We start from the raw sequence: 50,626 nt of genomic DNA, 5'->3' as shown, positions 1-50,626 counted from the left end.
TACAGGGGATCACCCCCGCGTATGCGGGATAAACAACCATATTTTGCTTTGAATGATATCTGTAAGAGGATCACCCCCGCGTATGCGGGATAAACTTTATTTATTGACATAAAAAAATCCTCCTTAAAGGATCACCCCCGCGTATGCGGGATAAACCAAGTTACAATAAAGGTATTATCATATAAGTAACGGATCACCCCCGCGTATGCGGGATAAACGAGCCTTTGTATATAACTATAAAGATTAGACAAGGATCACCCCCGCGTATGCGGGATAAACATGCAAAATAAAATAATCAATGAGGCAAAAAACAGGATCACCCCCGCGTATGCGGGATAAACCAAGTTACAATAAAGGTATTATCATATAAGTAACGGATCACCCCCGCGTATGCGGGATAAACAATCATATCCTCCCAGTCTTCCAGGATATGAGAGGATCACCCCCGCGTATGCGGGATAAACGCTATATTTAGCACTTTTTCTTAGATAGGTTAAGGATCACCCCCGCGTATGCGGGATAAACTTGCTTTCTCCTCTTTAAGATTAGTGGCTAACAGGATCACCCCCGCGTATGCGGGATAAACAGTACCAAAGTTAGTCAATCTGCAGCAAACGAAGGATCACCCCCGCGTATGCGGGATAAACTTACCTTTCCGCTACTCATAACTATTGATCCTAGGATCACCCCCGCGTATGCGGGATAAACTCCCCATTTTTAAGTACCTCTACCTTATCATTAGGATCACCCCCGCGTATGCGGGATAAACGTTTTTTTACTGGATTATCATCATTTATATTTAGGATCACCCCCGCGTATGCGGGATAAACTTACTGGTCTATTTGGTCAAATTGGGTCAATGAGGATCACCCCCGCGTATGCGGGATAAACCTTCCTGACTTATCATCTTAGCAAGTTCACCCAGGATCACCCCCGCGTATGCGGGATAAACAGTAATTTGATCCTTATTTTTAGCCAATCTATTTTATTTTTTCTTTAAAAATATTTACTTTAGTAGATAGTTCATAGGTAAGTTTTGCATCACTTAGAGCTCTATGTGGAACTTTTTTGTCTATTCCGTATGCTTTTAGAGCAGTTTCTAATTTATAATTTTCTAATGTTCTATTTTCTTTTTTTACATATCTCATTAAGTCTATGGTCTGATTTTTTATATGTCCTAAATTATGTTTATTTAGAGACTTATTTAAAAAATTTATATCAAAGTTATTTCCGTAATTTACTATGGTTAACCCCTTGATAAAATCTAGTAGTGCTCTTAGAGCTTCTTTTTCATCTTCTCCATTTTTTTCTAAAAACTCATCAGTTATTCCGGTAAGGTTTACTATTTCTTTAGGTAAACTATGATCTATTTTTATGGATGTAGCAAATTCTTCTAAATTTCCATTATAGAGTTTTACACATCCAATTTCTATTATACTATTTTTATTAAAATCTAATCCATCTGTTTCTATATCTATTACTACATATGATGGTGATTTTTTTGTTTGTTTTTGAAATTGTCGTGCTTTCCTCAATTTTGAGGCTCTACTGTATCCTAATTTCACTTGATCATTTACTTTGATCTTTTCTTTTTTATCTACCATTACTAAAGGTATGCCATCAAAATCTATAATAGAAATATCTTTGCTGTTTGTTTTAAAGTCATAACCTATTTCATTACGTGAAGCATAGCATATTGTAGCTTCGCCTTCTTTTACATTTTCTATTACTCTTTTCCAAAGCTCTTCTCGTACTTTGCTATTAAAGTTTCCTATATATACCCCTGTATCTATTTCTTGCATCCATTTTGTAAGATCACCGCGGAGTGATGAAGGAGTCTTTTTTAATGTTATTACTGTAAACGGCATTAGTACTCACTATAATTTATTCCATATTCTACATGCTCTTCTTTATCATCCCATAGATGAATTTGATCTATTTCTATTTCTTCTTCTTTGGGTGTTTCCAAAAGATATTGCACATCTTTTACTATTCGTTCCATTAATTTTTCTTTTTGTATAGCATCTCTGATAGCTTTTCTTGTGATAGTTTCAATATCTTCGTTTTCTAGATTTAATGAAGCTACTTCAAATGAAATAGGTATTGTTATTTCTGCCTTATATAAATCTGCGATATCATACACAAATGCTAAATCATGTCCAGAGTGAACAAAGCCTAGTCCTGGTGATATTCCAAGTGCTACTATTATGCTATGGACTAATCCATACAAAGCAACATTTGCTACCGATAAAGCTTTATTAACTTGATCTGATTTGTCAAAATCATCTGGATCATAGACTCTACCTGACCATTCTACATTATATTTTTTTGAATTATCTTTGTATATTTTACGGACTCTTGTTCCTTCTTTACCACGCAATTGTTGGATTGTTAGATTGCTTACATCTTCATTTAAAAATCTCATCTGATACATTTTTCTAGCAACGGCCGCTCTACTTCGAGTATTCGAAACTAATTTCGCTTGTTTCTCTAAATATCTTGAAGAATGGCTAAGGCTTCTACCATGGGCATATTGCCTTACACCGTTTTCTCCTACCCATACCATTGCACAACCTGTATCTCCAATAAGTTCCACTGCCCTATGGCTAATATCCGTTCCTGGACCTAGGATCAAAACACCAATCATTGCACAAGGGATTTTTACTATTCCTCGACTGTCTAAAAAAATAATTGCACTATCTTGTCTATTAATTTTTGCATGCTCTACATATATAAAGCTAACCCTATCTGATATTCTAGGAAGTTCATTTATTTCTGCCTTTTTTGCTCCAAATGATTTTTTCATATTACTTATCCAAAATTATTGTCATAAGACCAAATCCATATGCTTTTTTCTTTCCTATACCAGAAATAAGAGTCTCTATCATTTTTTCTTTATCCGCTATTTTTAGTTTTCCTTCATAAGTAACTTGATCTAAATTTATTTTCTTTGAATTATTTGAATGTTTAAAAGGCACTACTTTTCTTTCTGTTATCAAAAAATCATCCTCACTTAAAGAAAAACCATTTTTTAAAGATCTATCTAATAAATATTTAGCGAATTCTGATGCTTTTAGGGGAATTATCTTGCCTCTTTGAGACTTATCCATTTGATTTTTTACGGAAACAGTTGGATTTAAAACTACTTTAAATCGTGCTATATCCCCATTTTGAAGTTTATTTAAAAATGGACCATAATCCTTACTAGAAGCTGTGCCTTCTACACCATATTTTTCCAATTTATTTAAGTCTGGTTTTATTTCACTTACAAGTAATAAATAATTTTTGCCATTAAGTTGATCTATCCTCCAAAGCTTTCTGCTGCGGGTTTTGTTTTTTATTTCGTCAGGAAAACTTTCTTCAATCCAACTATGATAAGCATTTAAATTAGATAATTTTTTGAGGTTCATTCTATTATTAAAATCAATTTCTACTCTTGACATATACATAATAAATCCTCCTAAAGGCTTCCATAAGCATCATGTTCATCATAAACTGTATTATTATTTTCGCTTGATGGATCGATTAAATTTATTATTAACTGGCTTTCATTTCTATATTGGTATTTTCTTTCTTTTTGAGAAAAAGATATAACCATATCTCTTCTTTTGGATACTTTTAAATTTTTTTCAATAGAAGCATCCATGTAGCAAGATACAGCATTATCATTATGTTTTTTATACCAATTTTTAGCCTGCCATGGATAACTTTTTAAGATATCTATTATGTCGTCTTCAAAAACTCCAAGTAAAAAATCTGCTGGTGGTGGACATGATCTTCTGCCCATAAACGTCTGAAAATATGGATTTTGAATATTTTCATATATTTCTTCGATAAATTTATCATCATCATGACTTAAGGCTACTACAAATATTGCATCTTCAAGATAATAACGATTAGTAACATAAGTCCTATCAAAATTTCCGTTATTTTTAAATTTTTGTGCTGTATGGTAGTCTCTTAACAAATTCCCCTGTTGGTCTATTCTTACTGCGTATGTTAGTTCGTTTAATTTTTTAATTTTACTATCTTCATCTCTTTTATATCCAAAACTTGCAGCTATTAGACCTATTAATGCACTTTTTGACGGATATAGATCTGTTTGCCTTGTTTCAAAATGGGAATTAGTTCCCCATGATTGAAGAGGTCCTGCAAATTTTAATAGTATTGTTTTCAAAAAATCACCCTACCAATTTGATAACTCTGTATCTAGGAAATTACCTAAATCATCTATTAACTCATTTAATGAATTTTCATTTTCAATTTCATCAGAAGAAAAATTATAATTATTTAAGTCTAAGATAAATGTTTTTTGAGCTTTGTTTACAAATTTTTCTACCTTTTCATTTTCATTCAACAAAGCATTTACAGATTTTTCTACATAGCCTCCATTTGATCTTATCGGATTCTCAAAGGCTGAGACTAAGTTTACTGGTCTATCATCTCTTAACGTAACCATTACAAATTGAGGAAGGGTTTGATTGGCAAATGTATTTACTTTTCCTGTTGGAAGACTATTTGCAAATGATTTTACAAATAATCTGCCAGTATTTAATACAGCTTCTTTATTTTCCAATTGTTTATATAGTTCATGAATGGCTACATTTGCATATCGGTAAAGAGTTGATGAATTAAATTCTACTGTTCCAAGCATCCCTGCACCGGCATTTTCTTCTGGTGCAAGGTCATCTACTGCTGTAAAAAAGTCAAATTCTGTATCTACTGAGTGAGTTGAAATTGCATGAGCTACTTGGCTTGATGCGTCTTCGTTCAATGATGGATCATCTGCAACCATTCTACCAAACAAGGCTATATCTACGGCAGGATTATTTCTTAATATTTCTTTTAAATATTTTTTATCATTATTTCCCCCAATAGCAGCTTTTGCTAATTCTTTAGCCTGACTATCTCCCAAAAAGAAAAGAGCTTTTGCTTTTCCATCTTTGGTTTTTACACCAGCATCATTTATTATTTTTTCTGCTAAGCTAAAAGCATCTTCTTGTTTGCTAGGTTCAATTTCAGTTATTTTATCAGCTACAAACTGTACAATATCTTTTGTTCTGACTCCCACATTTTCTTGCTCACTTTGTTCATAAAAATAAGTTCTCATTGCTCTTTTCCAAGATTGGGAGCTAACTCTAGCTCTTTTTACCCCACCATATTGGCAAGTTTTTGGACTTCCTGTATCATCTCTATTTATATTTGAAGGTGGCAATGTTTGTATTGCGTGAACATCTAGGAATAGTCTATTATTACTCATTTTCTTCTCCTTTGTTATCTTTTTCTTTGTTTGTGAATTTATAGTATTCTTTAGCCCAGCTAAGCTTAATATTTTCTCTCATACTTGGTATTTGGAAATAGTATAAGTCTTGAGCTAGTTTTGCATAGTTTACCTTTTGATCTGACCTAGACTTTAATAAAGAGATTAGTTGTCTTAGGTGAAAAGTAAACTCTTCAAAAGTATCTGCACTTATCATAGCATTAAATCTTCTATCCGTTGATTTTGCATTTTCATCAGTTCTTAAAACTTTTAATGCATATCCTATATTTTTGTATTTGTTTTCATCATCAGCTTCTAATAATACACTTTGGCTATTTCCTTGCTGATGAACAGCAAATATTTGTAGGCTTGTAATTATAGCTTTTTCTTGGTATGACAAATCTCCATATTCACTAATAAATGAATCTGGTAAATACTTATAAAATGTGGAAAAAACTCCAATTGTTTGTGAATAAGGTTTTGATATAGAATTTCTAAGATTTGCTAATGTTGCTTTAGTAGCTGATGAATCTAGGTCATTTACAATTTGATTTAAGATATTATATGTAACTCCATAAATAGATGCTTTATTTATATCATTTTTATTAGACATTTAGACCTCCTTTCTTAATTGTTTATTTAAAAAGTAATTAAAAGAATTATAAGCGGTTATAATATTGTGAGTTTTTTCATCAATTGTTACACCTTTATAGTCTCTTGGATTAGCATTTGCTAAAATTCTATCGGCTTCAGTTCTTACAATTTTTTCTAATATATTTCTCCACTCTTCTATTTTTTTATCTTTACTATCATTTAGGGTAATAGATGATAGCCAATTCTTAAATAGATCATTTAGTAAAAAATATAGATTCTCTACATTTTGTTCTACAAAGTTATCTGCCTGTTGATTTCTAATTAGTTTTATTTCTTTTAAAAATCTTCTGTAAGTGATATCTAAGATCTCTTTTGTTTCATTTATAGTATCTTCAATGCGGATAACCCATCCATTTTCTGATAAATCTGTCGCTACAAAATCGTTAATATTTAAATAGTCATATATTTCATTAACTGGAACCCAGCTTGTAGCATTGCCATCATCTTCCATACTTATAGAATTAATAGTAAATTTGTAATCTCCGAGAGTACTCTTTATACTTTCTAAATGATCCATTAAACCTACTTTCCAAACATCACTTGTATTTGGATTTAAGGCAAGCAAACCAAATGATCTCCATAAACTAACATCCCTTTTATGTTTTTTGGGTGTAAAAAACCCCTTATTGGGTCCACTTTCATTTTTTCTCCATGTTGTCATAAGTTCTAGGCTTTGATTTTGATGTTCTAAATCTAATAGTTTTACAACTTCAAATGAGAATTCTCTATCCAAATCTGTGTCTGGATCAATATATATGGCTCTAGAATACCTAGTGTAAAGCTCTGACAAATTATTTACTAAAGATTTTGATAAATCCTCATTTACATTTTCCTGTGGAGAATATTCCCAAGCTGGTTTTTGTTTATTAGCATTAAAATCTGCTGGATGAACCAAGATTAAATTAAGCATCAAAGTCTCAAACAAATTATTTCCAGTAAAATAAATACCACCAATATCGTATAGCCATCCCTTAGATGGAGTAAATTTATCGTCAATATCTGTAAATTTTGTCTTATCACCTGTCCCAGTGTATCCGTGATATGTGATTAACCACCTTGCTATTTCTGCTTCTGTAGTTAAGTTTTTGCTAGAAGCATCTTTTCCTGCAAATAATGAAATTTTATTATTACTTTCTGTTATAGTTCTATTTATATTCTTTATACTTATGTTGGTTCCTTTTTTATTTTTAGTATTATTCCTAATAATATCTTCACTCACTTGCATAAATGGATATTTATCATCAAATAGGAAAAATCTGTCATGACATTTTTCAAAATATTCATTTACGATATATGGAAATTCTCCTGCTTTCCATAGATTTTTCCATGTTCTTTTTAAATCTTTTTTATAATCTTTTAGATCATCTTCTTCAACATCTTCTAACTGACGATAGTCTTCATCTAATTCTAAATATTCATAAGAAATACCATCAGCATCAAATCTAGAAAACACAGCCTGTAAAATTGCAAGCAATATTCTAAGAACAGCAAAATCTTGTGTTTTCATTTCCCCTGCTAGATCTTTATAATTACTTGCATTAGAAAATAATTCTTTTAATGATATTTCTTTAGTATCTCCATCATTATCTATAACTAGAATCCAATTTTCATCTATTAAATTAAAGCTTGTCACTATCTCCCTTCCTTTCATAAGATAGTCCGTATTTATTTGAGTATTTTAATATATAATCACCAATCTCAAAAAAACCGTTTTCATTAAAAATTATACCCAAAGAACCCTTTAGCCATGCACTCTCTTGAAATTTAGGTAAATATTCCAAATTATATTTTTCTAGAAAATTTATTGTTTTGTTTATATTATAATTTTCTGTAAGAATTTGCGGTAACTTTAGGGTGTTTGCAGCTATAAGTTTTGATATGTGAGGATCATCCATTTTTTCGTAAATGTCATTATCATATCCAAATAATCCTACGCCATTTTTATTTTCTTGAAGAGCTATAACTTCTATAGTTTCTTTTGTATCACGAACCTGCGCAAAGGCTGCTTCTTCAGTATTTACCTCATTACTATTATTTAACCAACCTATTATAGTTTCACCTTCATCTTCTAAAAAATCTGTATCTGGATTTCCTATTCTAAATACTTTGGCTTTTTCCTTTTGTCGCTCAATTAACCTCAAATGTTCATTTCTAAAGTTTTTATAAACACTATCTAAATTTTTATCTAATTTTATATCTTCATCTGAATATACCTTTTGTACAAGTTTTGATAAATCATCTGGAATTATTATTTCATCTGGCAAAAAGTATTGGCTACGTTCTAGAAGATATGAGCTGTATACAAATGATGAACCTTCATCAAATTCTAATTTTCCTGATGTTCCTATTACATATAAAGTAGGATTTTTGTAATATTCACTTCTTTTTATATCATGTCTTTGAAGTCTTCCTATTCTTTGTAAAATCAAGTCAATTGGAGCAAGTTCTGTTATCATAATATCAAAATCTATATCTAAAGATTGTTCTATTACTTGAGTACCTATATATATTTTCTTATCGGGTCTACTAGCATTTTTCCCTATTTGCTTTAATAGTTCTTCTTCTTTTTTTATTCTATGAGTATCTATAAATCTTGAATGTATCAATTCAAATGAGTCATTGCCAAAATTTTCCTCTACTACTTTTGCTAAATCTTGAGCTTTTTTTACAGTATTAACTATAATTCCTATATTTCCACCCTGCTTATATAAGGAGCTAATTAGCTTTATTAAATTATCTTCTTCTTTTCTTATAACTTCTATTTTCTTTTTGGAAGTTTTTCCGAATTTATCTTCATATTTAATTACTGAGCCATCATTATAGGTAATTAGTGGATAAGTAAATGCTGCTATTTGTCGATCATGTTTTTGTTTTCGTGTTTTTATGCCCTTGCCTATTAGATATTCTTTTATAAGTTCTTCTCTTTTTTCAGCTGGTAGAGTGGCAGACAATATTATGACTGGCACATTATAAGCTCCCATCCATCTTAAGGCTTGGTATAAGTATTGGTTCATATATGCATCATAAGCATGAACTTCATCTATTATTATAACTTTTTTACTAAATCCTAAATGTCTTAGAAAAAGATGCTTTTGCTTTAGTGATAGTAGCAAAAATTGATCAATGGTTCCTACTACAAAGTCATCTAAAATTGCAGATTTTTTTCCAGAAAACCATTCATTTACAATTACACTAGGATGATCTTCATAGTTTGCATCTGTATTTATATTTTTGGCAAGCTTTTGAAAATCTTCATTCAGATATGCTTTTCCATGTACTAATCTTAAAGATAGATTTTCATCAAAATCATCTACAATATCTGTTAGCCACTTTTCAACTCTTGGAAAAATCCCATTTGTCGTAGCCTGTGTTGGCAGGGCAAAAAATAATCCGCTAGCTCCTTTTTTTTGAGCAAGTAATTCTACGCCATACAAAGCAGCTTCAGTCTTTCCCATACCCATAGGTGCTTCAAATATAAAAATACCTGGATCATTTGTATCCAAAATTGTTTCTATAAATCTTTCTTGGTGTTTGTTTGGATAAAAACCAAATCTTTTATTAAAACTTTCTTTATAATCAAAGTTATAATCTGCTTGCCAAAGCTCAGTTTTAAACCATTTTGCAAATCCTTCTTCAGCACGTTTTTCTAGATTACAGTCTATGCTATCATATATAGAAAATAGGGGAAAATATTTTGTATTACTTGCTATCCAGTCTGCCATAATTAAAAGTCCAGTCAATATTACTTGACCAACTTGATTTATTTCTGGCAAATCATCTATATTTTCAAAACCACTTGAATTTAAAGCCCATGAAAAAAAATATTTTTGTATCTGTTCCCATTTTTGATATATTGGATTTGTACTTTTTTCTTCTTGATAATAATTTGATTCGTAGGCAATTTGATTTTTAATTGTAGTAAAGTCATCAACCGGTTTTCCATGGTGGGCACCTACAATAGAGCCTATATCTTCTTTTACACCGTATCTATACAGTATATATTCACTTGCTATAATATGATGAGATTTATTCATTGAAGGCAAATTAATATTTGATATTTCAAAAAATCCAGCCTGTTCTAATTTTTCTTTTAGTATCTTATCTAAATCATTTGAGTTTGCAAAGCCTTTTTTAATTTGAAACGCTGGGGTAGCCTTGCCTATATCATGGCAAGCTCCCAAAAACATAACAAGATTTTTTGCAATATTTTCATCCCCATTAGCTATAGAATTTATAACTATATTTTTTTGTGAATCACTCAGCCAATGTTCCCATAACATTGCTGATACATTTTTACTATCAGAAAGATGAATATATAGGGGCATCCATTCAAAATTTCCATTAGTTTCTTGTTTTTTTGCCCACAAATTTTTATAAGATTCCATTTATATTCTCCTTAGCTCCATATAGCAAGTTTTTTATTTTTTGCACTTTTCTCGATTTTTTTTAATTCATATTGATATTTTGTATCTGGTTTGTATGTTTTTGCTCTTGCATAACCATATCTTACTAAAATTCCATTTACCATTTGATTTTCTATTTCTTCATAAGTCGGATGATTTGGTTTTTCTGGTGGATTTAGCCAAACATATCTTAACAATCTTCCATATTTATCAGTATCTGAAGTATCTTTTTCTAAGTAAACTATTTGATCTTTTAATAAATTTTTGCTAAATTCTGATGCTTCTTTTCCCCAAGGCTGAGATATATTTCTTTTTGGATTATATTCTGGGGTGTCTACACCTATAAATCTTACTTTTTGATTTTCATTTTTTGTTTTAACTACTGCCGTATCTCCATCTACAACTCTTACTATCCTACCTGTTTCATAATCACTATTCGTATTGTTAAAGAAATCTATATTATTTATTAATGCGATACCTAGTATTATAAAAATAGCTAGTATGTTAGAAATTTTTTTATTATTCTTCATTTTACTCTCCTTTTTTTGCGCATATATAGATTATAACTAAATAGACAGTAAAATGTAAGTAATAAATTTTTTAGGAGGTTTTATGAAATATTCTATTAAAGATTTTGATGAAAAGGTGCAACATATATACCAAAATGATAATCAAGTGGTTACTCACTTAAATATAAAAGCTGATCAAATAATACCTACACATGATACTTCTATGTCTGTGGTAGTTGTAATTTATGAAGGGGAAGTTATATTTACTGAAGAAGACAAAGAATTTACTATAAGACCTGGTGATATTATCCAATTAGATCCAGGTCTAGCTCATAGTTTAAAAGCTACTAAGGATAGTAAGCTAATGGTAATAAAATCGGACTTAAAATAAAAAAAAACAGGGGGTTATTCCCTGGTTTAAAAATTCTAGATTTATCTTCTAGACATGCAGCCTACTTTTTTATCAGCATTGTTATTTTTTAAGTAGTTGCGGCACATATTATAAAGTTTTGCTTGATCTTTTAGACCAAATGTTTCTGGGTCTACATTATTTTCTAACATATAATTTCTGCAAGAATTATAGAGATTGTTCATATCATCATAGGTAAAGTTATCAGTTTCAAAGCCTAGTTTATTCATAGCTTCTAGGCAAGCATTATACATATATGATTTTTCTTCTTGACTTAGATCATTATATTCGTTTGATTTAACATAGGCTACACCAGTTTGGTCTATAGCATTTATATCACTTTTATCTAAGGATGTTAAATCAAAGTTTTCAAAGTTATTTTTATTTTTTTCCACTGTATTTTCAGCTTGTACATCTATAATTTGAGGGTTTAAGTCTTGCTCAGTCTTTTGAGAATTAACTCCAAAACCTGTAAGTAAGGCACCTGATAAAATTATTGGTAATACTTTTCTCATATTGTCCTCCTTTAAGTTACTGGACTATTATACCATTTTTTTATTTTATTTTAAATTAAAATAAAAATCGACCATGATTATGGTCGACTTGCTTAATAGTTTTTTAGGGCCCTGTCTATCCTACGATCTGCTTCTTTTCTTTTTATAGTTTCACGCTTATCATATTGCTTTTTACCCTTAGCTAGGGCAATTTGTATTTTTACTAGACCATCTCTTTCATATACACTTAAGGGCACTATAGTATAACCATCTTGGGTCTTTTTTCCTATTAAATTGTTTATTTCCTTTTTGTGTAATAATAATTTTCTTGTGCGTGTTGGATCTATACTTTGATCATAGGCTTCCTTAAATGGACTTACGTGCATACCGTAGATAAACATTTGGCCATTCCTATCGTCTATATAGCTTTCTTTGATACTAACTTTACCCTGTTTCATACTCTTTACTTCACTTCCTAAAAGTTCTATGCCTGCTTCATATTTTTTTTCTATGAAGTAGTCATGGAAAGCTTTTTTATTATTCGCTAATTGTTTCATTTTCCTCCAATAAATTAAAATCTATATTTCTATCATATATATCGACATTTAATACATTTATTTTTACCTTATCACCTATAGAATAGTATTTCTTTTTGTCTGTATTAAAGGCTTTTAGGCTATCTTCTTGATATTCAAAACGCTCATTAGAAAACTTATACATAAACAAGCCTTCAACGGTATTTTCCAATTCTACAAAAATTCCAAAGTCGGTTATAGATGATATTGTTCCATCAAATTTCTCTCCAATGAACCTACGCATATACTTACACTTCATAAGATCTTCTACGTCTCTCTCACAATCTTCGCTTCGTCTTTCTGTCATAGATAGATGTTCGCTTGATTTTTCTAAACTCATCTCAAGGCTTACCTGATTTAGCTTAGTAAGATTATTTTCTATATATTTTTTTAATAGTCTATGAACTATAAGGTCTGGATAACGCCTAATAGGACTTGTAAAGTGAGTGTAAAACTCTGTAGAAAGTCCGAAGTGTATATCACGTTTTTTGCTATATTTTGCTTTTTGCATAGTACGAAGCATGAGTAAATTTATGATATTCTCTTCATCTTCTCCTTCTACCTCTTCTAAGATCCTTTGAAAATCTTTAGGATATAGTTCATTTCCTCTAATATTATATCCCATAGTATTTAAAGCACGCTTAAAATTATCTAGCTTTTCAGTAGATGGTTTTTCGTGTATACGGTATATAAAAGGAAAATCCATATAACCAAATAATGTAGCTACTGTTTCATTAGCTGCTAGCATGAATTCTTCTATCATCTTATTACCAGATCCACGTTCATGGACTGATATATTAAGTACTTTACCATCTTCTCTTACGTCTATCTGGCTCTCAGTAAAATTAAAGTCTATAGCTCCTCTTTCTTCACGTTTTCTTCTTAAAATCTTATGAAGTTCATCAAATAATAAAAGTTTTTCTTTTAATAATTCATCATCATAAACAGTTTCATCATTATGATCAATAAAGTTATTTACATCGTCATAGACTAATCTATGGTCTGAATTTATGACCGCCTTATAGAAATCATTAGCAATAACCTTTCCTTTTCCATCTATAGTCATTTTTAATGATAAAGTTAGTCTATCCACATTAGGATTCAGTGAGCAGATTCCATTAGAAAGTTCTTTTGGAAGCATTGGGATTACAACATTATATAAATATGTTGAATTCCCCCTGTCATAGGCATCATTATCTAGGCTTCTTCCTTTTTTTACATAATGGGATACATCCGCTATATGAACGTATAAATCATAGTTGTTACCATTTTTCTCTATTGATATTGCATCATCAAAATCCTTAGAGTCTCTTCCATCTATAGTAACGGTAAATAAATCTCTAAAATCTGTACGATTTTTATAATCATCTGGATTAACTTCTTTATCTATATATAAAACTTCTTTTTTGGTTTCTTTCGAAAATTGATAAGGTACACCATGTTGTGCAACAAGCGAGTATACATCAACATTATTATCATTTTTATGTCCAATTATCTCAACAATTCTACCTTCTGGCTTGCCTTTTTTGGGATAATTAATAATTTCAACTACGACCTTATCCTTATTCTTTGCTCCATGAGATAATTTTTTTTCTATATAAATATCTTGAGTCATTGATTTATTATCTGCTATAACAAAACCAAAACCTTTTGACTCTTGAAAAGTACCTACTACTCTTGTGTTTCCACGTTCTATAATTTCTACAACACGTCCTTCTGCGTTGCGACCTTTTTCTTCCTTTTTAGTAATTTCGATGCGAACCTTATCATTATCAAAGGCGCCTTTGAGCTTATCTTTGCCAATGTACACATCATTAAAATCTTTATTATCTGAAATAAAAAACCCATAACCACCTTGAGCTAATGAAATTTTTCCTAGTAAAGATGTTTCTTCTAAGCTTAATGGCATAATTCTCTTCTTATGGGAAATGCGGATTTTATTTTCCTTTTCTAACTCTTTAAGTTCATCGACTATAGCAGATTTTGTGTATTTGTCAGCTTTCATATAATTTTCAAGATCTTTAATTGTCATTGGTTCATAGTTTTCATCGTAAATAATATTTAAGATTAGTTCTTTTAGGTTCATCTCTTATCCTTTTCTCTAATAAAAAAGAGGCTAGAGTTATATCTATAGCCTCTTACATAACTGCAAGCATTATAATACTAGCTAAAAATAGTAGTACTCCTCCTGCAATTACAACTTTATCTAACATTTCGTTTTTAGTTCTATGAGCACTTCTACCAAACACGTTTGTTTCTTGTCCAGTAAGTGTTCCTAGTCCTTCAGTTTTTGGATCTTGCATTGTAACAGCTACAATTATTATAGCAGATGCAATCATCAAAAGTACTGCAAAGAAATTTTCCATCAAGACACCTCCGTTTTCATCACTCATTATAATACCACAGAAAATGTCATTTAGCAATTACCCTATAGATTAAGCTGTTATTATATTACCCATCTTTCTCAAATGAAATAAATAATTCCTTTCAAAAGAAAAAAACGGAGCCTTTAACCCCGTTTTTTTACTTACCATCAACTTATTTATTAATATTATAAAATGCATCTAATCCTTTAAATTCTGCATTTTCCCAAAGTTCATCTTCAATTCTTAATAATTGATTATATTTAGATACTCTATCTGTTCTTGATGGAGCACCTGTTTTGATTTGTCCAGCATTAACAGCTACTACAAGATCTGCTATAGTAACATCTTCTGTCTCACCAGATCTATGAGAAACTACTGCTGTATATCCAGCTTGCTTAGCCATTTCAATAGCATTAAGTGTCTCTGTAAGAGATCCTATTTGGTTAACTTTTACAAGTATTGAGTTTGCTACATTTTCTTTGATACCTTTTTCAAGTCTTTGTGTATTTGTTACAAATAAATCATCACCTACAAGTTGAACTCTATCTCCAAGTCTTTCAGTAAGTTTGGACCATCCTTCCCAATCATTTTCGTCAAGTCCATCTTCTATTGAAATGATTGGGTATTTTTCTACAAGGCTTTCTAACCAGTCTATCATTTCTTCTTCTGTGTAAACTGTTCCTTCACCTTCTAAATGATATTTACCATCTTCTTTATTGTAAAATTCACTTGAAGCACAGTCCATAGCTATATATACATCTTTTCCTGGTTCATATCCAGCTTTTTTGATGGCTTCTACTATAATTTCTAGAGCTTCTTCGTTTGATTTAAGATTTGGAGCAAATCCACCTTCATCACCTACAGCTGTATTGTATCCTTTTTCTTTTAATACTTTTTTAAGGTTATGGAATACTTCTGTACCTATTTGTAGAGCATTTGCAAAGCTATCAGCTCCTAGTGGGAAGATCATAAATTCTTGAATGTCCACTGAGTTATCAGCATGTTCTCCACCGTTTAAAATATTCATCATTGGAGTTGGAAGAAGTTTTGCATTTGGCCCACCAAGATAAGCATAAAGTGGAAGTCCTAATTCATCTGCTGCAGCTTTTGCTACTGCTAAAGAAACTCCAAGGATAGCATTTGCTCCTAAATTTCCTTTGTTTTCTGTTCCGTCTAGTTCTAGCATTCTATTATCTATGCCTACTTGATCAGTAACATCATATACTAAGATTAGTTCATCAGCTATTTTTTCATTAACATTATCTACTGCTTGGATTACTGATTTTCCTAAGAAATAATCTTCGTTATTATCTCTAAGTTCTACAGCTTCCCATTCACCTGTTGATGCACCTGATGGTACTGAAGCACGACCAAAACCGCCAAGTTCTGTTTCTACTTCAACTTCTACTGTTGGATTTCCTCTTGAATCTAGGATTTGTCTTGCATATACACTTGTAATTAAACTCATTATTAATCTCCTTTATATATAAATATTATTTACTAACTATTTTCTATGATTTACTAAATCGGCAAAATCATCAGCTTTAAGACTTGCACCACCTACTAAAGCGCCATCAATATTTTCTTTTGCCATTAATTCTTTAACATTAGCTGGTTTTACTGAACCACCATATTGTATGCGTACTGCTTCTGCTGCATCTTCCGAATATAATTCAGCTATTAGATTTCGGATAAATGCACACATAGCTTCTGCATCTTCAGCGCTTGCAGTTTTTCCTGTTCCTATAGCCCAGATTGGTTCATAGGCAATTATAAGTTTTTTGATATCTTCTTCACCCACATCAGCTAAATCAGCTGTTAATTGTGCTTTTACCTTTTCTTCTTGCTTATTAGCTTCTCTTTCTTCAAGAGATTCACCACAGCAAAGTATAGGTGTTAAATCATGGCTAAATGCTGATAAAACTTTTTCATTAATTAGTTTATCATCTTCACCAAAAATATCACGACGTTCGGAATGACCTAAGATAACATAGTCTGCACCGATATCTGTTAGCATTAGTGGAGAGATCTCTCCTGTAAATGCACCAGATTCTTCATAGTACATATTTTCTCCACCAAAATTTATATCTGTTCCTTCTAGAAGTTCAGCAGCAATTGGTAAATCAACAGCTGGCGTACAAACACCTGCTTCTACTTCTTGGTCTAAGTCTTTTTCTTTGATTTCTTCTAGTAAACTTTTAGCTTCGCTTACTGTCATATTCATTTTCCAGTTTCCAACTATTACTGGTTTGCGCATAATAACTCCTTACTTATCTTCAATTGCAGAAATGCCTGGTAGATCTTTACCTTCTAAAAATTCTAGACTTGCTCCTCCACCAGTTGATACGTGAGTGATCTTATCTTTTAGTCCTGCCATTTCAATAGCTAAAGCTGAGTCTCCACCTCCTACAATAGTAGTAGCTTCTGATTCTGCTAGAGCTTTAGCAACTTCATTTGTACCATTTGAGAATTCTTTGATTTCAAATACTCCCATAGGTCCATTCCAAACAACTGTTTTTGCATCTTTAATTTTCTCAGCAAATATTTGAGCAGTTTTTGGACCTATATCTAATGCTTCTTTATCAGCTGGGATATTGTCAATGTCTACAATTTCAGTTTCTACTCCAGATTCTATTTCATCAGCTATTACTGCATCAACTGGTAATAAAATTTCTACATTATTAGCTTTTGCTTTTTCAATTAATTCGAGTGATAAGTCCATCTTATCTTCCTCAAGTAAAGATTTCCCTATTTCTTTTCCTTGTGCCTTAAGGAATGTATAAGCCATACCTCCACCAATTAGTATAGTATCAACTTTACCTATAAGATTTTCTATTACACCTATCTTATCAGATACTTTTGCTCCACCAAGAATTGAAACAAAAGGATGTTCTGGGGCCTCTAGGGCCTTTCCCATAACATCAATTTCTTTTTCTATTAAAAATCCTACAGCAGATGGAAGAATACTTGCAACACCTACATTTGATGAGTGGGCTCTATGGCTAGTACCAAAGGCATCATTTACATATAAGTCAGCTAGTGAAGCTAATTGTTTTGAGAATTCTTCATCATTTTTAGTTTCCCCAGCTACAAATCGTGTATTTTCAAGAAGTGCTACTTCACCATCTTTTAATTCGTTTACTTCTTCTTTTACTTTTTCATCAACTACTTCTGGAGATGGGATGAAGTGGAATTTTTCTCCATAATGATTTTCTAACCAATCAGCAACTGGTTTTAGGGCAAAGTCTGGATTTGCTTCTCCTTTTGGTCTACCCAAGTGACTCATTAAAATAACTTTAGCATTATTTTCTAATAAGTAATCTATAGTTGGTAAAGCTGCCTTAATTCTTGTATCATCAGCTATTTCACCTTTATTTTCTTTTGAAAGAGGAACGTTAAAATCTACTCTTACAAGAACTTTTTTATCATTAACATCTAAATCTTTTACTGTTTTCTTATTCATAATTCTCCTTAAAAATAAAAGGGCAAGAGATAAATATCTCTGCCCCTATACTATCTCTTAAAGGTTAGCTAAATAATCTAGTGTTCTAACAAGGTTAGATACATAACCTGCTTCATTATCATACCAAGCAACTGTTTTAACGATTTGTGTATCGCCATTTTCAACAACTTTTGTAAGTTGAGAATCAAATACAGATCCTGCTGGGTATCCTACAATATCACTTGATACAACATCTTCTGTTTCGTAAGCAAATGCATCATTTGAGTAATTTTTCATTGCTTCGTTAACTTCTTCAACAGAAACTTTCTTTTCAAGGATTGAGTAAAGTTCTGTAACAGAGCCAGTAATTACTGGAACTCTTAATGCTGTACCATCAATTTTACCATCAACTTCTGGTAATACTTTACCTACTGCCTTAGCAGCTCCTGTTGAAGCTGGGATTGTATTTTGTGCTGCTGCACGTCCCCCTCTAAGGTCTTTTTTAGTTGCTGGTGTATCTTGGATAGCTTGTGTTGCTGTGTAAGCGTGGATTGTTGACATTTGACCTGTAACAAAACCAAATTCTTTATTTAATACGTTTACCATTGGTGCTAAACAGTTTGTTGTACAGCTTGCTGCTGATACTACTGTTTCAGAGCCATCAAGTGTTTCATGGTTTACACCGTAAACGATAGTTTTCATCTCGCCTTTGCCTGGAGCTGAAATAAGAACTTTTTTAGCACCTGCTTTAATGTGAGCTTCTGCTTTTTCTTTTTGTGTGAAAAGTCCGGTACATTCAAGTACAACATCTACTCCTAGATCTCCCCAAGGTAGGTCTTCTGGATTTCTTTCAGCAAAGATTTTTATTTCTTTACCATTTACTTTAAATCCATCTTCTGTTTCTTCAAAGTCTCCATTAAATCTTCCTTGTGCTGTATCATATTTAAATGCATAAGCAAGGCCGTGTTTGTCAATTAGGTCGTTAATAGCTACTACTTCAATATCGTCTTGTACTTCAGCTATTCTTCTAAGTGTAAGACGTCCGATTCTACCGAATCCGTTGATTGCTACTTTTGTTGTCATTATTCCTCCTAAAAGTTTTCTACAATTACATTTAACTATACGTTAGTAATTTGTCAAGGTATGCTACCACGCTTGTCCGTCAAGGTATCTATTAGCTACCACTGCAGCGATGCATCCATCTCCAGCGGCTGTTACCATTTGTCTTACAGACTTTTCACGGGTATCCCCAATGGCAAATACACCTTCGATGTTAGTTTTCATATCATCGTTAGTAACTATATACCCATAATTCATATCAAGCTTACCTTCAAATATTTTTGTTTGTGGTATATATCCTACAAATATAAATACCCCAATCGGGTTATTATTATCACTTTTTAATTCTGTTAGCTCACCAGTCTTAACATTTTCTACAACAACTGATTTTGCTTCTTTATCACCTTTGATTTCATGAACTACAGAATCTAATACAAGTTTAACTTTTCCGTTAGCTTTTATTTTATCCACAACCACTTGACTTGCTCTAAATTGGTCACGTCTGTGAATTATAGTGACAGATTTTGCAAATTTAGTTAGATATAGGGCTTCTTCTAAAGCACTATCTCCTCCACCTACTACAAAAATATCTAGACCCATAAAGAATGGACCGTCACAAGTTGCACAATATGAAACTCCCATATTAGCAAATTCTTCCTCGCCTTTTACGTCAAGTTTTCTATGATCTGCTCCGGTAGATACTATAATTACTTTTGCTTCTAAAGTTTTACCATCTTCTGTATAAACTTTTTTAATTTCTCCTTCTAAGTTAACTTCTATTACATTTGTTGTTAAGAATTCACAGTATTCCTTAGCTTGATTATACATTCTATCTGATAAACCCATTCCAGTGGCTTCTTCCATTGATCCTGGATAATTTTCTACTGTTGCAGTTGTTGCTATTTGTCCACCTGGTATATTTTTTTCTATTATTAGAGTGTTCAGTTTTGAACGGCCTGCATAAAGACCTGCTGTAAGTCCTGCTGGACCTGCTCCTAAAATTATAATATCGTACATTTATTCTCCTAAAAATTAAAATTATTTTGTCTTAAAGCTTCATATAAGACTATAGTTACAGAATTAGCTAAATTTAAAGATCTGTCTATCTTTTTAGTCATTGGAATAGTAATGATTTTTTCATTATATTTATCAAGAATAGCTTGATTTATGCCTTCTTTTTCTCTACCAAAAATTAAATAATCTCCATCCTTAAATTCTACATCAGAATATTTTTTGTCAGTACCTGTTTCTACTAAGTAAAAATTTTTATCTTTTATAAATTCCAAAAACTCATCCATACTATCGTGAATGGTAAGATTTACTTTATTCCAATAATCAATACCTGCTTTTTTTAGTGCTTTATCTGAAAAATCAAATTTAAATGGCCTAACAAGATGAAGATTGGATTCTGTTAATACACTAGTTCTACCAATATTTCCTACATTTCCTGGATATTCTGGGGATAATAAAACTATATTAAACATTTGGATTTTCCTTATTATATTCTAATATTATATTTGCGGCTTCGCTTATTCCTGTACTATTATTATCAGACACTTTATAAGAAGCTATTTTTTTAACTTCAGCATTAGCATTGCCCATAGCAAAACCTAAATGAGATTTACTTATCATTGGTAAATCATTGAATGAATCCCCAATTGCAGCTACTTCGTTTACTTTTATACCCAAAAAATCAGTCAACTCTAAGATACCATTCCACTTATTAACAGCAGGCTCCATAATTTCTACTGATCCCCAACCTGATGAGGTAATATATAATCTATCTTTAAACTCATTTTCAATTATTTTAACTGATTTTTCTTCTCCATAAGGATGTTTTGCTAAGCATCCTATTAAAATTTTTGTTGCATTATGATCTTTTTGCTTTAACGTTTTGTAAGGATCTTCAGATATATTTATATTACATTGATAATTTAATCCATAATCTGTATCCCTTTTTAAATGTTCAAGTCTATCAAAATCTAAAGAATTTGAATAAAATGTATCCTCATCATAAAAATGATAAACAAATTTATGATTTTCACAAAAATCTATTATTTCTTTAAGATGCTTATCTTCTAAAGGATGAGTACTTAGAACTTTTTTGCTATTTACTTTTATAACAGCACCATTGTTTGCAATCATCGGATTATCTGTTTGAAGTATATCATTGTTAACTTTAAGAGAAGTCACTACTCTACCGCTACAAAGAACTGTCTTTACGCCAGATTCATTTAATTTTCTTATTGCCTCAATACTTGCTTCATTTATCCTATCTTTAGAATTTAGCAAAGTACCATCCATATCTATGGCAAAAAGTTTAATCATTATTACTCCTATAATATAAGCAAAGCTTACTTAGTTTACACTCAGAACATTTTGGACTACGAGCCTTACAAATAGCTCTACCATGGCTTATTAATTGCTTGTGAGTGAGATTCCATCTTTCTTCTTCTACATTCTTTTCTAATTGTTTTTCAGTTTTAGTTACATTATCTGCATCAGCTAGACCTAGCCTATTTGATACACGAAATACATGGGTATCTACTGGAAAAGCTGGTATATCAAAAGCATTTGCTAAGACAACATTAGCAGTCTTTACCCCTACACCTGGTAGTTTTATGAGTTCCTTTTTTTCCTTTGGGACTTCTCCATTATATTCATCTAAAAGGATTTGACTTGTGGCTTTTATATTTTTCGCTTTATTTTTGTATATACCTATAGACTTTATCCAATTTTCCAAGTCTTTTATGTCCATTTTAGCAAAGTCTTCTGGAGTATTAGCTTCTTTAAAAAGTTTACTTGTAACTAAATTTACTCTTACGTCAGTGCTTTGAGCTGAAAGTATGGTTGCTATGAGTCCTTCAAAAGGCGTTTCAAATTCCAACATATTTTCTGAAGGATCCTTATACATATCATCTAAAATATCTAAAACTTCTTTTATTTCTTCTTTTTTTAAAATATTATCACCTTATCCTTTATTAGGACTATACTATATATTTGTATAAAAAAATAAGTAATAATGGTATAATAAGTTTTTAGATATGAGGTGATTGAATGTTTAATTTAAAGAAAAAAAATTTAAAAGAACTTGATTTAATTTTGCTTTTTGCAACTTTAATTTTAAGTATCTATGGTCTAATTGTATTGTATTCGGCTCAAGGAGGAGATTTTTCAGCTATTAAAACGCAAATAGCTTCAACAGTGATTGGCTTTATATTAATAGCTGTACTTTGTACAATGGATCTTGATGTAATAAAAAAATCTTGGAAAGTAATTTATGCTATAAGTCTAGCTCTTTTAGTGATGACACTATTTTTGGGACGTGGACTAGATGAATGGGGAGCCAAATCTTGGGTTTATATAGGATCATTTTCCATCCAACCTTCAGAAATTGTAAAGGTTGGTTTGATATTTTCTTTTGCAGCCTACATTGATAAGTATAAGGATAAGCTAAATGAACCTCTTATTCTTTTAAGAGTGTTAATATTTGCTGCAATACCTGTTGGTCTTATTTTATTACAACCTGACTTTGGTACAGCAATGGTTTATCTTTTCTTCATTGCTGCTATGCTTTTTGTAGCAGGAATTTCTTGGAAATGGATAGGGTTATTTGCAGTAATTGGACTTATAGGAGGATATATACTTTTGACTAATCTGTCTGGCTTTAGAGCTGATAGAATTCAAAACTTCCTAAATCCTTCACGTGATATTTCAGGATCAAACTGGCAACAATATCAAGGTATGATAGCCATAGGATCTGGAATGCTTAATGGACGAGGATTTCTAAAAGGTAGTCAGTCTCAATACGGATATATCCCTGAAAAAGAAACAGATTTTATTTTTTCTGTTCTAGCTGAAGAACTAGGTTTTATTGGTGCTATAATTCTTGTAATATTATTTACCATTATAATTATTAGATTGGTAATGATAGCTCGTAAATCTAATAATACTTTTATAACTATTATGGTAACAGGTGTAGCAGCAATGCTTTTCATACATATATTTGAAAACATTGGTATGACTATAGGAATCATGCCCGTAACAGGTATTCCACTTCCACTATTATCTTCTGGAGGTACTTTCCAATTAATTTGTTTGATTCTAATAGGTCTAGCCTTAACAGCCTCTATGCAAAAATCATATAGGGATCCAGACTCGTTGGATTATGAAACTATGAACGTTATTGATCCTAAATTGGTAAGTAACAGTAAAAAACTTGCTAACAAAAGTCAAATTTAACTGAAATTAATTAGGTTATTCTGCCATATGGTAATTTAAATTAGAACATAGCAGCATGATCTGTTACAAAAATATGAATAGTTATCATCCCTTCATTAGAAGAAGTTCTCCTAGGAAATTATTTATATAGCCTGCCATCTCGTGGAGAGAAAATTTCTGTATAGGTTCTTCTAATGATTTTGGGACGATTCATTCATTCTACAATAGCCCCATTAATATTTTTTATTCTTATAATCTTTCTAATTAATTTAATAATCTTCATTTTTAAAAATTTCTAGAACTATATGATCTTAGTTTTTGGACGGATATTTTAACTATAAAACATACTAATCTTTCATTGTACAAAAATAGTGCAAGATAGGACTCACTTCCTTTTCTTACACTATGTGGTCATTTACTATCTATCAAAGGGCTCTAAAAAAATAATAAAATATAAAATTATCTTTCAAACCACTCTTTCATAGTTCTCATAACTTTTCTAAGTTCATCTTCACTTATTACATAAGGCACCATGGAATAAATATACTTTATAAAAGGTCTTGCAAATACTCCTCTTTTATAAGCAAATTCTTGAAAACCACGAATGTCTTTTTCATCTTTTACTTCAATACAAACGCATCCACCCATAACCCTTACTTCTTCTATCTTAGGATGTGTGAATCCAGCCATCTCTTCTCTTTGTATCTCTTCTATTTTCTTTATTTTTTCCATAAAATTTTCTTCTTCAAAAATTTCTATTCCACTAATTGCTACTGAACAAGCTAATGGGTTTGCCATAAATGTTGGACCATGCATTAGCGCATGAGTTGGATCGTCGTCGTAAAAGGCATCAAAAACTTTTTTATTTGCAACTGTAGCTGCATGACCAATGTAACCTCCAGTTAGCGCCTTTCCTAAACATATTATATCTGGCAAAACTAAATCTGCTACAAATCTATTTCCAGTTCTACCAAAACCTGTTGCTACTTCATCAAAAATTAAAAGTACATTATACTCATCACAAAGCTCTCTGGCTCTTTCTAAGAAGGAAATATCATACATCCTCATTCCACCAGCTCCTTGAAGGAGTGGTTCAACTATAAATGAATTTAATCTATCCCCATATTTTTCAAAAGCATCTTCTAATGCATCAATTTCTGTTGGAATGTGAACTACATATTTGCTCTTTCCATAGGCCTTTAAAACAAAGTGATAATCTTCATCATCTCCCACTTCCATAGTTTTAAAAGTATCTCCATGATAAGCATGATTAAGTGCGAGAATCATTGTTCGATCTTCTTCACCTTTATTCATATAAAATTGAAGTGCCATTTTAAGAGCTACTTCAACTGCAACAGATCCAGAGTCAGAAAAGAAAGGGTAATCTAAATCTCCAGGCAAGAATTCTTTTAATTTATTAGAAAGAGTTTCTACAGGTTCATGAGTAATTCCACCAAGCATGACATGAGAAAATTTATTTACTTGATTTATAATTGATTCATTTAATCTTTCATTTTTATAACCATAGATATTACTCCACCATGAAGAAACAGAGTCTATCATTTTGTTATCTTCTGTGTAAAGATAAACTCCCTTAGCATCAACAACTTTGTAGGGATCTTTCATTGTTTTCAATTGTTCATAAGGATACCAAATCATAATAACTCCTATTCATAAATTCTCTTTAAATCTTCGACATCGATGTCAAGGTCTTTATCATTCTTTTTAACACAGGCAATAACCTTTGATCCCGTCATGTATTCGCACATTTTTATATTGTCTTCTTGCAATAAATCTCCTGTTATAAAGTTATTAAAAATTATTCCTTTTAAATCTATATTATTTTCTTTCATATAAAAAGCTGTTAGTACAACATCATTTATAGTTCCAAGCCCTGCATCTGCTACTATAACACAAGAAATATTAGATTTTTTTATAAAGTCTTCTAAAAATATTTTTTCCTCATCAAAGCGAAGAGGACATAAAATCCCACCTGAACCTTCTAAAGTTATATAATCATATTTATTTTTAAGCTTTTCAAAATTTTCTATTACTACATCTAAATCAACTGGATTTCCTTCTATTTGTGATGCCAAATGAGGTGATACTGCCTTCTCATAAATGTAAGGGCTCATTGTATCTAAAGACTGTTCAATATTTGCAAAATCTTTTATAAATTTTGCATCACCTGGAATAAGCTGACCTTTTTCATCTCTTTCATTCCCACTCATTGCCGCCTTATAGTATCCTGATTTTAAATTAGCTTCAGCTAATTTTTTTACCATAAGACCTGCCACATAAGTCTTTCCTATTTCAGTTCCAGTTCCTGTTACAAAAACGTTTTTACTCAATTTTTCCTCCTTTTAATTAAATCCTTTGTTTACCATTGGAATAAGTCTTTTACCAAGTATTGCCCCCAAGATACAAAGAAGAATATCTCCTGGTATTGCAAGTATAAAGCAATATAAAATAAGTGCCTTTACTCCAATTGGCGATCCTAAATAAAAATTACTAATTAAGTAATAATAAATCATCCCAATAGCATAAAGTATAAAAAGACCTGCAAAGTTTGCAATAAGAAGTCTTTTCATACTTGGATTTTTTTCTTTATTAGCGATCTTCCCTGTAACATAAGTCGAAAATACAAAACCTATTATGTACCCAAAACTTGGTTTAAAAACGTATCCAATTCCGCCGCCCTCAGTAAATACAGGAATACCTATAAGACCTAATATTATGTAAACGATTACAGAAGTGGCGCCAAGTTTTGGTCCTAATAATAATCCTGCAAGCATTGTAAATAATAGTTGCAGTGTGAATGGCAAAACTGGAATTGGTATTCTTATAAAAGTTCCAACAATAATTAATGCTACAAACAAAGAGCACAAAACTAAATCTCTTACTTTTGAAATTTTCAAATATTTCCTCCATAGTTATTATTTTGAACATTTACCTTAAATAAGCTATCATCAAAAAGTAGTTTTGTCAACTCATTATTCATTTAGGTCCATTATTTGCAAAAAAAAGAGAGCAAAATACTGCTAATTAATCAGCAGCATTTTTTTGATCTCTAATTTTTTTATCCTTAACCATCTTAGTTTTTGAAAATTCTTCTCTTTCTTTTTCTTCAATCAAAGCAGAAATTGTTTTTATTCTTTCCTCTGTCTTGGGAATTTGAACTTTTTCCAGAGAGTTTACTTTCTTACTTGTCTTTTTTATTTGTCTATCAAGGTTATTAATTGTAGTATCAAGCTCTGCAAGCTTATAAATTTTATCTTTAAGTTCATTAAACGATAACAAAGCTACATCAAACGCCTCATTTGTTTCATAAAATGAATAAGATAAATTTAATTTAGATGGCTCAAAATTTATGTTATAAATTTTTGTTTGCATAAATTCATCTTCTTGCAAACTTATACTATTATCTACTGGTACAATTCTTGATATGTCATCAAGTTTCGATTCCCCCATAGTAATCATAGCGCGTTTAAAATTTTTGCTAACTTTTTCTATTGTTTCATTTACTTCTTCATTTAAGTCATCCCTTTGTTTTATTTTGCTATCATGCGCTTGAATGAGTGCTTTTCTAGACTTATCTAGTATATCTAACCCACCCTGCAATAAGCTTAGATGATCTTTTGCAGCAATTAAATTGGCCTTGGTAGGAGCTGTAGATTTTATTTCCATAATTAATTACCTATGAATTTATCAAGATTTTCTGGACTTACCCTATGAAGTTCTGTTCTTGGTAAGATTTTTAGGATTTCCCAACCTAAATCTAAACTTTCCTCAAGTTCTCGATTTTCAGTAGGTTGTTGAGATAAAAATCTTTTTTCAAATTCATCACCAAATTCAAGATACTTTTTATCTATATCTGACAGATCATCTTCACCAACTATCTGAGCAATATTTCTAACTTCTCCAACATGAGAATATGATTCATAAATTTGGTTCATCAAGTCTTCATGGTCTGCTCTTGTATATCCTTCACCAATACCATCTTTCATAAGCCTTGAAAGTGATGGTAAAACATTTATTGGTGGGTAAATTCCTTTGTTGTATAAAGATCTATCAATTACTATCTGTCCTTCAGTAATATAACCTGTGAGATCTGGTACTGGGTGAGTAATATCATCGTTAGGCATTGTTAAAATTGGTATAAGTGTTACCGATCCATCTACATCTCTAATCATACCAGCCCTTTCATATAAAGTAGCAAGATCAGAATACAAGTATCCTGGATACCCCTTACGGGAAGGGACTTCTTGTCTAATTGAAGATACTTCACGCAAAGCTTCTGAATATGATGTCATATCTGTAATTATTACTAAAACATGGTATCCTTTTTCATAAGCTAAATATTCTGCAGCAGTTAATGCGCATTTTGGAGCTATAAGTCTTTCCATAATTGGACTATCTGCTAGGTTTTGATACATAACAACCTTGTCACGTACACCTGCTTTATTAAAAGCGTCTTCAAAAAACATAGCTTCATCTTTTTTAATTCCCATAGCAGCAAAAACAAAAGCAAAGTCTTCATCAGTTTTAAGTTTTGCTTGTCTTACTATTTGGGCTGCAATTTGATTATGTGATAAACCATATCCGGAAAATATTGGTAATTTTTGTCCACGAATTAGAGTTGTTAGCGTATCTATCGCTGATATTCCCGTTTGTATAAAGTCTCTTGGATACTCACGAGCAACTGGATTTAGTGGCTCACCTTCAACTGAATAATTTTTTTCAGAATAGATTTCTCCACCATTATCTATTGGGCGAGCAAGCCCGTCAAATGTACGACCCAAAATCTTTTCATTAAGTGGGATTGCAAGAGGTTTTTCCTCAAAACTTATTACTATATCATCAAGAGAAAAGTCTTGTGTATTACCAAAAACCTCAATTGATATAGTTTCATCATCTATTTTAACAACTTGTCCTACAAAATCCATTCCTAAAGCGTGAACAGAAACAACAGCATTATAAGTTACATCTGCTACATTTTCTATTTCAATAATTGAGGATTCGATTCTTTTAACTTTTGTATATTCTTTACGCATTAATTTCGCCTCCTCCAAGACCTAGGAAATGTGATTCAAGTTTATTGTTTAAAACTGTAAATTTATCTAAATCATCATTTTTTATATTATATTTCATTTGAGTAATATCATTAATTATTTTAGGATCATACACTCTATTATATGGAATACCATTTTTAATTGCTTCATCTGATTTATGATAATAATTCTCTATTACTTTTAACATTTTTATTTGTTTTTCTAGTGGCACATATTTATCAGTATCATTGTAAGCGTTCTGTTGCAAAAATCCTACTCTAATTAATTCTGCAACATCAAGAATATTTCTTTGACTATCAGATAGGGCATCTTTACCTACTAACATTAATATTGAGCTAACTTCTTCTTCTTGTAATAAGACATTCATTAACTCATTGCGTACACCAATTATATCTTCACCAGTTTCTTCTTGGTAATATGATCTAATGGTATCCACATAATTTGAGTATGAAGTCATCCAGTTAATAGCTGGATAATGACGTGAATATGCTAATTTTCTATCTAAGCCTAAAAATACATTTACAGCCCTTCTGGTATTTTCGGTTACTGGTTCTGAGAAATCTCCTCCAGATGGTGAAACAGCTCCTATAAGTGTTACTGATCCATCAGATCCATTTAAGTTTGTAAAATATCCTGCTCTTTCATAAAATTGAGATAATCTAGATCCTAGATAAGCTGGGTAGCCTTCTTCTGCTGGGATTTCCTCCAAACGTCCAGAAATTTCACGTAAGGCTTCTGCCCATCTTGATGTTGAATCAGCCATTAAAGCTACGTGATAACCCATATCTCTAAAATACTCAGCAATAGTAATTCCAGTATAAATAGAAGCTTCACGAGCAGCTACTGGCATATTTGATGTATTTGCTATAAGGATTGTTCTTTCCATCAAACCGTAACCAGTATTTGGATCTATAAGTTCTGGGAATTCTTCAAGTACTTGGGTCATTTCGTTACCACGTTCACCACAACCTATGTAGATAATAATATCTGCATCTGCATACTGAGCAAATTGGTGTTGAAGCATAGTTTTTCCAGTACCAAATCCTCCCGGAATAGCTACTGTACCACCTTTTGCAACTGGAAAAAATACATCTAATACTCTTTGTCCTGTATTAAGTAAAAGCTCTAATGGTCTTACTTTTTTTACTGGACGTGGATTTCTAACTGGCCAGTATTGATATAGCTTAAGCTCCTCAATACCTTCATTGGTTTTTACTTTAACTATAGTATCTTCTAGTTTATAAGTGCCTGATGCTTTTACCTCACTGATAGTTCCATCAACAGTACTCATTAACCTATGCTCGATAGTTTTTGTTTCCTTGATAGTAGCATAAATATCGCCAACATGAATGGATTCACCATCTTTAACTTTTATATCAACATCCCATTCTTTTTCTTCATCAAGGTTAGTAAATCCAATACCTGATGGTATAAAGGCTCCATTCTCATCCATTATTTTTTCAAGTGGTCTTTCTATACCATCAAACATATTCTTTAAAAGACCTGGACCAAGTCTTACGGAAAGCGGTCTGTGTGTAGATATAATAGGTTCATTTGCTCGAAGTCCAGAAGTATCTTCATAAACTTCTATAGTAGCAAAATCACCATCTACCGAGATTACTTCACCGATAAGTTTAAGGTCACCGACACTTACCATTTCACGAATTTTAAGATCACCAGCATTTTTTGCGATTACTACTGGTCCATTTATTGTTTTAATTGTTGGATTCATTAAAACTCTCTTTCTCAAACAGATTATATAAAGTTCTTCCTATATCATATTTTTCTTCCTCAATTTTTTTTAGGTAGGTGTAATTATATTGGTAGGATCCATCAATGGATTTTAATATAAAACCACCTATATATTTTTCATCTAAGTGACCTAAATGAGGATAGGATATAAGATTCATATCTTCTTTTCTTACTAAGATTTCAAAATTATCACTAGATTCATTTAATTCCTCTAATTTTTTTTCTATGTTAGTAGATAAAGAATTTTTATACTCATCTGTTTTTGTATATTCTATCAATTTCTCTTTTATTTCACCCACTAATTCATTGAGTAAGAATTCCTTGTGGGCATAAAAGTTTGTCTTTTGTTCTTCTTCAAGTTTTGCTATTCTTTCATTTCCACGAATAGTGGCAAAGCTTTTACGAGATTCTAGAGTATTCTTTAAATCTTTTTCAAGTTTTTGTTTCTTTTCTTCTATTTGTTGACTATTTATATTAGTAGAATTGTATAATTGTTCTTCACTTCTTGCTTTTTCTTCATCCCAAACCATCTTTCTAAAGGTTGAGAGTTTTGCATTTAAATCTAGCATATTACCTCCAATTAACCGTCTATGACTACTATCAAAGGAATACTTTCGCTTTCCCTATGAGCCCTAACTTCTTTTTCTATCCAAGACTTGGTGGTTGTTGTAAGTATTAAAACAGCAAGATTTTCATCTTTTATGGATGCTCTAAACTCCTCATCCATCTCTTCTGGATTATTTACTAGGCTTCCTTCAATAGACCCAAGTCTAAACATTACTATAAGACTTGGGTCATTAGTTAATATTTTTGCCTTCATTTTATGCGTTTAAGATTAATATTGAGATAATAACACCAAAGATAGCAATACCTTCTGCTAGACCTACAAAGATTATTGTACGTCCAAGTATTGATTGATCTTCAGAAATAGCACCTAAAGCTGCTGAACCTACTGTACCTACAGCATAACCAGTACCTATAGTTGCAAGTCCTGTTGATAATGCTGCACCAATATATCTAAGTCCATCTACATTGCTTGCAGTACTTCCTGCTGCTACAGCTGCGTCAGTTGCTGCTGCTTTTGTATTTGATGGTAGAAGTAAAACTAAAATCATAGCCATTACTGGCACAAAAGTTGATAAGTTTATTCTAAGTGCTTTTTTAATCTTATCTTTTGATGGATCTTCATTTGTTTTTAGTAGGTATAAACCTGAGTAAATTGTAATAACTACAACTGCTAATGCTAACATTCCTATTTTTAATATCATATTCTTTTCCTCTCTAATTAATTTTCTTTAGTTCTAATTGGTCTAAATAATCGACCATTTCCTTCATAATACTTGCTGAACATTTCATAAAATTCTAGTCTTAATCCTTGAATGAATACTATCATTCCTTCAAGACCTATTATTAATAGGTTACCCAGAAGTAAGATTACTCCACCCCAGAATCCACCAGCAAGATTCGCCATAACCTCAAAAGCCATATATAAACCAACGTGGTTTATAGCAAAAGCTCCAACTCTTGTAAAAGATACAAGATTTGAAAATACTGATAAAAGTGCTTCTATAATTGAAAATGAACTTTCTATATAGTAATCGCTCTTATTTGAATCGTAAAGTCTTTTTGATCCTGTAATCTTTCTTGCAATTGGTTGCTTAAATACCATCATTATTATTGAAAGTATAAGCATAACAGTACCAATAGGCATTGGTATCGGACTTTTATTTACAAGATTCAGTACTATTATGATAAATGAAATCATCATCATAAGTCCTGCAAGTCCTTCTTTACCAAAGATACCTTCTTCTATATTATTTTGTTTGCTAACCTTATTATAAATACCTATGATATATGAAATTACCATAAGACTTACACCAAATACAACTGAGGCGATAAGAACAGTCATTACATTATCAAATGGTTTTATAAGTAGGGCAGGAATTAAATCTTCCTTACCAAAAAATGAACCATACATCAGTCCAAAAACAGATGCAGATATCCCTATTCTTTTAAGAAGAGCGCCATAGGTTTTATTTTTCTTATAAATATAAAAACCTAAAGCTAAAAACACTAATCCCTGACCTAAATCTCCAAACATTAGTCCATACAAGAGCATATAAGTTATTGCAAAAAATGGAGTTGGATCAACTTCATCATAATTGGGAGCTCCATACATATTTACTAAATATTCAAAAGGTCTAAATAAAGGATTATTTTTTAACCTTGTTGGTGGTTGTTCATTGACTGTTTCAACATCACGAGTTGTCACAGTTGTATCTTTATATTCATTCTCTAAAGATTCAAACTCTTTTAGCTCAGATTCTGGAACCCATCCTGATAAGTAAAAATAGTCATCCCCTTTAGCCATCTTTGTCTTTAGCTGATCAGACTTTTTAGTATAATCTAGAGAATATGAGAGATTGCCTAAGACATCTTCATATTGGCTATTAATAGCATCAATTTGCTTATTAATCTCACTTAACTCATCTGAGGTTTTCTTAGCCTCTTCATTTATTTTTGAGATTACAAAGTCTTCTGGAAGTTCTTTATCAACAAAACCTAGAGTGTTTATAGATCTTGATACATCTTTTTTTACCTTTTCTGGATAAACCAATAAGTAATTTTCTTTTCCTGAAGAAGATTTCTTATCTTTTTTACGTTTATGTTTTTTATTATTTTCTACTTGTTTACTTTCACTAGCTATTTTAGTATTTGGATATTTTTTAGATAAGTCTTCAATAACATTTAAATCAGATTCTGGAACCTGAGCTGAAAAATAAAAATACTTATCACCAAATGCCATGCTATTTTCATAGGCGCTAGCTTCTTTGCTAAAATTTAAGTTATAGGATAGATTATCTATTACATCATTATATCTTTGTTTTAAATCATCAATTTTTTGATTTATAGCATTAAGCTTTTCATTATTTTCAACGATTTGACTTTCAATATCATATTCTTTGATATTTTCTGGTAACTCATTGTCAATAAATCCTAGTGAATTTATAGTTCTATTTATATCTTTTTTTACGTTTTTAGCGTATACAAGTAGATAATCTTCTCCATTATTTAGTCTAATATCATCATTTTGTGTGAATTCTTGATTATCTGCCATTACTTTAAATTTTCCTTAATTACTATTATCATCGATTAAATAACCGACAATTTTGTTAACAACATCATCTTTATATTTTTTATAGATATTATCCATATAGTTTATCCTTGATTGATAATCGGCATTAATTGTATTTGCTTTATCATTAGATTCATTCATAATATCATTATAAATTTTATTAGATTGCTCATGTGTTTTTTTACTGTAATCTTGGTCTAAACTCAAAGAGACATTTCTAGTATTATTTTTTTCATTCTCAAGAATATTATCTGTTTGAGTTTTTAGTTTATAAGTAGCTTCATCAAGGGAATAGATTTCATCAAGTGCATTTAAACTTGCTCTATCTACATTTCCATCTAAATGGATTATTAATGATGGTATATTATCATAATTATTTTTCAGTATAAACCTACCATCTTCTGTTACTGAACCATATCTATAATCGAAATATTTCAAATCTTGAATTTTTTCAATATCAATATCATGTTCTTTAAGAGCGTCAATATTTTCTTTATAAATATTAAGCTTTTTAGATTTTTCTTCTAATTCTTGTTTTTTTGCTAATAAAGTTTCAAGCTCATCATAGAGGGCATTTACCCTTTCATGATCCACAAGTTTTCCATTTGGATTATCGGATACATTTAAAGAATTTTTTAATTCCTCTAGTTTTTCTACATAGCCATCTTCGTTTCTGTCAAATCCTGATAATTTATTGATATCTTCAGCAATATCAACATTTTCAGCACTAGCTGTAATGTTAAAAGTCCTATTAGTAACTTGGTTAAAGGCATCAACTGGTTCAATGTCTCCAATTTTTATTACATCTTCTAAAAAGCTGTCCAAATTATTCAGGTCTGATATCATATTTACCAGATACATTTTTTCAACTGCCATTATTACCTCACTATCAAATATTCCATGCGTTCGTCAGCTGTAAAACTATCATCTAGTTCTAACAATGATTCTATATTCTCTCCACTAATAAAAATTATATTCATAGCTGAAATTACATAAAGGATATCTGATCTTTGTCGGGTTATCTCACCTCTATAAAGCTTCAGTTCTCTCTTACGCACTTCTTTATGAATACGGCCATTATTATCAAAAAGAGTCTTATACTTGCTTGATTTCATTTTCTTTAAGAAATCTTCTTTAGATAAAAGAGATAATTCCTTAAGTCTTTGACCATTAAAGGTATTGCCACCTTCTATCAAATAATTAAATATATCACTATCATTTAAATTATAATAGGATTTTAACCTATAAAGCATCTCAAAGTTTAATAAATTTATCTCCTCACCCAAAAAGTTTTCAATAAGTTTTCGCTCTTTGAGTGGAAATTTTTTAGCAAGTTTAAGTAAAATCCTGTAATAAAACTTCATCAATGCATTTGATGATAAAAAAATTACAGAATCCTTCTCCATATTTTTATTTAAATATGGCACTAATGTTCGGTAGTATCTACTATTTTTATTCTTTTCAATAAAAGTTTCCAAGTTCATACTTGGATCTAAATTAAAGTTTTTTGCTAATGGGTTAGATGAAAAGTTTATATAATTTCGCTCAAAATTTTTATTTACTAAAGATTCTATTATCTCTTGTAAAAATAGTATTTCATATTTTGAAAAATAAAGATTGAAAAAATCACTTTCTAATCCCTTTAAGAAATAATCTATACTTTTTAGTTCTTTATACATATTTCTAAAGTTACTATCTTCTAAGCTTTTCTTATCCATCTTATTATCTATTGAAGGATATTTTTTAGATAATATATCAATCTTTTTGGATAAATCACTTTCATTAGCAAGACTTATATAAAGATCATTATCTGGAATTTTACCCATTTTTGCTTTTGATTTTACTAATACATCTCTCATTTATCGCCTCTTTTCTCCTATAACATTAAGATAATAACACTATCAAGATAACAATTAAAGGATAATAAATAATGTATATTTTTTATAATCTAATTGATTATTGGTTAACTAAATCTCCTGATATAGTAAATGAAGTATTGTCTGTTATTTTAACCTTAACAATCTCACCAATAAGTTCTTTTGGAGCCTTTACATGAACCAATTTAAAAGTATCTGTCCTACCTGTCAAAACACTTGAATCATTCTTAGACTCTGATTCTAATAATACATCAACAATACGCCCAATGTATTCTTTATTTTTTTCGTTAAAGGTTGGATATAGTTCATCTAAAAGTCTTTGGAATCTATCTTGAACAATTTTATCATCTATAATTGGGTAGGTAGCTGCAACTGTTTTTGGCCTTGGTGAATATTTAAAGGTGAAAGCTGAGTCAAATCCTACCTTACGGCAAGCTTGAAGAGTCTTTTGAAAATCTTCTTCTGTTTCTGTAGGAAATCCTACAATAATATCAGTTGATAAAGCTATGCCTGGAATCTCTTCCTTTAATTTATTTGCCCTTTCTAGGTATTTTTCAATCGTATAGTGTCTATTCATTTTTTTAAGAACACTATTAGAACCAGATTGCATAGGTAAATGGAAATAATTGCATACATTATCATTATCACGGATAACATCAATTAATTCATCTGATAAATCTTTAGGATGACTTGAAGTAAATCTTATTCTTTCTACTCCAGGAATTTTCGCCACACGAGCTAGAAGTTCAGGAAAAGTGAAATCATAATTTGCCTTATTACCATAGGAATTAACATTTTGTCCTAAAAGGGTGATTTCTTTAAATCCTTGATCTACTAGATATTCAACTTCTTCTATAATGGTGTATGGACGTCTAGATTCTTCACGCCCTCTAGATTCTGGAACTATACAATAAGTACAATAATTATCACATCCACGCATTATATTTACATAGGCTTGAAAATCATTAGTAGCATTATATTTTTCAAAATCATCTTTTACATCATCTGTAGATATATCAATTACTCTTTCATTTGTTTCCAAATATCTAAATATTAAATCAGCAAGAGAGTTTATATTCTTGGTACCAAAAATTATATCTACTTCTGGATGTTTGTCTATTATTACACCTCTAGCTGTTGTAGTTTGCATCATACAGCCAGATACAGCAATTATTTTCTCTGGATTTTCTTTCTTTAATTTTTTAAGAGAAGATACCTGACCATATAACTTTAGCTCAGCATTCTCACGAACTAAGCAAGTATTAAAAAGTATAAAGTCTGCATCTTCTCTATTACTTGTATAAGTATAACCTAGATCTTCTAAGATATAAGAAATTCTCTCAGAATCATGTTCATTCATCTGACAACCGAAAGTTGTTATATTATATTTCTTACCCTCAAAATAATCTTTATATTTTTCTTTTTGTAAATTTTGCATATGTCCTCACTTAAAAAAAGAAGATGACCGAAATCATCTTCTTTATTTTTTTGTTATTATAGATATTAATATTCTGTTTCTTCTTCATCAGAATTACTAGCTGCTTGATCTTCATCTTCAGAATCTAATGTAACTATATCTTCATCAACTTTTTCCTCAGTATTTTCTGCTGAATCAAAGTCATCAATAACATTGTCAACTTCAGAATCATCTGAAATTAGATCGCCACCTTGTTCGAATAAAGCTTGTTCTAGTAAATTACCAAGATTATTATTTAAATCATCATCAGAACTGAAGTTTTGAGAATTATTTCTTTCAGATTTTCTTCTTTGTCTATTTTCATTTCTTCTGTTGTTATTGTTTTCTCTTCTTGGTTTTCTTTCTGGTCTTTCTGGAGCTTCTTCAAGTTGTTTGATTGATAAACCAATTTTTTCTTCTTCTTTATCTAAGGAAATGATTTTAACTTGAATTTCATCTCCAATGTTTAATTCGTCAGATGGTTTTTCAACGTGATCCCAAGAAATCTCTGATACATGAACTAATCCTTCAACACCATCCGCAACTTCTACGAAAGCACCAAAGTCTAATAAATTAACAACCTTGCCTGTTACAATATCACCAATTTCATGTTCATTTACAAATGAATCGAATGGTTTATCTAATAGTTGTTTACGACCAAGTGAGATTCTATTTTTCTCTTTGTTAAGTTTAAGTATCTTAACTTCGATTTTATCTCCAACGTTTAAAACATCTGATGGTACTTCTACTCTTGTCCATGCAATATCAGATACGTGTAATAATCCGTCAAGACCATTTACTTCTACAAAGGCACCAAAGTCTGTAAGTCTTGCAACTTCTCCTTCGATTACTTGTCCTTCTTCAAGTTCATCCCATCTATCTTCTAACTCATCTTCAAGAACATCTTTACGAGATAAAACTAATCTATTTTTACGTTCATCAATTGAAACAATTTTAAGGTCCCAAGTTTCTCCAACAAATTTCTTGAAGTTTTTAACAAAATATGTAGCTACTTGACTAGCTGGTATAAATCCGCTTATTCCATTAACATCAACTGTAAGTCCGCCTTTGTTAAATCCTGAAACTGTACCTTCTACTAATTCATCATTTTCATATTTATTAAGAAGTTCTTTCCAGCTTTTCATGCCTTGAACTCTTCTTGTTGATAATGCTACATTACCTTCACCGTCATCTAGTTTGATAACATACACATCAATATCAGTTCCAACTTCAAAATGATCTTTAGGATTTTCGCTTTCTTCTTCTGTCATTTCGTCAAGTTTTATGATTCCGTCTGCACGATATTGTATATCAACAAAAACCTCATCATCTTTCACATCGATTACTGTTCCTGTCACAATATCTTTTGGATAGATTTTCTTTAAACTATCTTCAAGACTATTCATAAAATCTTCTTTTGTAAATTCGTCCATCTTTCTAACTACCTCCTCAATAATCTCATCAGGTGTTGACGCACCAGCGATTATTCCAATTTTATTAAATTCAGAGAGCTTTTGCAAAGGTAGATCTTTAACAGTCTCAATCCTAAAAACATTTTTATTATACTTACTTGCTACTTGATATAGCTTGTTAGTATTAGAACTATTAAAACCACCAACTACAATCATGCAATCTACCTCTTTAGATAAGTCTTTTGCAGAATCTTGTCTAAGCTTTGTAGCATTGCATATTGTGTTTTCTATTACTACACTACCACTATTTCCTTTGAGCGTATTTGCAATATTGTAGTAAAAATCCTTTCTATTTGTAGTTTGGCTTACCACATAGATAGGTTTTTCACTTTTAACATTTTTTGCTTCAGTCTCATCTGTAACTATTATACCATTTTTTAAATAAGAGTCCATAGCTTTTATCTCTGGATGCTCTCTATCACCTACTATTACAACTTGGTACCCTTCATCTTCTTTTTGTCTTATCTTTTTATATATATTATTTAAGACTGGACAAGTTGCATCTAGAATTTCATTATTATTTTCTATAAGCGCTTTTTTAAAGTCTGCACTTTCTCCATGGGCTCTTATAACTATCAACGAATCTTTGATATCTAGAGCTTTTTTCTTAGTTATTAGCTTAAGTCCTTGTTTTTCATAAGACTTTACAAGTTGCGGATTGTGGATTAAGGGGCCTACTGTATATTTTTCTTTATTACTTTCAAGTGCTTCGTTTGCTAGATCAACCGACCTACTTACTCCAAAACAAAAGCCCGAATTATCTGCTATAATTATCTCCATTTATATCACTTCCTAACTTAACCTAGATTGATATATCCCTTTATATATTTCATCAGTAATATCTTTCATAGCTTCTTTTGATTTTAGGGATAGGTATTGATCAATTTTTATTGGTTTATTTATCTTTATAATTGTTTTTTGGAACGGCTTATATGATGAAATAATTTCTATTGGCACTAAATCACATTTTGCCTTTAGTGCTATATATGATACTCCTTCTTTGAGATTAGAACGTGAAATTTCATCTACTCTAGTGCCTTCTGGGAATATTCCTAGAGTCTGATTATCATTAACCAATCCAATAGCATATTTCATTGATTTTAAATCTCTACCTTCTCTATTTATAGGAAAGACACCTAGTTTTCTTAAAAAACCTCCTAGTAATGGATTAGTAAATAGTTCTTTTTTACCCATAAATCTAATAGGCCAGGTCATCATTATTGCAATAAATACCGGATCCCAATTTGACCAGTGATTGGCACATAAAATAAATCCATTATCTTCTGGTAAGTTTTCTGTACCTCTTAGCTCTAGTCTAAATAGAGGTCTTATAAAGACCTTAACAAATACTCTTAAAAATCTATACAACATCATCTTTTTCCATATTATCTAATATAGTTTTTACAGTTTCTTCAATTGTCTGATTTGAATTATCTATTTCTATGGCATCATCTGCTTTTTTAAGAGGAGATATAGCGCGAGTAGAATCATACAAGTCTCTTTGAATTATCGCTTGCTCTAATTCATCAATACTAAGCCCTGACTCATTTTGAAAAAAGCGCCTAATTGCTCTTTGATGAGTATTTGCTGTCAAATAAAATTTATACTTTGCATTCGGAAATACTACTGTACCTATATCTCTTCCATCAAGAACAAAGGATTTTTCATTAGCAATTTCTCTTTGCATTTCAACTAGTCTTTGTCTAACTAATCCATTGGCAGAAACCCAAGATACATTTTTTGTGACAAGGTCAGTTCTAATATCCCCTTCTACATTTTCTCCATTAATATAGATGTTATTTTCTATAAAATCTATATTAATGTCATCTAAAGCTTCTGATATTTTGCAATCCCTAGCATCTTCTTTAATATTATTATCTAAAAAATACTTAGTAACTGCCCTATACATGGATCCTGTGTTTAAATATTCTATTTTTAATATCTCTGCTAATTTTACAGAAATTGTTGACTTACCTGAACCACTTGGTCCATCTATTGCTAAAATATAAGTCATATCTTCTCCTTAATTGCTTTTGCTGCAGCAAATCCAGTAGTAAAGGCTATTTGCAAATTAAAACCACCTGTTAAGCCATCGACATCTAAAACTTCCCCTATAAAATAAAGATTAGGAACTAATTTTGATTCCATTGTCTTGGGGTTTATTTCTTTTACACAAATCCCTCCACGAGTAATTGTTGCAGTATTATATCCACCAAATTTATCAAAATATAGACTAAAATCTTTTATATTTTCAATTATAGTTAACCTTTCTTCCTTAGTAATCTGACCTGTCTTTTTATCGTCTCTTATTCTTGCTCTAGATAAGATAGGCTTTATTAGAGCTTGAGCAAGTAATCCTTTTAAAATATTTGAAATATCTTTATTTGGATTTTTATCAAATATTTCTATCAATTCTAAATCTAAATCGTAAAAGTTCTTTTCTACCAAGTCAATACTTACTTCAAAAACTTTTTTATCAACTATAAAAGAAGATAAGCTTAAAATAGCAGGTCCAGTCAAAAAGTTTTTGCTTATCAATACTGATCCATGTTGACTAAACACACCCTCATTAGTTTTTGCACTTATCTTAACATTATCTAAATTTAAAGCTTTGATATGATCTAAATCTTTGTCCTTAAAAAATATGGGTACAAGTGATGGATAAGTTTTATCTATCTTATGTCCAAAATTTTTTGCAAAAATATAGCCATCTCCACTAGAGCCAGTATTTGGATAAGAAAGAGCTCCTGTAGCTATTATAAGATATTCAAATTCATATGTTCTATCTTCAGTACTAACTTTAAAAATCTTATCTTTTTTAATATCTACAACCCTAGCTTCACTAATAAGTTTTATATTTTTCTCCATTAATTCTTTTTCGAAAAATTTAACTATATCTGAAGATCTTTGGCTTTTGGGAAATACTCTTCCATTTTCTTCAGTAAATAATTCTATGCCATGACTTTGATAAAAGTCCATAGTTGAATAATTATCGTGCATAGAAAATGAAGAAAACATGAATTTCTTATTTCTAACTATATTATCTAAAAATTCATCATAAAACATTGCATTGGTAATATTACATCTACCATTGCCAGTCATCAAAAGCTTTTTACCTATACTATCATTTTTCTCAAGTAGAGTTATATCTGTACTCTCATTTGCTAAATTAAGAGCAGCATATAGACCACTGGCCCCTGCTCCTATTATTCCTATTTTTTTCATATGCTATAAAAACTTTACCATAAAAAAAGAAATATATACCTACTTCTTTATTAAATTAACAAATTCCATATCTTTTTTATTAAATTTCTGATAATTGCCAAGTTTTAAATCTGTAAGTTTTATAGATCCAATTCTAACTCTTTTAAGATCTATTACTTTTGATCCAAAAACATCAAACATTCTTCTTATTTGACGATTATAGCCTTGACTTATTAAAACTTTATAAGCATTATTTCCTATAAAATATAAATCAGACTCATTAGTAAACTCACCGTTTCCTATATAAAGTCCTGATTTAAATTCTTGGCATTGTTGTTTTGTTAGCAACTTTGTAACTCTTACGATATATTCTTTCTCCACCTTAAAACTTGGATGTGCTAGGCAGTTACTAAAGTCACCATCATTTGTTATTATCAAAAGTCCATGACTATCCTTATCAAGTCTTCCAGCTGCAAAAAATTTTTCATTAATATTCATTAAATTATTTAAGTCTTTTCTATTATGCGGATCAAAATTGCTTGTAATATATCCAATAGGTTTATTTAATTTATAATAAAAATAATCTTCTAATTTTAATATTTCTCCATTAATGCTTACTATATCATTATCACCTACATCATAGCCTAGTTTAGTTAATATATTTCCGTTGATTTTAACTTCTCCCCTATTAATAAGCTCATCAGCCTTTCTTCTAGATGTGTAACCAGATTTTGCAATATATTTATTGATCCTCATATAGATTATCCTCTGCTTCCTTAATCTCTGGCAATTCTGATAAGTCTTTTATATCAAAATATTTCAAAAATAAATCTGTAGTTATATAGATTATAGGCTTTCCTATCTTATCTAATCTACCATTTTCTTTAATAAGACCACGATCCAATAGATTATCTATTGTTGATTGGGATCTAACCCCTCTTATCTTATCTATCTCAGCACGTGTTATAGGTTGCTTATAAGCAATAATTGATAGGGTCTCTAAAGCAGATGTGGAAAGTTTTTTTTCTGATGATTTTATTAAATTAGTAAAATACTTATCATGTTCAGCTCTAGTTGTAAACTGATAGGAATTATTAAATTTCTTAATCAATAGTCCACTATCACCGTTTTCTCTTTCATCAATCATTTCCAAAAGAGCAGCTTTTATTTGATTTTTATTTGCATCTACAATAATCTTAGATAAATCTTCTATATCTATCGGTTCACCCCATACATAAAAAATCTCTTCAATTACTCCTTTTAGGTAAGCATTATCCATTTATAGACTGACCCCTCTTTTTTATATGAAACTTATTACCTTCTTTTTGCTCTAAATAAATTTCTTTTAGTTTAAATAATTCTAATAGTGCCAAAAAACTAGCTATACATTCAGATTTACTGTGAATTTCATTTGTAATCAGATCAAGTCTTAAATCACCTTTTATATCTAAAGCTTTTCTATAAGAACTTAGATAATCATTGACATCTGGTGTCTTTATTTGAGATATTACATTTCTAGGCACCTCTTCTTTTTCTAATTTTTTTAATAACTTCTCAAATTGTCTAGCAAGTAGAACAACATCTTTACTGATGAATTCTTCTTCACTTTCAAATTGTGAAAGATCCTCAGCATATTTGCTATGTATTTTCCTAGCTTCTAATTCTAGTTTTTTAAAATCATCTTGAACTGATTTTATTTTCTTGTATTCTATTAGATATGTTAATAAATCTTCTTCAAGGTTATTATCATCTTCATCTTTTGGTAAAAGCTTTGAAGATTTAATACTTAAAAGTATGGAAGCTATATAAATAAAGCTTGAAATATCCTCTAAAGAAGTATCAAGCTTTTCTATCTCTAGCAGGTAATCATTAGTAATATCTTCAAGCTTTATATCATAAATATCAATCTTTTGTTTTTCAATAAGTTTTAATAACAAATCAAAAGGGCCTTGATAGCCCTCTAGTTCAATGTTTAAATTCATTTGCTTTCATGCATAACTGCATATTGTATTGCAATTATAGTTTTTGCATCAGTTATTTCTCCATTTAAAACTTTGTTGTAAAGTTCATCTATCGGATAAGATTTTGCCTCTAAATCCTCATCTTCATCTAAATCAAGCTTTGATTCCCTTAAGTCTTTTGCCAGGAAAAATGAAAGCTTATCATTAGTAAAACCAGGTGATGAGTGCATAGTGAATAAAAAGTCGCAAGTTTCTGGGTAAAATCCTACTTCTTCTTGCAATTCACGACGGGCAGTCTCAATTGGAGTTTCATTAGCATCTATTAGTCCTGCTGGTATTTCAAGCATAACTTGATCTACTGCTTTTCTATATTGGCTTACCATCCATAATTTATCTTCTCCATCATAAGCAATAATTCCAACACCTTTTTGGTGGTCAACTATTTCTCTCTTGGAATATTTTTTATTTTGAAGCTCTACAGTATCAACTCTAAGTTTTAAAATTTTGCCATCATATATTGTATCCGACTTTATAGATGTTTCGTAAAATTTATCTTCGCTCATTTCTTAATTCCTCCGCCATAGTTAACATTTCACTTGCTGAATTTATAGTAATATCAGTAATATTTACACCACCAATTAATCTAGCAATTTCGTTAATACGATTATCTTCTTCAATTTTTTCAGTAGAAGATATTGTATAATCTCCCACATCTCTTTTTGATATAAGTATATGGTTACTAGCAAGAGAAGCTATTTGTGGTAAGTGGCTTATCGATATCACTTGTCTTCTCTTAGATAAGTCAAGAATCTTCTCTCCAACTATTTGTGCTGTCCTACCAGAAATACCAGTGTCTATTTCATCAAATATCATAGTATCAACATTATCAAAGTCAGCAAATATTTCTTTAAATGCTAGCATAATTCTAGATATTTCACCACCCGATGCTGTCTTTGTAAGGGATTTTAATGCCTCTCCCTTGTTAGTTCTTATGAGAAAATCTACTTCATCAATTCCTGTAGTATCTACAGCATCTTTTTTGTTGAATTCTATTTTAAAAAGTCCATTTTTGATATTTAGATCTTTTATAGATTTATTAATCTTTTCTTCTATAATTTTACTTTTATTTACCCTAATTTCATGAAGTTTATTAGCATTTTCTTCTAATTTTTTATCAAGATCGCTTAAAATATTATCCAAATTATCTCTTAGATCTTCAATTTCGTCAAGTTCCTTACTTCTTTTCGAAATCGTATCATAATATGTCATTATATCATCAATTGTTGCACCATACTTGCGTTTAAGATTAAAAATATGCTCCATCAAATCTTCTAATTCTTGACTGCGTTCTGGATCTCCTACTAAAGTTTCCTCATAGATATCCATATCAGAATATATATCATTTAGTTCATCATTTATGGCAGATAACCTATCATAAAACTCACTAACTTTTTGATCAAAATTTGAGTAAGAAGATAATTCACTCATACTGGTGCTTATCATATTAGATATAGAATTTACATCATAATCACTATTATCTATTATTCCTTTTGCTGTTTCAATGGATTCTCTTAAAGCATTAATATTATTAAGTTTCTTGTATTCTTCGTCTATATCTTCTTCATTTACAGAAAGTAAATCAACCTGTTCAATCTCATCTATTTGATACTTTATGAGATCTCTCTCTCTTTGAATCTCCTCTTCAGATAGATTTAGATTATTATACTTGACTAAATAATCATTTTTTTGATTCACTAAAGCTTTGACCATCTTTTTTAAATCTTGAGTTTTTTTATCATTAGAATAGTTATCTATAAAATAAATGTAATTCGCCTTATTCATAAAGGCATTAGAGTCTCCTTGATTATATATATCTAATAAAATCGGTGAAATTTCTCTTAATATCGTAAGATTTGCTATCCTACCGTTAATCCTTAGTGTTGATGATTTTTTTGATATAGTTCTACTTACAATTAGTTTATTATCATCTTCATCAAATACTACATTATTGTTTTCAAGTATTCTTTTAGTTTTAGGATTAAGCTTAAAAACTCCTTCTATTAATGTTTTTTCTGCAAATCTGCCTACTATATCCTTGTCAGCTCTTTTCCCTAATAATAAATTAATGGCTTCAAGTATAAGAGATTTTCCTGAACCAGTTTCTCCCGTTAATACATTAAAACCATCTTCAAAATATATGTGATTTCTTTTAATAATAACAAAGTTATCAATAAAGAGCTCGGCTAGCATTATCTGACCATACCTCTTATATCTTCTATTAATTCATCTAATTTTTCAAAATCTTTAGGTGTTATAAATATTGTATCAATGCCTGTTACTATTCCACCAATGTTTTTAAGCTTAGAGTTTGTTATGTATTGGCCACAAACTGTTGCACAATATGAAATAGTTTTTATGACACATAGTTGAGCAGATTTCTCTACTGATAATACAGACTCCTTAAAAATCTTCTCCATTCTTTCATTAAGTGTATCATAAACTGTATCTACAACCGTATATTTATACTCATAATCATCTGCCTGAACTTTTGAAATTCTAAGTTCCTTGATGTCTCTAGAAATTGTAGCTTGTGTTGCATTTACCCCATGATCTCTGAGCATTTCAGAAAGTTGACTTTGAGTTTTCACTTCGTTATTTTGAATAATATCAAGAATTAGTCTTTGTCTAGTATATTTTTTCATAATTAATCCTCAATCTTCACGTACTGATAGATAATCTATTAGATATAAAAGAAAATCATTATCAGAAAATTCTTTTATAGTATTTTTTGCAAATAAGTTAATTTTATCTAAAAGTTCTCTAGCTTCATCATTATTCATAATATTTAGGATATTTAATTCATCTTTATAAGCATCTTCTAATAAATCATCCTGAATTTGATAGGCAAGTCCTAAATTATAAGCATAATCACAAAGTTTAACAATCTTTTCATCAGCTAAATTACATACAAGACCAGCACCTACTATAGAGGCCTTGAATAAATCAGCTGTTTTCTTATCATAAACATTTAATAAGTAAGACTTATCATAAATATTATCTCTTCTAAGATCTAGAACTTGTCCTTCTATCATTCCCTTATATCCAGTATGATCAAATAGATATTTACTTGCTTTTATGTATGAACTATCTTTTAGAGATAGCTCAAATAAAAGAGTTGAAGCCTCATTTAAAAGAGCATCCCCTGTTAAAATTCCTATGTCTTCACCAAACTTTATATGTAACGATGCTTTGCCACGCCTAACATTATCATCATCCATAGCTGGTAAATCATCATGTACTAAGGAATATGCATGGATCATCTCAAGACTTAGGGCAAATAATATATCATCACTAGTTGGACTTTTCCCTAACATTCTTAAAGTTTCTAAATATAAATTCGCTCTAATTCTTTTTCCAGAATCAAGAGCATAGACCAAAGGCTCATATAACCTATATGACTTATCAAAAGTTTGGCTAACTATAGAATCTATTAATTTTTTATTTTCTGCTAAAATTTCTTTAAATTCGGTACTATTCATTGCCTGTAATCACTTCAACTTTAGCTTTATACTCACCAAGTTGATCCTTAAGTTGTTTATAAAGTTCATTAGCTTGTTGATAAATTCTAATGCTCTCATCTAAATTATCTTTGTTTTCTTCAAGATCTTCTAAAAGCTCTTCCATTTTTTTATAATTATCTTCAAATGACTTATCCATCGCTAATAATAGCCTTTATCCTTCCATCGCTAAATTCTATTTCTACTAAATTACCAGTTTCAAGAGAATATTTGCTAAATATTTTATTTCCAGAAATATCCTTAATAATAATGCTCTTCTTTTTAGTTTCAATTAAGTTCTTAATGAGCTTCAATCTCTTTTCAGTAAAGTCAAGTTTAGTTTCCATATCTTTATAGTTAGATAACAAGATTTTGTCTAAGTTATTTTTAAGATTATCTATATCCCTAAGCTTATCATCTACTTTTAACTCTGGATTTAAAACCTTTATATTCTTTTCTATTGCATTTAATCTTAATTCATTTATATTAATTTGATTTCTTATAATATCTCTCATAGAATCAAGAATTTTTTCGCTTTCTTTTTCAATATTAGAATAGTTTGCAATTATATAAGAACCTGCTTCTGTAGGAGTTTGTAAAGATAAATCTGCTACTAAATCTAACAAAGTTGTATCTATCTTATGACCTATAGCTGAAATAACTGGAGTGTTTGCCTGATATACTGTTTCTATAATCTCCTTATTATTGAAAGCTCCTAAATCTTCACTAGATCCACCACCACGTGTTATAACTATTACATCTAATTTAAGATCGTCAAGTTTTTTTATAGCATCGACTATTAACTCAATTGACTGGCTACCTTGGACTTTTACAGCAGCTAATTTAATACTTATATCGTTTGGCTTTTGATTAATAACCGATAAAAAATCTACTATAGCAGCTCCGTCTTTTGATGTGATTAAACCTATCTTTTTAGGAAAAGTAGGTATTGCTTTCTTATTTTCAAAATCAAAATAGCCGCGCTCTTTAAAATCCTTTTTCACTTTAAGAAACTCAGCATACTCTTCTGATAAACCAACTTCTTCTATATTACTTGTTACAATAACAATTTTTGACGAGTAATTATTTAAAAATAAATTTCCCTTAACGATTACATCGATACCTTCGTTAAAAGAAAATTCTATATCCTTATCTTCATAGTAATAAATAACACAATCAATTACATCACTATCTTCTTTAAGGGAAAAATATAAGTGATTGTGACTATATCTAATATTTGCTAAACTTCCTTTAATATAAACCCTTGATAATATTGGATCATGCTTAATATTTGTTTTGAAATATTCATTAAACTGTTTTACAGAAAGCGCTTTTATCATTAGGATCTTACAATCTTTCCTAAAACTGAATTTATCATCTGATAGTCTTTTTCATCTGAGTAAATTTTAGTTAATTCTACAGCTTCATTTATAGAAACAGATACTGGTATGTCCATATATCTCATCTCATTTATACTTAAAAACAATATTGCCTTTTCTACTTTTGATAATCGTTTATATCTATTATTCAAAGTATTTTTTAATGTTTCCTCTATAGCTTCGTAATTTTCATTATAGGAAATTATGGATTCCTTGATAAATTCCTCACCTGTTAAATCATGATTTTCAAGGGTCTTTTCAACATCTTCTATTCTGTTGATACTATCTTCATAGATTAATTTAAAGACCCATTCTCTTTGTTCACTTCTTTTCATTAGATCTCAATCTTTGGTATAGATACATTTACTCTAGCTACTTCTATTCCTGTCATAGATTCTATAACTCTAATAACATTTTCTTGGATATTTTTTACAGTTTTTCTAACATTTACATTTTTATCAAGATTAACTGTAAGGTCAATATGAAGTCTCCCATCATAATTATTAACTACAGCCTTTGGGCTATTAGCTTTCTGATTATGCTTATTTTGATCTGAATTTATACCATAAACTCCATTAACCTCTTCACTTGCTCTAATAGCAAGTTGGTCTAAGATGTCATTGGCAATTTTTACTTGACCATTTCTAAATGTATTAGCCATTAGTATCTCCTTAAACTCTGGATAAGTAATCTCCAGTTCTTGTATCAATTTTTATAGTGTCACCTTCATTAACAAACACTGGAACATTTATAACAGCCCCTGTTTCTACTGTTGCTGGTTTTGTTACATTAGTAGCTGTATCTCCTTTTATACCTGGTTCTGTTTCAGTAACTACTAGTTCTACAAAATTTGGTGCATCAACACTAAATGGTTTACCCTCGTAGAATTTGATTTGAACATTATCATTTTCTTTTACATATTTAATAGCCTCTTCTACTGCTTCATATTCAATGCCAATTTGTTCAAAACTTTCTGGGTCCATGAAATAATATAATTGACCATCATTGTATAAATATTGCATTTCTTTTGTAGATATTACAGCATTTTCAAATTTTTCATTAGGGTTAAATGTTACATCTTTTGTTCCACCACCCATAACTGATCTTATTTTTGCACGTACAAAAGCTGCACCCTTTCCTGGTTTAACGTGTTGGAAATCAATTACTTGATATACATCATTATCATATACAAAAGTAACACCTTTTCTTAAATCATTTGCAGATATCATAAATCCTCCTAAAGTTTTCTATTGATTATTATACCATAATATAAATTATAATAAAAATCATAATAATGATAAAGAGAACTTTTTATAACCTTTAGAAAATAGAGCTTTTGGGGTATAAATTTATTATGAAAAAATTAGGAATTATCTCAGAATTCAATCCATTTCACAATGGTCATGAATATTTATTAGAAAAGTCAAAAGAAAAAACTAAGGCAGAAATCGCTATAAGTCTTATGAGTGGAGATTATGTTCAAAGAGGAGAAGCCGCTATAATTGATAAATTTAGTAGAGCGGATGCTGCCATGAAAGCAGGTTTTGATATGGTTGTAGAAATGCCTAATTATATTAGTTTGCAATCTGCAGAATATTTTGCTTTAGGATCTGTTAAAATTTTAAATAAATTAGATATAGATTATCTATGCTTTGGTATAGAAAATGAGGAGCCTGATGATTTTTTAAAAAAAGCTTATATATTAATTGATAAAAAAGATGAACTTGATGTTCTTACTAAAAAAAATTTAAATAATAGTTCATTTACAAAAGCACGTTATAATGCTACAGTTGAAATTTTAGGAGATAATAACTTTATAACATCAAATAATATCCTAGCTTTAGAATATATTAGAGCTATAGAAAAAATAAATTCAAAAGTTAAAGCTATTCCTATAAAAAGAATTTCGTCTGCTAACAAGGATATAAAATTAAATAACTCTAAGATCTCATCATCTACAGCTATAAGAAAACATATTTTTGATTCTTATAAAGACCATGTTCCTAGTTATTCCTATGAGTTAATTGAAAAAAGTAAAGAAATTTATGGTTTAGCAAATATGAATTATTATTACGATTTATTTAAATTTCTGATATTAATTGAACATAGACTCATGGATGATATTATAGGTTATGAAAATGGCATAGATAACTATTTAGAAAAAATAGCTATAAAAAACTGCTCTTTTAACAATTTTATTAAAGAAGCCACAACTAAAAGATATACTTCATCAAGGATAAAAAGATTAATGCTTAATTATATATTAGAAAATAAAATTTGCTTTAACAACTACGATCTTGATTTTTATAAAGTACTGGCTTTTAATAAAAAATCAGAATATATCCTAAAAAATGCAAAGGCAAAGGCC

Annotated in this window: 53 protein-coding genes and 1 CRISPR repeat array (1 of these 54 running past the window's edge); of the genes, 3 read left to right on the top strand and 50 right to left on the bottom strand. The window is 30.4% G+C overall.

The window, feature by feature from the left end:
* Positions 1-5: 5 nt before the first annotated feature.
* Positions 6-952: a CRISPR direct-repeat array (repeat unit 29 nt; unit sequence AGGATCACCCCCGCGTATGCGGGATAAAC).
* Positions 953-980: 28 nt separating this feature from the next.
* Genes cas2e through J2Z39_RS03910 form a run of 9 tightly spaced genes read right to left on the bottom strand, consistent with a single transcriptional unit; the run spans position 981 to position 10,847 of the window.
* Positions 981-1,868: a type I-E CRISPR-associated endoribonuclease Cas2e gene (gene cas2e, locus J2Z39_RS03950; protein WP_209813890.1), complete on the bottom strand. Its 888-nt coding sequence runs from the start codon at positions 1,866-1,868 to the stop codon at positions 981-983.
* A complete protein-coding gene (gene cas1e, locus J2Z39_RS03945; protein WP_117521467.1) occupies positions 1,868-2,806 on the bottom strand; it encodes a type I-E CRISPR-associated endonuclease Cas1e in 939 nt (312 codons plus the stop codon). Before cas1e ends, cas2e begins: the two co-directional genes overlap by 1 nt.
* Before the next feature lies 1 nt (position 2,807).
* On the bottom strand, positions 2,808-3,449 hold the full coding sequence (gene cas6e / locus J2Z39_RS03940) for a type I-E CRISPR-associated protein Cas6/Cse3/CasE (protein WP_209813888.1): 642 nt from the start codon (positions 3,447-3,449) through the stop codon (positions 2,808-2,810).
* Positions 3,450-3,460: 11 nt separating this feature from the next.
* On the bottom strand, positions 3,461-4,177 hold the full coding sequence (cas5e, locus tag J2Z39_RS03935) for a type I-E CRISPR-associated protein Cas5/CasD (RefSeq protein WP_117521463.1): 717 nt from the start codon (positions 4,175-4,177) through the stop codon (positions 3,461-3,463).
* A gap of 9 nt (positions 4,178-4,186) precedes the next feature.
* Positions 4,187-5,260, bottom strand: a complete 1,074-nt coding sequence (gene cas7e, locus J2Z39_RS03930; RefSeq protein ID WP_209813886.1) for a type I-E CRISPR-associated protein Cas7/Cse4/CasC — start codon at positions 5,258-5,260, stop codon at positions 4,187-4,189.
* Positions 5,253-5,873, bottom strand: a complete 621-nt coding sequence (gene casB / locus J2Z39_RS03925) for a type I-E CRISPR-associated protein Cse2/CasB (RefSeq protein ID WP_209813885.1) — start codon at positions 5,871-5,873, stop codon at positions 5,253-5,255. The genes cas7e and casB overlap by 8 nt, the downstream gene beginning before the upstream one ends.
* Entirely contained in the window at positions 5,874-7,547 is a 1,674-nt protein-coding gene (locus J2Z39_RS03920; RefSeq protein WP_209813883.1) for a type I-E CRISPR-associated protein Cse1/CasA, read from the bottom strand.
* Entirely contained in the window at positions 7,534-10,299 is a 2,766-nt protein-coding gene (cas3, locus tag J2Z39_RS03915) for a CRISPR-associated helicase Cas3' (protein ID WP_209813882.1), read from the bottom strand. The genes J2Z39_RS03920 and cas3 overlap by 14 nt, the downstream gene beginning before the upstream one ends.
* Positions 10,300-10,310: 11 nt before the next feature.
* On the bottom strand, positions 10,311-10,847 hold the full coding sequence (locus J2Z39_RS03910; RefSeq protein ID WP_209813880.1) for a thermonuclease family protein: 537 nt from the start codon (positions 10,845-10,847) through the stop codon (positions 10,311-10,313).
* A gap of 82 nt (positions 10,848-10,929) precedes the next feature.
* On the opposite strand from J2Z39_RS03910, the gene J2Z39_RS03905 reads away from it, so the two are divergent.
* Positions 10,930-11,217, top strand: a complete 288-nt coding sequence (locus J2Z39_RS03905) for a cupin domain-containing protein (RefSeq protein WP_117521452.1) — start codon at positions 10,930-10,932, stop codon at positions 11,215-11,217.
* A 41-nt stretch (positions 11,218-11,258) separates the two neighbouring features.
* Here the strand turns inward: J2Z39_RS03905 and J2Z39_RS03900 are convergent, their stop codons facing one another.
* The 12 genes from J2Z39_RS03900 to nth all read right to left on the bottom strand — a co-directional run bounded on the left by J2Z39_RS03900 (position 11,259) and on the right by nth (position 22,133).
* Positions 11,259-11,750, bottom strand: a complete 492-nt coding sequence (locus J2Z39_RS03900) for a hypothetical protein (protein ID WP_209813879.1) — start codon at positions 11,748-11,750, stop codon at positions 11,259-11,261.
* Between the two features lie 92 nt (positions 11,751-11,842).
* A complete protein-coding gene (gene smpB / locus J2Z39_RS03895) occupies positions 11,843-12,286 on the bottom strand; it encodes an SsrA-binding protein SmpB (protein ID WP_209813878.1) in 444 nt (147 codons plus the stop codon).
* A complete protein-coding gene (gene rnr, locus J2Z39_RS03890; RefSeq protein WP_209813876.1) occupies positions 12,267-14,390 on the bottom strand; it encodes a ribonuclease R in 2,124 nt (707 codons plus the stop codon). The genes smpB and rnr overlap by 20 nt, the downstream gene beginning before the upstream one ends.
* A 52-nt stretch (positions 14,391-14,442) precedes the next feature.
* Positions 14,443-14,670 carry a preprotein translocase subunit SecG gene (secG, locus tag J2Z39_RS03885; protein WP_209813874.1) on the bottom strand — a complete coding sequence of 76 codons (228 nt, stop codon included), beginning with the start codon at positions 14,668-14,670 and terminating at the stop codon, positions 14,443-14,445.
* A gap of 172 nt (positions 14,671-14,842) precedes the next feature.
* The gene (eno, locus tag J2Z39_RS03880; protein ID WP_209813873.1) at positions 14,843-16,138 is read right to left on the bottom strand and encodes a phosphopyruvate hydratase; all 1,296 of its coding nucleotides are present in this window, start codon (positions 16,136-16,138) and stop codon (positions 14,843-14,845) included.
* A gap of 36 nt (positions 16,139-16,174) precedes the next feature.
* Complete coding sequence (gene tpiA / locus J2Z39_RS03875; protein ID WP_209813871.1) at positions 16,175-16,927, bottom strand: triose-phosphate isomerase; 753 nt, start codon at positions 16,925-16,927, stop codon at positions 16,175-16,177.
* Positions 16,928-16,936: 9 nt separating this feature from the next.
* A complete protein-coding gene (locus J2Z39_RS03870) occupies positions 16,937-18,133 on the bottom strand; it encodes a phosphoglycerate kinase (protein WP_209813870.1) in 1,197 nt (398 codons plus the stop codon).
* Between the two features lie 57 nt (positions 18,134-18,190).
* A complete protein-coding gene (gap, locus tag J2Z39_RS03865; RefSeq protein WP_117521436.1) occupies positions 18,191-19,195 on the bottom strand; it encodes a type I glyceraldehyde-3-phosphate dehydrogenase in 1,005 nt (334 codons plus the stop codon).
* A gap of 63 nt (positions 19,196-19,258) precedes the next feature.
* Positions 19,259-20,188 carry a thioredoxin-disulfide reductase gene (gene trxB / locus J2Z39_RS03860; RefSeq protein ID WP_209813868.1) on the bottom strand — a complete coding sequence of 310 codons (930 nt, stop codon included), beginning with the start codon at positions 20,186-20,188 and terminating at the stop codon, positions 19,259-19,261.
* Between the two features lie 8 nt (positions 20,189-20,196).
* On the bottom strand, positions 20,197-20,655 hold the full coding sequence (locus tag J2Z39_RS03855; protein ID WP_209813867.1) for a tRNA (cytidine(34)-2'-O)-methyltransferase: 459 nt from the start codon (positions 20,653-20,655) through the stop codon (positions 20,197-20,199).
* Complete coding sequence (locus J2Z39_RS03850) at positions 20,648-21,499, bottom strand: HAD family hydrolase (protein WP_209813866.1); 852 nt, start codon at positions 21,497-21,499, stop codon at positions 20,648-20,650. Before J2Z39_RS03850 ends, J2Z39_RS03855 begins: the two co-directional genes overlap by 8 nt.
* Positions 21,492-22,133, bottom strand: a complete 642-nt coding sequence (gene nth / locus J2Z39_RS03845) for an endonuclease III (protein ID WP_288222857.1) — start codon at positions 22,131-22,133, stop codon at positions 21,492-21,494. Before nth ends, J2Z39_RS03850 begins: the two co-directional genes overlap by 8 nt.
* A 95-nt stretch (positions 22,134-22,228) precedes the next feature.
* Between nth and rodA the strand changes: the two genes are divergently transcribed.
* The gene (gene rodA, locus J2Z39_RS03840; RefSeq protein WP_209813863.1) at positions 22,229-23,413 is read left to right on the top strand and encodes a rod shape-determining protein RodA; all 1,185 of its coding nucleotides are present in this window, start codon (positions 22,229-22,231) and stop codon (positions 23,411-23,413) included.
* Positions 23,414-23,851: 438 nt separating this feature from the next.
* Here the strand turns inward: rodA and bioA are convergent, their stop codons facing one another.
* The 29 genes from bioA to efp all read right to left on the bottom strand — a co-directional run bounded on the left by bioA (position 23,852) and on the right by efp (position 49,487).
* A complete protein-coding gene (gene bioA / locus J2Z39_RS03835; protein ID WP_209813861.1) occupies positions 23,852-25,051 on the bottom strand; it encodes an adenosylmethionine--8-amino-7-oxononanoate transaminase in 1,200 nt (399 codons plus the stop codon).
* Positions 25,052-25,059: 8 nt separating this feature from the next.
* Positions 25,060-25,743, bottom strand: coding sequence for a dethiobiotin synthase (gene bioD, locus J2Z39_RS03830; RefSeq protein WP_209813859.1), 684 nt, complete (start codon positions 25,741-25,743; stop codon positions 25,060-25,062).
* Positions 25,744-25,755: 12 nt separating this feature from the next.
* Positions 25,756-26,310, bottom strand: a complete 555-nt coding sequence (locus tag J2Z39_RS03825) for a biotin transporter BioY (RefSeq protein ID WP_117521420.1) — start codon at positions 26,308-26,310, stop codon at positions 25,756-25,758.
* A gap of 127 nt (positions 26,311-26,437) precedes the next feature.
* The gene (locus J2Z39_RS03820; protein WP_117521418.1) at positions 26,438-27,079 is read right to left on the bottom strand and encodes a V-type ATP synthase subunit D; all 642 of its coding nucleotides are present in this window, start codon (positions 27,077-27,079) and stop codon (positions 26,438-26,440) included.
* A 2-nt stretch (positions 27,080-27,081) separates the two neighbouring features.
* Positions 27,082-28,446 carry a V-type ATP synthase subunit B gene (locus tag J2Z39_RS03815; protein ID WP_117521416.1) on the bottom strand — a complete coding sequence of 455 codons (1,365 nt, stop codon included), beginning with the start codon at positions 28,444-28,446 and terminating at the stop codon, positions 27,082-27,084.
* Positions 28,439-30,196, bottom strand: a complete 1,758-nt coding sequence (locus J2Z39_RS03810) for a V-type ATP synthase subunit A (RefSeq protein WP_209813857.1) — start codon at positions 30,194-30,196, stop codon at positions 28,439-28,441. The genes J2Z39_RS03815 and J2Z39_RS03810 overlap by 8 nt, the downstream gene beginning before the upstream one ends.
* A complete protein-coding gene (locus J2Z39_RS03805) occupies positions 30,180-30,785 on the bottom strand; it encodes a V-type ATP synthase subunit E (protein ID WP_209813856.1) in 606 nt (201 codons plus the stop codon). The genes J2Z39_RS03810 and J2Z39_RS03805 overlap by 17 nt, the downstream gene beginning before the upstream one ends.
* An 11-nt stretch (positions 30,786-30,796) precedes the next feature.
* A complete protein-coding gene (locus J2Z39_RS03800) occupies positions 30,797-31,036 on the bottom strand; it encodes a V-type ATP synthase subunit F (protein ID WP_117521410.1) in 240 nt (79 codons plus the stop codon).
* Position 31,037: 1 nt separating this feature from the next.
* Positions 31,038-31,484 (bottom strand): ATP synthase subunit C, encoded by a 447-nt coding sequence (locus J2Z39_RS03795; protein WP_117521409.1) that lies wholly within the window; start codon positions 31,482-31,484, stop codon positions 31,038-31,040.
* Between the two features lie 17 nt (positions 31,485-31,501).
* Positions 31,502-33,334: a V-type ATP synthase subunit I gene (locus J2Z39_RS03790; RefSeq protein WP_209813854.1), complete on the bottom strand. Its 1,833-nt coding sequence runs from the start codon at positions 33,332-33,334 to the stop codon at positions 31,502-31,504.
* Positions 33,335-33,349: 15 nt separating this feature from the next.
* On the bottom strand, positions 33,350-34,228 hold the full coding sequence (locus J2Z39_RS03785; RefSeq protein WP_209813853.1) for a V-type ATP synthase subunit I domain-containing protein: 879 nt from the start codon (positions 34,226-34,228) through the stop codon (positions 33,350-33,352).
* 2 nt (positions 34,229-34,230) lie between these two features.
* Entirely contained in the window at positions 34,231-35,211 is a 981-nt protein-coding gene (locus tag J2Z39_RS03780; protein ID WP_209813851.1) for a V0D/AC39 family V-type ATPase subunit, read from the bottom strand.
* 97 nt (positions 35,212-35,308) lie between these two features.
* Positions 35,309-36,667: a tRNA (N6-isopentenyl adenosine(37)-C2)-methylthiotransferase MiaB gene (gene miaB, locus J2Z39_RS03775; RefSeq protein WP_117521403.1), complete on the bottom strand. Its 1,359-nt coding sequence runs from the start codon at positions 36,665-36,667 to the stop codon at positions 35,309-35,311.
* Between the two features lie 65 nt (positions 36,668-36,732).
* Positions 36,733-38,937 (bottom strand): bifunctional 4-hydroxy-3-methylbut-2-enyl diphosphate reductase/30S ribosomal protein S1, encoded by a 2,205-nt coding sequence (locus J2Z39_RS03770; RefSeq protein ID WP_117521401.1) that lies wholly within the window; start codon positions 38,935-38,937, stop codon positions 36,733-36,735.
* 12 nt (positions 38,938-38,949) lie between these two features.
* Complete coding sequence (locus J2Z39_RS03765; RefSeq protein ID WP_117521399.1) at positions 38,950-39,528, bottom strand: lysophospholipid acyltransferase family protein; 579 nt, start codon at positions 39,526-39,528, stop codon at positions 38,950-38,952.
* Positions 39,518-40,171: a (d)CMP kinase gene (gene cmk, locus J2Z39_RS03760; RefSeq protein ID WP_209813850.1), complete on the bottom strand. Its 654-nt coding sequence runs from the start codon at positions 40,169-40,171 to the stop codon at positions 39,518-39,520. Before cmk ends, J2Z39_RS03765 begins: the two co-directional genes overlap by 11 nt.
* The gene (locus tag J2Z39_RS03755) at positions 40,168-41,382 is read right to left on the bottom strand and encodes a BaiN/RdsA family NAD(P)/FAD-dependent oxidoreductase (protein WP_117521395.1); all 1,215 of its coding nucleotides are present in this window, start codon (positions 41,380-41,382) and stop codon (positions 40,168-40,170) included. The genes cmk and J2Z39_RS03755 overlap by 4 nt, the downstream gene beginning before the upstream one ends.
* A 39-nt stretch (positions 41,383-41,421) precedes the next feature.
* Positions 41,422-42,117, bottom strand: coding sequence for a pseudouridine synthase (locus J2Z39_RS03750; RefSeq protein ID WP_209813848.1), 696 nt, complete (start codon positions 42,115-42,117; stop codon positions 41,422-41,424).
* Positions 42,104-42,640, bottom strand: a complete 537-nt coding sequence (gene scpB, locus J2Z39_RS03745) for an SMC-Scp complex subunit ScpB (protein WP_117521391.1) — start codon at positions 42,638-42,640, stop codon at positions 42,104-42,106. Before scpB ends, J2Z39_RS03750 begins: the two co-directional genes overlap by 14 nt.
* Positions 42,633-43,343, bottom strand: coding sequence for a segregation and condensation protein A (locus J2Z39_RS03740; protein ID WP_209813847.1), 711 nt, complete (start codon positions 43,341-43,343; stop codon positions 42,633-42,635). Before J2Z39_RS03740 ends, scpB begins: the two co-directional genes overlap by 8 nt.
* On the bottom strand, positions 43,340-43,885 hold the full coding sequence (locus J2Z39_RS03735; RefSeq protein WP_117521387.1) for an NUDIX hydrolase: 546 nt from the start codon (positions 43,883-43,885) through the stop codon (positions 43,340-43,342). Before J2Z39_RS03735 ends, J2Z39_RS03740 begins: the two co-directional genes overlap by 4 nt.
* A complete protein-coding gene (gene recN, locus J2Z39_RS03730; RefSeq protein WP_117521385.1) occupies positions 43,872-45,572 on the bottom strand; it encodes a DNA repair protein RecN in 1,701 nt (566 codons plus the stop codon). The genes J2Z39_RS03735 and recN overlap by 14 nt, the downstream gene beginning before the upstream one ends.
* Entirely contained in the window at positions 45,572-46,024 is a 453-nt protein-coding gene (locus tag J2Z39_RS03725) for an arginine repressor (RefSeq protein WP_117521383.1), read from the bottom strand. Before J2Z39_RS03725 ends, recN begins: the two co-directional genes overlap by 1 nt.
* A gap of 9 nt (positions 46,025-46,033) precedes the next feature.
* Positions 46,034-46,861 (bottom strand): polyprenyl synthetase family protein, encoded by an 828-nt coding sequence (locus tag J2Z39_RS03720; RefSeq protein WP_117521381.1) that lies wholly within the window; start codon positions 46,859-46,861, stop codon positions 46,034-46,036.
* Positions 46,854-47,039: an exodeoxyribonuclease VII small subunit gene (gene xseB / locus J2Z39_RS03715; RefSeq protein ID WP_117521379.1), complete on the bottom strand. Its 186-nt coding sequence runs from the start codon at positions 47,037-47,039 to the stop codon at positions 46,854-46,856. Before xseB ends, J2Z39_RS03720 begins: the two co-directional genes overlap by 8 nt.
* Positions 47,032-48,219, bottom strand: a complete 1,188-nt coding sequence (gene xseA / locus J2Z39_RS03710) for an exodeoxyribonuclease VII large subunit (RefSeq protein ID WP_209813845.1) — start codon at positions 48,217-48,219, stop codon at positions 47,032-47,034. The genes xseB and xseA overlap by 8 nt, the downstream gene beginning before the upstream one ends.
* Positions 48,219-48,593, bottom strand: a complete 375-nt coding sequence (gene nusB / locus J2Z39_RS03705; protein WP_209813844.1) for a transcription antitermination factor NusB — start codon at positions 48,591-48,593, stop codon at positions 48,219-48,221. The genes xseA and nusB overlap by 1 nt, the downstream gene beginning before the upstream one ends.
* A complete protein-coding gene (locus J2Z39_RS03700; protein ID WP_117521375.1) occupies positions 48,593-48,919 on the bottom strand; it encodes an Asp23/Gls24 family envelope stress response protein in 327 nt (108 codons plus the stop codon). Before J2Z39_RS03700 ends, nusB begins: the two co-directional genes overlap by 1 nt.
* Before the next feature lie 10 nt (positions 48,920-48,929).
* A complete protein-coding gene (gene efp / locus J2Z39_RS03695; protein WP_117521373.1) occupies positions 48,930-49,487 on the bottom strand; it encodes an elongation factor P in 558 nt (185 codons plus the stop codon).
* Between the two features lie 125 nt (positions 49,488-49,612).
* On the opposite strand from efp, the gene J2Z39_RS03690 reads away from it, so the two are divergent.
* Positions 49,613-50,626, top strand: the 5' portion of a protein-coding gene (locus J2Z39_RS03690) for a tRNA(Met) cytidine acetate ligase (RefSeq protein ID WP_209813842.1). 144 nt of this gene lie beyond the right edge of the window; the window shows 1,014 of its 1,158 coding nt (coding positions 1-1,014); it begins with the start codon at positions 49,613-49,615; its stop codon lies off the right edge, out of view.

It is taken from the genome of Anaerococcus nagyae (assembly GCF_017874535.1).
Taxonomy (GTDB): domain Bacteria; phylum Bacillota; class Clostridia; order Tissierellales; family Peptoniphilaceae; genus Anaerococcus; species Anaerococcus nagyae.
The sequence above is the reverse complement of the archived record's forward strand: the minus strand, read 5'-3'. Positions and strand labels throughout refer to the sequence as shown.

Bases quoted from the DNA above. Each gene is read 5' to 3' on its own strand.
- smpB (WP_209813878.1), bottom strand. From the start codon at position 12,286: ATGAAACAATTAGCGAATAATAAAAAAGCTTTCCATGACTACTTCATA.
- cas1e (WP_117521467.1), bottom strand. From the start codon at position 2,806: ATGAAAAAATCATTTGGAGCAAAAAAGGCAGAAATAAATGAACTTCCT.
- J2Z39_RS03850 (WP_209813866.1), bottom strand. From the start codon at position 21,499: ATGATTAAACTTTTTGCCATAGATATGGATGGTACTTTGCTAAATTCT.
- tpiA (WP_209813871.1), bottom strand. From the start codon at position 16,927: ATGCGCAAACCAGTAATAGTTGGAAACTGGAAAATGAATATGACAGTA.
- cmk (WP_209813850.1), bottom strand. From the start codon at position 40,171: ATGACTTATATTTTAGCAATAGATGGACCAAGTGGTTCAGGTAAGTCA.
- J2Z39_RS03900 (WP_209813879.1), bottom strand. From the start codon at position 11,750: ATGAGAAAAGTATTACCAATAATTTTATCAGGTGCCTTACTTACAGGT.
- J2Z39_RS03740 (WP_209813847.1), bottom strand. From the start codon at position 43,343: ATGAATTTAAACATTGAACTAGAGGGCTATCAAGGCCCTTTTGATTTG.
- secG (WP_209813874.1), bottom strand. From the start codon at position 14,670: ATGGAAAATTTCTTTGCAGTACTTTTGATGATTGCATCTGCTATAATA.
- casB (WP_209813885.1), bottom strand. From the start codon at position 5,873: ATGTCTAATAAAAATGATATAAATAAAGCATCTATTTATGGAGTTACA.
- J2Z39_RS03810 (WP_209813857.1), bottom strand. From the start codon at position 30,196: ATGAATCCAACAATTAAAACAATAAATGGACCAGTAGTAATCGCAAAA.
- cas2e (WP_209813890.1), bottom strand. From the start codon at position 1,868: ATGCCGTTTACAGTAATAACATTAAAAAAGACTCCTTCATCACTCCGC.
- xseB (WP_117521379.1), bottom strand. From the start codon at position 47,039: ATGGATAAGTCATTTGAAGATAATTATAAAAAAATGGAAGAGCTTTTA.
- J2Z39_RS03765 (WP_117521399.1), bottom strand. From the start codon at position 39,528: ATGTTGTATAGATTTTTAAGAGTATTTGTTAAGGTCTTTATAAGACCT.
- J2Z39_RS03720 (WP_117521381.1), bottom strand. From the start codon at position 46,861: ATGAATAGTACCGAATTTAAAGAAATTTTAGCAGAAAATAAAAAATTA.
- efp (WP_117521373.1), bottom strand. From the start codon at position 49,487: ATGATATCTGCAAATGATTTAAGAAAAGGTGTTACTTTTGTATATGAT.
- xseA (WP_209813845.1), bottom strand. From the start codon at position 48,219: ATGATAAAAGCGCTTTCTGTAAAACAGTTTAATGAATATTTCAAAACA.
- rnr (WP_209813876.1), bottom strand. From the start codon at position 14,390: ATGAACCTAAAAGAACTAATCTTAAATATTATTTACGATGAAAACTAT.
- J2Z39_RS03700 (WP_117521375.1), bottom strand. From the start codon at position 48,919: ATGGCTAATACATTTAGAAATGGTCAAGTAAAAATTGCCAATGACATC.
- rodA (WP_209813863.1), top strand. From the start codon at position 22,229: ATGTTTAATTTAAAGAAAAAAAATTTAAAAGAACTTGATTTAATTTTG.
- J2Z39_RS03800 (WP_117521410.1), bottom strand. From the start codon at position 31,036: ATGAAGGCAAAAATATTAACTAATGACCCAAGTCTTATAGTAATGTTT.
- J2Z39_RS03855 (WP_209813867.1), bottom strand. From the start codon at position 20,655: ATGTTTAATATAGTTTTATTATCCCCAGAATATCCAGGAAATGTAGGA.
- cas7e (WP_209813886.1), bottom strand. From the start codon at position 5,260: ATGAGTAATAATAGACTATTCCTAGATGTTCACGCAATACAAACATTG.
- J2Z39_RS03790 (WP_209813854.1), bottom strand. From the start codon at position 33,334: ATGGCAGATAATCAAGAATTCACACAAAATGATGATATTAGACTAAAT.
- J2Z39_RS03725 (WP_117521383.1), bottom strand. From the start codon at position 46,024: ATGAAAAAATATACTAGACAAAGACTAATTCTTGATATTATTCAAAAT.
- J2Z39_RS03820 (WP_117521418.1), bottom strand. From the start codon at position 27,079: ATGGAAATAAAATCTACAGCTCCTACCAAGGCCAATTTAATTGCTGCA.
- J2Z39_RS03750 (WP_209813848.1), bottom strand. From the start codon at position 42,117: ATGAGGATCAATAAATATATTGCAAAATCTGGTTACACATCTAGAAGA.
- J2Z39_RS03780 (WP_209813851.1), bottom strand. From the start codon at position 35,211: ATGAGAGATGTATTAGTAAAATCAAAAGCAAAAATGGGTAAAATTCCA.
- J2Z39_RS03755 (WP_117521395.1), bottom strand. From the start codon at position 41,382: ATGAAAAAAATAGGAATAATAGGAGCAGGGGCCAGTGGTCTATATGCT.
- recN (WP_117521385.1), bottom strand. From the start codon at position 45,572: ATGCTAGCCGAGCTCTTTATTGATAACTTTGTTATTATTAAAAGAAAT.
- J2Z39_RS03795 (WP_117521409.1), bottom strand. From the start codon at position 31,484: ATGATATTAAAAATAGGAATGTTAGCATTAGCAGTTGTAGTTATTACA.
- cas3 (WP_209813882.1), bottom strand. From the start codon at position 10,299: ATGGAATCTTATAAAAATTTGTGGGCAAAAAAACAAGAAACTAATGGA.
- nusB (WP_209813844.1), bottom strand. From the start codon at position 48,593: ATGAAAAGAAGTGAACAAAGAGAATGGGTCTTTAAATTAATCTATGAA.
- J2Z39_RS03770 (WP_117521401.1), bottom strand. From the start codon at position 38,937: ATGGAGATAATTATAGCAGATAATTCGGGCTTTTGTTTTGGAGTAAGT.
- J2Z39_RS03905 (WP_117521452.1), top strand. From the start codon at position 10,930: ATGAAATATTCTATTAAAGATTTTGATGAAAAGGTGCAACATATATAC.
- J2Z39_RS03785 (WP_209813853.1), bottom strand. From the start codon at position 34,228: ATGGCAGTTGAAAAAATGTATCTGGTAAATATGATATCAGACCTGAAT.
- eno (WP_209813873.1), bottom strand. From the start codon at position 16,138: ATGAGTTTAATTACAAGTGTATATGCAAGACAAATCCTAGATTCAAGA.
- J2Z39_RS03815 (WP_117521416.1), bottom strand. From the start codon at position 28,446: ATGCGTAAAGAATATACAAAAGTTAAAAGAATCGAATCCTCAATTATT.
- J2Z39_RS03910 (WP_209813880.1), bottom strand. From the start codon at position 10,847: ATGAAGAATAATAAAAAAATTTCTAACATACTAGCTATTTTTATAATA.
- gap (WP_117521436.1), bottom strand. From the start codon at position 19,195: ATGACAACAAAAGTAGCAATCAACGGATTCGGTAGAATCGGACGTCTT.
- scpB (WP_117521391.1), bottom strand. From the start codon at position 42,640: ATGGATAATGCTTACCTAAAAGGAGTAATTGAAGAGATTTTTTATGTA.
- miaB (WP_117521403.1), bottom strand. From the start codon at position 36,667: ATGCAAAATTTACAAAAAGAAAAATATAAAGATTATTTTGAGGGTAAG.
- bioA (WP_209813861.1), bottom strand. From the start codon at position 25,051: ATGATTTGGTATCCTTATGAACAATTGAAAACAATGAAAGATCCCTAC.
- J2Z39_RS03870 (WP_209813870.1), bottom strand. From the start codon at position 18,133: ATGAATAAGAAAACAGTAAAAGATTTAGATGTTAATGATAAAAAAGTT.
- J2Z39_RS03735 (WP_117521387.1), bottom strand. From the start codon at position 43,885: ATGAGCGAAGATAAATTTTACGAAACATCTATAAAGTCGGATACAATA.
- cas6e (WP_209813888.1), bottom strand. From the start codon at position 3,449: ATGTATATGTCAAGAGTAGAAATTGATTTTAATAATAGAATGAACCTC.
- trxB (WP_209813868.1), bottom strand. From the start codon at position 20,188: ATGTACGATATTATAATTTTAGGAGCAGGTCCAGCAGGACTTACAGCA.
- J2Z39_RS03805 (WP_209813856.1), bottom strand. From the start codon at position 30,785: ATGCTAGATTTAAATGCAAAACTCTCAACCTTTAGAAAGATGGTTTGG.